A 57671-nucleotide genomic window follows, 5' to 3' on the forward strand; every position below is an offset into this window, starting at 1 on the left:
TTCGCCACCATGGATGACAACGATATTCGCGCCATTACCGTGGTTGATGAGCACGGCAAACCGCTCGGCTTTGTGAAGCGCCGCGAAGCGCGTAACGCCAGCGGCAGCTGCGGGGATATTCTGCATCCGTTCCGTATGACCGGTAAGGCCGAGGATAACCTGCGCGTGGTGCTTTCTCGCCTGTATGAGAGCAACACCAGCTGGATGCCGATTGTGGACGAGGACGGACGCTATAACGGCGAGATATCCCAGGATTATATTGCGGAGTATTTGAGTTCAGGGCGTACGCGCCGGGCATTAAATATTCATAGCGAAAGTTAAGCATTCAGGCCGGGTACTGCCCGGCCATTTTCCGCACGCATACCTTTTGCTAACCTCCCGATTTCCCGCCACAATATTGTATCGTCCCCGTTAAATCACGACTTCATGCAACGTCTTCACGCTTACCCCGACATCCGCGCGATGTTTCGCCGTCTCCTGATTGCTACCGTCACCGGCGTGCTGGCGGCGCTGGCCGTTGCGGTGTTCCGCCACAGCATGTATCTGCTGGAGTGGCTATTTCTCAGCAACGAAAGCGGAAGTCTGGTGAACGCCGCAGCCGCGTTATCGCCCTGGCGGCGGGCGCTGACGCCTGCGCTAGGTGGTCTGGCCGCGGGAGTGCTACTGTGGGGATGGCAGCGCATGACGGCACAACGTCCCCACGCCCCCACCGATTATATGGAAGCGCTGGAAACAGGTGACGGCCAGTTTGATTACGGCGCCAGCCTGGTGAAATCCCTCGCGTCGTTGCTGGTGGTCGCCAGCGGCAGCGCCATCGGCCGTGAAGGTGCCATGATCCTGCTCGCCGCCCTCGCCGCCTCCTTTTTTGCACAACGTTGTACGCCAAAATCCGAATGGAAACTGTGGATCGCCTGCGGTGCCGCCGCCGGGATGGCCAGCGCCTATCATGCGCCGCTGGCGGGCAGCCTGTTTATCGCAGAGATCCTGTTTGGCACGCTGATGCTGGCCTCCCTCGGCCCGGTGGTGATTGCCGCTGTAGTGGCCCTGCTGACCACCCGCCTGTTAAGTCCCGGCGCGAATACGCTATATGATGTCCATCTCAGCGAGATGCTTACGGCGGTGGATTATTTCCTGATCGTTGGCGTGGGCCTGCTGGCTGGCGTTTGCGGCCCGCTGCTGATGTGGCTGATGGCGGCCAGCCACAGGCTGTTTCTGCGTCTCAAACTCTCACCGCCGTGGCAGCTGGCGCTGGGTGGTCTGATCGTCGGGCTGCTGTCGCTGCTGACGCCAAAAGTATGGGGGAATGGCTATAGCGTGGTTCAGGCGTTTTTGCAGTCGCCGCCGCTGCTGTCGGTGATTGCTGGCGTCTTTATTTGCAAGCTGCTGGCGGTACTGGCAAGCAGCGGGTCCGGCGCGCCGGGAGGCGTGTTCACGCCAACCTTGTTCGTTGGTATGGCAACGGGAATGCTGTTTGCGCAGATCTTTGCGCTGTGGTTTCCTGGCTCTGAGACGGCGATCCTGCTTGGGCTGGCGGGAATGGCGACGCTGCTCGCCGCCACAACGCATGCGCCAATCATGTCGGCCTTGATGGTCTGTGAGATGACCGGGCAGTATTTTTTACTTCCCGGTTTGCTGGTTGCCTGTGTTGTGGCGTCGGTATTGTCGAGAACGCTACGCCACGACTCGATCTACGGCCAGCATACCGCCGAAAGCCGAGAGATCGATATAGTGCGCTAATTCGCGCTGCTCTGCGCGGGGCAGATAAGGCAGTTCGCCTACCAGCGGGCCAGGCAGCTTTTTGCTCAGCACGTCGATGATTTCAGCGTAGTGCGCAAGGCCCGGGTTAATACGATTCGCCACCCAACCAATCAGCGGCAGGCCGTCATTAGCGATAGCCTGCGCCGTCAGCAAGGCATGGTTGATGCACCCTTCCTGGATGCCCACGACCATAATCACCGGCAATTGCTCCTGCACCACCCATTCGGAAAGGGGACGTAAATCGTTCATCAGGCTGCGCCAGCCACCGGTCCCTTCAACGACAACGTGGTCAACCTTTTCACTCAGATTTGCCAGGCCATCAGAAAGCAGGCTGTAGTTGATAAGCCCACTGTGAGCGACGCTGCTTTCCTCTTCGCTTAACGCGATAGGATTGACGGCATCATAAGGCAGTTCCAGAGACGAGACGCTTTGCAGAACCAGGGCGTCCTTATTGCGCAGCCCTTCTGGCGTCTCTTTACTGCCTTTTGCAACCGGCTTGTATCCTGCAACGCGTTTACCGCTTGCCGCCAGGGCCTGGAGTAACGCGCGGGATACGACTGTCTTCCCGACAGACGTATCCGTACCAGTAATAAAGAAACGCTTAAGCATGACTCATTCCACCTCTTGGGTATGCTTCAAAATATAAACCAGGTAAATAATTCAGTGGGGAAAGTCTACGGGATGCGTGCGCTACCGGGCTTGAGATAGCGCAATTTTTCGTACATCTCTGGAAAAGAGTTAGCCCTGTAGCAAACGAATCAGTAACGAGCCGTTGTACATCGCATCTTTTACCAGCGCGGCGCCGGCCATCGTGCCCTGGTTGGAAAATTGCGTACTTTCGACCACGATGTTTTTACTGTACGCGGGAAGCGCCTGCTGATTGATGCAGGCGGAAATCGCCGGAAAGAGGATATCCGCCGCCTGGCTGAGCGGGGAGCCGATCAGTATTTTTTGCGGGTTAAACAGATTCACCATAATGGCCAGAATGCGCCCGACATTATTGCCCACGCCGGTAATAATGTCCTTCGCCAGCAGATCGCCCTGCCTTGCCGCAGCGCACAGTGCCTCGACGCTTAACGGTTGACCGTGCAGCGTGGAGCTCATCGACTGGCTGAGCCGCACTTGCGCCAGCTCCAGCACGCTTTCGACGCTGGCAATCGTCTCCAGACAGCCATGGTTACCGCAGTAGCAGCGTTTTCCGTACGGATCGACCTGCGTATGGCCGATCTCCACCAGGCTACTGCTGCCAGCATGCAACAGACGCCCGTCGGTAATCACACCAGCGCCAACGTTATGATCAATCACCACCTGAATCACGTCGCGCGCGCCCCGGGAAGCGCCAAACAACGCCTCCGCCATCGTCCAGGCGCTGATATCATGCTGAATATAGACCGGTACACCGGTGTGGTTTTCCAGCACGTCGCCCAGCGGCATCTCTTTGACGTTTTCATAAAACGGCATGCGGTGCACAATGCCATTTTCGGTATCAATAATTCCCGGCAGGGTGATCGCAATCGCCGTTAAACGTTCAAGACGCTGCTGGTGACGAATAAAGAACTGGTCGATGTGGGTCAGAATGGCATCGAGAAGTGGTTGCTCTGCATCGAGCGGGAGTTCCAGCCGGTCTTCCACCACCAGCTTGCTGCTGAGGTCGCGCAGCGCGAGGAAGATTTCCCCGCGGCTAATCCGCAGCGACAGGTAGTGCCAGGCTTCCGTTTCCACCACCAGCCCTACCGCCGGACGGCCACGACTGCCCGGCTCCTGAATTTCTGTCTCCTGAACCAGATGGGCTTCCAGCATTTCGCGGACAATCTTGGTAATACTGGCGGGTGCCAGTTGTGCCAGGCGCGAAAGATCGATACGCGAAACCGGACCAAGCTGATCAATCAGGCGATAAACGGCGCCCGCGTTGGTCTGCTTGATCTGATCGATATGCCCTGGCTGACTATCAGCAACCACCTCGTACTCCCTTATTTTCGAGCTTCGAAATAAACTGAGGGCTATGGTGAAGCACTTCAATGGCTGACGTCAAATTTTTACTTAGCCATGTGATTTACTGCACATTTTCGCCCACTTTTCCCTATAAATAACGCCCGCGAGAAGCGGTAATTAATTGTTCTTTGAAACGCTGTGCCGCATGGCTCTGTTCATGATGTTTAGACCACACCAGCCACATCTCTGAGACTGCATCCTGCTCGGCTATCTTCACCCAGCGCATTTCCGGCAATTGTACCCGTTTAAACGAGGCCGGGAGAATCGACACGCCAAGCCCTGCGGCAACGAGACCAATGATCGTCATGGCTTCCCCCACCTCCTGCGCGATAGTCGGGACAAGGCCATATCGCCGCATCAAACCAAGAATATCGTCATACAACCCGGTTCCCACCTGTGGGTCAAAAAAGACAAATGGCTCTTTCGCCAGTTCAGCCAGCGTGACGCTGTGCTGCGCGGCGAGCGGATGATCCCGGGGGATCATCGCCATCAGCGGTTCGCGCAGGATCACCTGCCACGCCAGGGTATCAGGCAACTGCGTGTTACGCATCAGCCCCAGATCGAGCGATCCTTCGTTAAGCGGCGATATCTGCTCGCGAGTATTTATTTCGCGCGTCTGAATATGCACATCCGGAAAGTTACGGCGAAACGAGGATAGCGTTTGTGAAACAGCGCTGATAAAGGGGGCCGATGAGGTAAACCCGATGCGCAGCTCTCCCGTCTCCCCGAGATAAAGCCGTTCCGCTCTGGCGGCGGCGTCCTCCACCATACTCAGGATCTGTCGGCTATCGGCAAGAAACTGTTTTCCCGCCGCCGTCAGGCTCACGCTGCGGTTGGTTCGCGCCAGCAGACGCGCCCCGACCTGCTGCTCCAGGATCTGTATCTGCTGGCTTAGCGGTGGCTGAGAGATATTCAGCCTTGCCGCCGCACGACCAAAATGCAGCTCTTCGGCGACGGCGACAAAATAGCGTAGATGGCGCAGCTCGATATTCATATTTTTAAAGTATCATTTGAGATTATTAATATATTAGACAGAATATTTACATTTTCCTACCCTAATCTTGTGGTCATACCCGTCACCAGAAACCACGGGGATGTTTAAGCAAGGATTATGTGTGAGCCGTACAACGACCGTTGATATCGCGCCGGCCAGCGACATTGATGATTTACCCGCAGCACCGCAGCCGGTTCAGTTTATTAAACGTGGTACCCCCCAGTTTATGCGCGTCACGCTGGCGCTCTTCTCAGCGGGTCTCGCCACTTTCGCCCTGCTCTACTGCGTTCAGCCGATCCTGCCGGTTCTGTCGCATGAATTTGGCGTGTCGCCAGCCAGCAGCAGTATTTCGCTCTCCATTTCAACCGGGATGCTGGCGATCGGTCTGCTGTTCACCGGGCCACTTTCGGATGCCATCGGGCGTAAGCAGGTCATGGTAACGGCGTTAATGCTGGCCTCCGTGTGTACCTTGTTGTCCACCATGATGACCAGCTGGCACGGCATTCTGATCATGCGCGCGCTGATTGGGTTATCCCTGAGCGGCGTGGCGGCGGTCGGGATGACCTATCTCAGCGAGGAGATCCACCCGAGTTTCGTGGCCTTCTCCATGGGGCTGTACATTAGCGGGAACTCTATCGGCGGGATGAGCGGACGCCTGCTCAGCGGTGTGTTTACTGATTTCTTTAACTGGCGCATTGCGCTGGCCGTTATCGGCTGCTTCGCCCTCGCTTCGGCGCTGATGTTCTGGAAAATCCTGCCGGAATCGCGCCATTTCCGCCCGACCTCCCTGCGTCCGAAAACGTTATTTATCAACTTTCGCCTGCACTGGCGCGATCAAGGGCTGCCCCGTTTGTTCCTGACCGGTTTCCTGCTGATGGGCTCGTTCGTGACGTTGTTCAACTACATTGGCTATCGTCTGATGCTTTCACCGTGGCATCTTAGCCAGGCATTAGTGGGTTTGCTCTCTGTGGCATATCTCACCGGGACATGGAGTTCGCCAAAAGCGGGCGCCATGACCGCGCGCTTCGGCCGTGGTCCGGTGATGCTGGTATCCACCGCCGTGATGCTGTTCGGACTGCTGATGACGCTTTTCTCTTCCCTGTGGCTGATTTTTGCCGGAATGCTGCTCTTCTCTGCGGGCTTCTTTGCCGCGCATTCCGTTGCCAGCAGCTGGATTGGCCCACGCGCGCGCCGCGCTAAAGGTCAGGCTTCGTCACTGTATCTGTTCAGTTACTATCTTGGTTCCAGCATAGCCGGTACGCTCGGCGGGGTGTTCTGGCATAACTACGGCTGGAACGGCGTGGGCGGATTTATCGCGCTGATGCTGTGCGCGGCACTGCTGGTGGGCGCGAGCCTGCATAAACGACTGCATTAACATTCAGCCCTCTTCGTGTTTAAATCGAGCCGATGCTAATTTTTGTCATCGGCTGATTCAGACACGAGGACTTCATGAAAAACAATAACTATCAACAACTCACCCGCACCTTCCAGCGCCTCTCCCGCTTCTCTCACCTCTCCTCCATCGCCAGCTGGGACATGTTCACCATGATGCCGCCAGGCGGCAGCGCCGCGCGCGGTGAAGCGCTGGCGGAGATGAGCGTCCTGCAACATCAGATCCTGACCGATAAAAAAGTGGGTGAATGGCTGGCGGCGGCGGCAGACGAAGATCTGAACGACGTTGAGCTGGCCAACCTGCGTGAAATGACGCGCCACTACCAGCAGGCAACTATACTGCCGGAATCGCTGGTGGAGGCCAAATCGCTGGCGGGCAGCAGGTGTGAACACGCGTGGCGCACTCAGCGTCCGGCCAACGACTGGCAGGGCTTTTCAGCCAACCTGAAAGAGGTGGTGAAACTCAGTCGTGAAGAAGCCCGCCTGCGCGCTGAAGCTAAAGGCTGCACGCCTTACGACGCGCTGCTGGATATCTTTGAACCCGACATGACCAGCGCTCGCCTGGATGTGCTGTTCGGCGATCTGAAGTCCTGGCTACCGGAGTTGCTGGCAAAGGTTGTGGAAAAACAGGCTCAACGATCGTTCGTTCCGCCACAGGGTCCCTTCCCGACCGCCACGCAGCGCGAGCTGGGCCTGGAAGCGATGAAAATGCTTGGCTTCGATTTTAACGGCGGTCGTCTGGACGTTAGCGCCCACCCGTTCTGCGGCGGCGTGCCGGAAGATGTGCGTATCACCACGCGTTACGATGAAGATGAACTGCTCAGCGCGCTTTTCGGCGTGATCCACGAAACCGGACATGCCCGCTACGAGCAAAACCTTCCGCGAGCATGGGCCGGTCAGCCCGTTGCGCTGGCGCGCTCTACGGCGATCCATGAATCCCAGAGCTTGTTCTTTGAAATGCAGCTAGGCCGCAGCGACGCTTTCCTGAAGCATCTGCTTCCGGCGGTTCATGCCCGTTTCGGCAGCCAGGCGGCATTCAGCGAAGAGAATTTCATTGCCTGGAACCAGCGCGTGAAGCCGGGCTACATCCGCGTTGATGCGGATGAAGTGAGCTATCCGGCGCATGTGGTGCTGCGCTATGAGATCGAGCGCGCGCTAATCAATGGCGAAATTGAAGTCGATGATATTCCCGCGTTATGGGATGAGAAAATGCAGGCCTGGCTTGGGTTATCCACCAAAGATAACTATCGCAACGGCTGTATGCAGGATATCCACTGGACCGACGGCGGTTTTGGCTACTTCCCGTCTTACACGCTGGGGGCAATGTATGCGGCACAGCTGTTCCATGCCGCCAAAACTGCGCTGCCCGGGTTGCAGGCATCCATCGCCGGGGGCGATTTCTCGGCGCTGTTTGACTGGCTGCGTCAGAATATCTGGCAGCACGGCAGCCGTTTCAGCACATCGCAGCTCATCACCCAGGCCACGGGTGAAGATCTGAATATCCGCTACTTCCGCGAACACCTGACATCCCGCTACCTATAACCGAATGCGCCGGGGATCTGCCCCGGCGTTGTACATACGGTTACACGCCGATACCAATCACTCACGGAAACCCCGAATTTACAGGGATATAGTTATTTCAACGGCCCCGCAGTGGGGTTAAATGAGAAACCAAATTCGAGGGTATGAAAATGAAAAAAGTATTAGCTCTGGTTGTTGCCGCTGCTATGGGTCTGTCTTCCGCTGCATTCGCGGCTGAAACTACCGCCACCGCAGCGCCTGCGGCTTCCACCGCTGCTCCGGCCAAAACGGTTCACCATAAAAAACATCACAAAGCGGCTAAACCAGCGGCAGAACAGAAAGCGCAGGCCGTTAAAAAGCACCACAAAAAAGCGGCAAAACCAGCGGTAGAGCAGAAAGCCCAGGCGGCTAAAAAGCATCACAAAAAAGCAGCAAAACACGAAGCGGCTAAACCTGCTGCACAGCCAGCAGCGTAAGAGTACAAGCTTAACCGTGCCCTTCGGGGCACGTTGGTAAACCGGCGCTGAACGGGTTTGCGGTCAGCGCCGTTTTTTTATCCGGAGGGCGTATGCTGCGGCGCTATCGGTTTGAGTTCATTCTTATCCTGCTAATTTTATGCGCGCTCATCGCCAGCCACTTTTATCTTTCCTGAATGTAGCACGCTGATTTTACTCCCACTTTCTCGCCGTCGCGTCTATAGTATTTTTATAGGGATCACTTTTAATAATCATAATTACCCCCACCAGAGTGTGATATGCGTAAATCTGTTGTGTTGTTACTGGGAACGTTTAGCCTTTTTGCTGGCTTTTCACATGCGGATGATGGCGACGATGACGCCATTAGCGCCAAAGAGGTAAAGACGCTGTTTTTTGGTCATGACGATCGTACGCGTGTCACCGATCCTACCGAATCGCCCTGGGATGCCATCGGGCAACTGGAAACCGCCAGCGGCAATTTATGTACTGCAACCCTCATTACGCCACGCCTTGCGCTGACCGCGGGTCATTGCCTGTTAATGCCGCCTGAAGGCAAACCGGATAAAGCGATCGCCCTGCGCTTTGTGTCGCAAAAAGGAATATGGCGCTACGAAATTCACGGTATTGAGGGGCGGGTGGATCCGTCGCTTGGCAAACGCCTGAAACCGGATGGTGATGGCTGGATTGTGCCGCCCGGGGCGGCCTCCTGGGATTTCGGGCTGATCGTTTTACGTTATCCGCCGTCCGGGATCACCCCGCTGCCGCTCTTTGATGGCGATAAAGCCGCGCTCACCGCCGCCCTGAAAGCCGCCGATCGAAAAGTAACGCAGTCAGGCTACCCTGTTGATCACCTCGATTCGCTGTACACCCATACGGACTGCGTGGTGACGGGTTGGGCGCAAAACAGCGTGCTGTCGCATCAGTGCGATACGCTACCGGGTGATAGCGGATCGCCGCTGATGTTAAAAACCGATAACGGCTGGCAGCTGATTGGCGTTCAAAGTTCTGCGCCAGCGGCGAAAGACCGCTGGCGCGCCGATAACCGGGCGTTGTCGGTGACCGGTTTTCGCGACCGGCTGGAAGCCCTGGCGCAGCAGTAGGTCACTCAGGCCAGTTTAATCATGATCATGCCGGCGAGCAGTAATACCAGCCCTATCCAGCCTTTATTGTTTAAACGCTGCCCGAACATAATCCAGCCTGCCGCCAGGGTGGCGGCAATACCGAAGCCACCCCACAGCGCATAGGCCACGGACAGATCGATGCCTTTCACCGCCTGCGACAGGGCGCTAAACGCCCCCAGAACCGCGGCAATCGATAACAGGCCGTAGGCTTTGCGACGAAAACCGTCGGAAAACTTCAGAAAGACGTTCGCAATAATTTCCAGAACGATGGCGAAAGCCAGCCAGGCCGCGTGGATCCATTCAAACTGCTGCATGGGTCTGCTCCTTCTGCTGTTTTGCCGGTTTGCGTGTACCCGATTTAATCAGCACGATACCCGCGACCAGGGTCGTCAGCCCGGCAATTTTCATTGTCGTCAGGGTTTCATCAAATAACATGACGCTAAACAGCGTAATCAATAAAATACCAACACCTTCCCACAATGCGTATGCCACGCCCAGCGCGATTTTTTTAACCGCGAAAGAGAGGAAAATATAGGAAAGCGTAATCATGACCAGCATCAAAATAAAACCGGTGCTGCCATCACTCACGCTCGCCCATTTCATCGACAAGGTGCCGGTAATTTCAGCGACGATCGCCAGAGCTAATAAAATCCAGTAAAACATGTTTTTTCTCCTGCTTGAGAATATAATCCATCGAGGCTCACTGCGGACAGCAAACCAAAAAATTGGGAATTAAATCAGTTAGCTAAGCGCATAGCGCTAGCTCAGGCAGAAGACGTGACTATAGCGCGGAACGCCAGTGTTGCTCACCAGAAAGCAGGCAGAGGGAGGTTGAAAACAGAGCAGAGTTGTTTGAAAAATACGTCCTGAACAAATTGTCCATAAAATTACAATTATCCGCGGTGTTGCTTCTCGTCTTTGCGGATGAAAATTGTCCTCGGTAGTTGAACACGCCTGATTTGTATCATAAGCCAGGAATTTACTCAAAGCCTTTTCATTTCTTTACCCAGTCTGTTTGATTTTGGTTAGTTTTTTTAATCCGCTTTCCCCTCTATTATAAATAAAAAACTGTTCAGGAACGTCCATGGCCAAACCTATTATCACCCTCAACGGGCTTAAGATCGTCATCATGCTGGGCATGCTGGTGATCATTCTGACCGGCGTTCGTTTTGCGGCCGATATCATCGTGCCTTTTATCCTGGCGCTTTTTATCGCGGTGATCCTCAATCCACTGGTGCAGCGAATGGTGCGGCTGCGCATCCCGCGTGTGCTGGCGATAAGCCTGCTTATCAGTATTATTATCGTTGCGATGGTGCTGTTAGTCGCCTATCTGGGAACCTCCCTGAACGAGCTGGCGCGGACGCTACCGACATACCGCTCTTCCCTGGCGACCCCGCTGCTGCAAATTGAACCCTGGCTGCAACGCGCGGGTATCGAAGTCTCGGTTGAGGAACTGCTTAAATACATCGATCCGAATGCCGCCATGACGATTGTCACCAGCCTGCTGGCACAACTCTCCAACGCCATGACCTCAATTTTCCTGCTGTTCCTGACGGTTGTGTTTATGCTGCTGGAAGTTCCACAGCTGCCTGCAAAGCTCCAGCACATCATGGTGCGTCCGGTAGAGGGAATGGGCGCCATTCAGCGCGCGCTCGACAGCGTTTCACGCTATCTGGTGCTGAAAACGGCCATCAGCCTGGTGACGGGATTAGTGGTCTGGGGGATGCTCGCCGCGCTGGATGTGCGTTTTGCCTTCGTCTGGGGGCTGCTGGCCTTTGCGCTCAACTATATTCCTAACATCGGCTCCGTGCTGGCGGCGATCCCCCCTATCCTTCAGGTGCTGGTTTTCAGCGGTTTGTATGATGCCCTGATTCTGCTGGCAGGCTATCTGGTGATTAACCTTGTCTTCGGGAACATTCTTGAACCACGGATAATGGGACGCGGGCTGGGGCTTTCAACCCTTGTAGTGTTCCTGTCCCTGATTTTCTGGGGCTGGCTGCTCGGGCCTGTCGGCATGCTGCTCTCCGTTCCGCTGACAATTATTGTCAAAATTGGCCTCGAGCAGACCGCCGGTGGACAAAGTATCGCTGTACTGCTGAGCGACATGAGCCATAAGGCCGATTAATTGTCCATCGACAGCATGGGCTTGCCCGTTCTTCCCGCTTCGCGATAGTTGCCTACTGCCCGCTGCCATTCCGACAGCGGGTAGAGGGTGACATCGCTGCACTGACTGGCGCGCAGTTTAGGCCAGATGCGCCGAAACTCCGCCTGCCACGCCTCAGCGCTCAGCGCGTCAAGATAGTTACGAATGTGAAACCACGCCACGCGCGGCAACGGCCGCTGCTGCCGGAAGGTCTGCCCGGAGAGCAGCCCGTAGCAGACAAAGGTGCCGGTTTCGGGCATCACGCTCAGGATCGTCTCCGCCAGGCTGCCGCCCGTGGCGTCGTACACCACGTCTGCGCGCGCGGCGGCAGCGTTGACGGCGGCCATATCGTGTTGCGCAATCGGGACGATCCCCTTTTCAGCCAGACGTTGAGCGTGCACGGGCGAGCGATGGATCCCGTAAACCGCCTCTGCACCCGCCTGGCGTGCCCATTGCCCGAGCAGAACGGCGCAGTCAGAACCGGCAGCGGTGAGCAGCACCGTTTTCCCGACCGGAGGATAGCGGTCCAGCATCATCTGTGCGGCAAGCGGATTGATATACGCCCGCGCGGCAAGAAGCGAGTCGACGTCGTCCGGGACGGGAACCGCATACGCCGCCGGGCAGTCGACATAGCGCTGCCAGGTTCCCTGCCCCCGTAACGGCAGGACCCGCTTGCCCAGCAGCGCCGGATAAGCGGCGGGCGTTTCGGTCACTATTCCGACCCCTTCATAACCGGCTATCGCAGGCAGCGGCGTGCGATGGCGATATGCCCCGGTGATGGGGATGAGATCGGAGGCGTTCACCGGAGAAAAAAGCATGCGCACACGTATCTCTCCCGGCTGTCGCGGGGACAATGGTGTGGTTTCTGCTTGCAGTACCGATTCAGGCTCACCAAACCGGCGATACCAGAGGGCCAGATTACGCATTGCGATCGCGCCACCCCATTTCCGGTGCGACATGTTTCAGGATGGACTCGATCACATGTGCGTTGTATTCCACGCCCAGCTGATTCGGCACGGTAAGCAACAGCGTATCCGCTTCCGCGATCGCTTCATCCTTTTTCAACTGTTCAATCAGCTTGTCTGGCTCTGCGGCATAGCTGCGTCCGAAAATAGCCCGCGTTTTCTCATCCAGATAGCCCACGCTGTCGCTCTCATTGCGGCTTGAGCCGAAATACATCCGGTCGCGCTCGTCCATCAGGGCAAAAATACTGCGGCTGACCGAAACGCGTGGCTGACGGGAATGCCCTGCCTCAGCCCAGGCCTGTCGGTAGGCACGGATCTGTTTTGCCTGCTGAATATGGAACGGCTCGTCGGTTTCATCATCTTTCAGCGTTGAGCTTTGCAGGTTCATCCCCAGTTTTGCCGCCCATACTGCCGTTGCATTAGAGCCAGCCCCCCACCAGATACGATCGCGTATGCCTTCTGAATGCGGCTCCAGACGCAACAATCCCGGCGGGTTTGGGAACATCGGCTGTGGGTTAGGCTTCGCAAACCCTTCACCGCGTAATACATCAAGCAGTACCTCAGTGTGGCGGCGCGCCATATCAGATTCGGTTTCCCCTTCCTGCGGCACGTAACCAAAATAACGCCAGCCATCAATCACCTGCTCCGGGGAACCCCGGCTGATACCAAGCTGTAATCGCCCGCCGGAGATGAGATCTGCCGCGCCAGCATCTTCCGCCATATACAGCGGATTTTCATACCGCATGTCGATCACGCCCGTCCCGATTTCGATGCGTTTGGTTTTCGCGCCTATTGCCGCCAGCAAGGGGAATGGCGAACTGAGCTGGCGGGCAAAGTGGTGCACACGGAAATAAGCCCCGTCCGCGCCCAGCTCTTCGGCTGCGACCGCCAGATCGATGGACTGTAGCAGCGTGTCAGCCGCGGTTCGCGTGCCGGACTGGGGTGACGGCGTCCAGTGACCAAACGACAAAAATCCAATCTTTTTCATAGTGGAGTATCCTGATAAAGCATTGCGTTATCCCTACTCTACGCATTAACGGATGAGAATAAATGGTGATTATTTAACGGAATGCTTCAAATAAACTGACAGAAAGACGCAAATCGCAGGCTGCCTTCCCGCAGAGGAGGCATTCTCCTGACATCTCATAATGGGATATAGTGTGAACTATTCTCTTTTTAACAGGTAACATCAGCAATGGCTCTGATCCCCAAAAACTACGCACGGCTGGAAAGCGGCTACCGTGAAAAAGCGCTAAAAATCTACCCCTGGGTTTGTGGACGCTGCTCGCGTGAGTTTGTTTATTCAAATCTTCGTGAACTCACGGTTCACCATATCGACCACGATCACACCAATAACCCGGAAGATGGCAGTAACTGGGAGCTGTTGTGCCTGTTTTGTCACGATCACGAGCACTCAAAGTACACCGAAGCGGATCAGTATGGCACCACCGTTGTCGCGGGTGAGGATGCGCAAAAAGACGTGGGTGTCGCCACGTTTAACCCCTTTGCCGATCTCAAGGCGATGATGGACAAGAAGAAGTAATATCGACGGCTTCACTGCCCATACCTGCCGTATGGGCACTTATATTCCTTAAACATTTCATTAAATACCCTTTCCGCCAGATTTGCCTCGCCGCCATTCTGGACATAACCCTCGCCCTCCTGCACCCGTACGACGTCACTCCTCGTTCCCCCTTGATCTTTGCTATCAATATACAATACTGTATATAAATACAGTATTTATTAACGGTGATCATAATGCAGTTTTTCACCCCACCTGGCGATACCAGAGCGAGCTGACCATGTTTGCACTGTGTGATGTGAACGCTTTCTATGCTTCCTGTGAAACGGTTTTTCGCCCGGACCTGAAGGGACGACCGGTGGTCGTGTTGTCCAATAACGATGGGTGCGTCATCTCTCGCTCCGCTGAAGCCAAACCCTTTGTGAAAATGGGTGAACCGTACTTCAAACAGAAAGATCGCTTCAGGCATCATGGCGTGGTTTGTTTCAGCAGTAATTATGAACTTTACGCGGATATGTCCAACCGGGTAATGAACACGCTTGAAGAGATGTCGCCTCGTAGCGAAATATACTCCATTGATGAGATCTTTTGCGATCTTACCGGGGTGCGTAATTGTCGCGATCTTTCCGATTTTGGGCATGAAATGAGAGCGACCGTACTGCAACGCACCCATCTGACCGTCGGGGTGGGCATCGCACCCACAAAGACGCTGGCGAAACTGGCAAATCACGCGGCAAAACGCTGGCAGCGCCAGACGGGAGGCGTTGTTGATTTATCCAATGTGGATCGTCAGAGAAAGCTGATGGCGGCGCTACCCGTCGAAGACGTTTGGGGGGTAGGACGTCGCATAGCGAAGAAGCTTGAGATGATGGGGATTAAGACCGTCCTGCAACTGGCAGACACCGATATCCGGTTCATAAGAAAACATTTCAATGTCGTGCTGGAGAGAACGGTGCGTGAATTACGGGGCGAACCGTGTCTTGAACTGGAAGAGTTTGCCCCGGTAAAGCAAGAAATCGTCTGTTCGCGCTCGTTTGGCGAACGCATCACGGAATATGACGATGTACGCCAGGCCATCTGTAGTTATGCTGCCCGGGCAGCAGAAAAACTTCGCAATGAGCATCAGCATTGCCGCTTTATCTCCGTATTTGTTAAAACCTCGCCCTTCGCACTTAACGAGCCATATTATGGCAATAGCGCGTCGGTAAAACTGCTCACCCCAACCCAGGATAGCCGGGATATTATCGGCGCATCAGTTCGTTGTCTGGATGCGGTCTGGAAGAACGGCCATCGGTACCAGAAAGCCGGAGTGATGCTGGGAGATTTTTATAGCCAGGGCGTCGCGCAACTTAATCTGTTTGACGACAACGCCCCCAGGAAAAACAGCCAAAAGTTAATGGATGTATTAGACCATCTGAATGCTGAAAATGGCCGTGGCACGCTTTACTTCGCGGGACAGGGTATTCAGCAACCGTGGCAGATGAAACGGGAAATGCTTTCACCCCGCTACACAACCCGCTTTGCGGATCTCCTCACTGTTAAGTGATATTAACAATTGCTGCTAAGTTGTAAATTTCTCCTTGCCGGACCGGACAAATCGGTTATCGTGCCAGGCAACTTTCACAGCAATAAAAGACAGTGGGATGCGCTATGGCGGTTTTTGATGGTCACAATGACCTGTTGCTTAATTTATGGCTTCACCATCGCCAGGATCCGGTAACGGCCTTCTTCTCCGGCATTGAAAACGGACACCTCGATTATCCGCGCATGCAGCAAGGCGGATTTTCCGGCGGGCTGTTCGCGCTGTTCGTGCCGCCGCAGGAGTATATCGCCCGCATGGCGCCACAATACGCCAGCGAGCCGTGGCAGCCGGTCGACATTCTCTGGCAGCAGCTGACGATCCTTAAGCAGCTTGTCGCCCACTCCGATGGCCGGGCGCGATTGTGCCTGAGCGCGGCGGATATCGAACGCTGCCGTCAGGATAAAGTGCTGGCGATGGTGGCGCATATTGAGGGCGCGGGCGGTTTTGACGGCGAGGGAGACGATCTACAGGCTTTCTATACCGCCGGGGTGCGCAGCATTGGGCCTTTCTGGAACATTGCTAACCGTTTTGGCACCGGCATTAACGGGGCGTTTCCCGGCAGCCCGGACAGCGGCCCAGGGCTTACCGCAGAGGGTATCGCCCTCATTAAGCACGCTAACGCCCTGAACATGCTGATTGACGTTTCGCATATGAATGAAAAGGCGTTCTGGGATACCGCTCGTCATTCCTCATCACCGCTGGTCGCCACCCACTCCAACGCCCATACGCTGTGCCCGCAACCGCGCAATCTGACCGATCGGCAGCTGCTGGCTATCCGCGACAGCGGCGGCGTGGCTGGCGTCAATTTCGGCAACGCGTTTCTGCGCGCCGACGGTAAACGCGATAGCGATACCCCGCTGAGTACGATTGTTCGCCATATCGACTATCTTATTAACATCATGGGTGACGATCATGTCGCGCTGGGCTCCGATTTTGACGGTATTACGTTGCCTGATGACTTACACGATGTGAGTGGTTTACCACGGCTAATCAGCGCGTTGCGTGACAGCGGCTATGATCAATTTGTGCTGAATAAGCTGCTGTGGGGTAACTGGCAAAAGGTATTGCAAAATGTTTGGCAACAATAGGTTACGTTGTAAACATTAAGTTAATTCCTTACATCTTTCGGGTTGAGCTTTGCCCTCCTGTGACGCATTATTTGATGACCATCACAAAACTGGCACAAACAATGGCGTTGGTGCTGCATTTTTAAAGAGGAAAAAACGATGTGGAAGAAACCTGCTTTTATTGATTTACGTCTTGGCCTGGAAGTGACCCTGTACATTTCCAACCGCTAATCGCTCTGCCCGCCATCCGTGCGGGCATTTTTGTTTGACTACCTGGCCCATCTTCATGTTTATTAAAGTCCTCGGTTCCGCCGCTGGCGGTGGTTTCCCCCAGTGGAACTGTAACTGCGCCAACTGTCAGGGTTTGCGCGACGGTACCCTTCAGGCGACCCCTCGCACCCAGTCGTCGATCATCGTCAGTGATAACGGCAAAGAGTGGGTGCTGTGTAACGCCTCCCCCGATATCAGCCAGCAGATTGCCCATACGCCAGAACTGAATAAGAAAGAGGTTCTGCGCGGCACGCATATTGGCGGCATTATTCTCACCGATAGCCAGATTGACCACACCACCGGGCTGCTCAGCCTGCGCGAAGGGTGCCCACATCAGGTATGGTGTACGCCGGAGGTGCATGAAGATCTTTCCAGCGGATTCCCGATTTTTACCATGCTCCGGCACTGGAACGGCGGCCTTATTCATCACCCGATTGCGCCGCTCACCGCCTTTAGCGTGGAAGCCTGCCCTGATTTGCAGTTTACCGCTGTCCCCATCGCCAGTAACGCACCGCCCTATTCGCCGTGGCGCGACCGCCCGCTGCCGGGGCATAACGTGGCGCTGTTTATCGAAAACCGCCGCAACGGTCAGACGCTGTTCTACGCGCCGGGTCTCGGTGAACCCGATGACGCTATCCTGCCGTGGCTCAAAAAGGCGGACTGTCTGCTGATTGACGGCACCGTCTGGCAGGACGATGAACTCCAGGCCACCGGCGTCGGGCGCAATACCGGCCGCGACATGGGCCATCTGGCGCTCGGCGATGAACACGGCATGATGGCGCTGCTGGCCTCGCTGCCGGCAAAGCGCAAGATTCTGATCCACATTAATAACACCAACCCGATCCTTAACGAGCAGTCGCCGCAGCGTCACGCCCTTGCGCAGCAGGGAATAGAAGTGAGCTGGGACGGGATGAACATCACGCTTCAGGACTAACTATGCACATTCGCGAAACGCTCTCGCCGCAAGAGTTTGAGCACGCCCTTCGGGCGAAAGGCGCCTACTATCATATTCACCATCCGTACCATATCGCGATGCATAACGGCGAGGCCAGCCGCGAGCAGATCCAGGGCTGGGTGGCGAACCGGTTTTACTACCAGACGACGATCCCACTGAAAGACGCGGCAATTATGGCGAACTGCCCGGATCCGCACACGCGTCGCAAATGGGTGCAGCGGATCCTCGATCACGACGGCAGCAACGGTCATGACGGCGGTATCGAAGCCTGGCTACAGCTGGGCGAAGCCGTGGGGCTCAGCCGCGAGGACTTAATCAGCGAACGCCACGTGCTGCCCGGCGTCCGTTTCGCCGTCGACGCTTACGTTAACTTCGCCCGCCGCGCCAACTGGCAGGAGGCTGCATGCAGTTCGCTCACCGAACTGTTCGCCCCGCAAATCCATCAGTCGCGTCTCGACAGCTGGCCACAGCACTACCCGTGGATCAAAGAGGAAGGCTATTTTTATTTCCGCAGCCGCCTCAGCCAGGCCAGCCGCGACGTTGAACATGGTCTGGAGCTGGCGAAGCGTTATTGCGATAGCGCGGAAAAGCAGAATCGGATGCTGGAGATCCTTCAGTTCAAACTCGATATCCTGTGGTCGATGCTCGACGCGATGACCATGGCCTACGCGCTACAGCGTCCGCCTTATCACACGGTCACCGACAAAGCGGCCTGGCACACAACCCGACTGGTATAAGCATGCAAAAAAACTCCATCGTCGCCTTTCGTCGCGGCTATCGCCTGCAATGGGAAGCCGCTCAGGACAGCCATGTCATCCTCTATCCGGAAGGCATGGCTAAACTCAATGAGACCGCCGCCGCGATCCTCGAACTGGTCGATGGCCAACGCGACGCGGCGGCCATCATTGCCATACTCAACGAACGGTTCCCGGAAGCCGGCGGCGTGGATGACGACGTCGTAGAATTCCTGCAAATTGCTTATCAACAGAAGTGGATTATTTTCCGTGAGCCAGAATAAACCTGCCGTCAATCCACCGCTGTGGCTGCTGGCGGAGCTGACCTATCGCTGTCCGCTACAGTGTCCTTACTGCTCTAACCCGCTGGACTTCGCCCGGCAGGATCAGGAGCTGACCACTGAACAGTGGATTGAGGTTTTCCGCCAGGCGCGGGCGATGGGCAGCGTGCAGATAGGTTTTTCCGGCGGCGAACCGTTGACGCGTAAGGATCTGCCGGAGCTGATCCGCGCCGCCCGCGATCTCGGTTTTTATACCAACCTGATCACCTCGGGAATTGGCCTGACGGAAAGCAAGCTCGACGCATTCAGCGAGGCCGGTCTGGACCATATCCAGATTAGCTTCCAGGCCAGCGATGAAGTGCTCAACGCTGCGCTGGCGGGGAATAAAAAAGCCTTCCAGCAGAAGCTGGCGATGGCCAAAGCGGTTAAAGCGCGCGATTACCCGATGGTGCTGAATTTCGTCCTGCACCGGCATAATATCGATCAGATCGATAAAATCATCGAACTGTGCATCGAGCTGGACGCCGACGACGTCGAACTTGCCACCTGCCAGTTCTACGGTTGGGCGTTCCTTAATCGTCAGGGGCTTCTGCCGACGCGGGAACAGATTGCCCGCGCGGAACGCGTGGTTGCCGAATATCGGCAAAAAATGGCCGCCAGCGGCAATCTGACCAACCTGCTGTTCGTCACCCCCGATTATTACGAAGAGCGGCCAAAAGGCTGTATGGGCGGCTGGGGGTCGATTTTCCTCAGCGTGACCCCGGAAGGCACGGCGCTGCCCTGCCACAGCGCGCGCCAGCTGCCGGTGGATTTCCCGTCGGTGCTTGAGCAGAGTCTGGAATCCATCTGGTATGACTCTTTCGGCTTCAACCGCTATCGCGGGTTTGACTGGATGCCGGAGCCGTGCCGCTCCTGCGATGAAAAAGAGAAAGACTTCGGCGGCTGCCGCTGCCAGGCCTTTATGCTCACCGGGAATGCGGATAACGCCGATCCGGTGTGCAGCAAATCGCCGCATCATCATAAAATCCTCGAGGCGCGACGCGAAGCAGCCTGTAGTGATATGAAGATCGGTCAGCTTCAGTTTCGCAACCGAACCCGTTCTCAGCTTATCTATAAAACCCGGGAACTGTAACGATAATGACCATCCGCATCGTGGAACTGGCAGGCGGTTTACGCGCAACGCTGGTGCATCAGCCGCAGGCGACACGCGCGGCGGCGCTGGCGCGCGTGAGTGCCGGAAGCCATCACGAGCCACCACGCTTCGCCGGTCTTGCGCATTTGCTTGAGCACCTGCTGTTCCGCGGTAGCGAGCGCTATCGGGGCGATGATCGACTCATGGCCTGGGTCCAGCGCCAGGGCGGCAACGTCAATGCCACCACGCTGGCTCGCCACAGCGCTTTTTTCTTCGAGGTTGCCGCCGAAAACCTGTCCGACGGCGTCGCGCGACTGCGGGATATGTTGCAGGCGCCGCTGCTTTCCCGGCTGGACATCCAGCGCGAAGTGGCGGTCATTGATGCGGAAAACCGGCTTATCCAGCAGCATGATGCCGCCCGGCGCGAAGCCGCGGCGCGCCACGCGATGGAACAACCGAAGGTTTTTCGCCGTTTTCAGGTGGGTAGCCATGATTCTCTGGGGCAAGACACGGGATCGCTGCACGCCGCGTTGCGCGACTTTCATCGCCGCTATTATGTGGCCGGACACCTGCAATTGTGGCTACAGGGACCGCAAACGCTGGATGCGTTAGCCGAGCTTGCCCATACGTTTGCGACAGGTTTTGCTTCAGGTGGCGTGCCTGAAGCCGCCCCCCCGTTACGCCTTAGCGCTGAAGCATATTATCAGCTGGCAGTGACGGAGCGACCCGCGCTGTGGCGCTGTCCGTTGATCCAAAAAAGTGACAACGTCACCTTTCTTCGGGAATTTTTGCTGGACGAGGCCCCCGGAAGCCTGATTGACGGGCTGCGGGCGCGCGGGCTGGCAGAAGAGGTATCGCTGGACTGGCTTTATCAGGATGACGATTACGGCTGGCTGGCGCTAACGCTTGACGGCGAACGGCCCGAGGCCATAGACGCGCAAATCACGCGCTGGCTGCGGGCCCTACAGCAAACGACGCAAGAGCAACAGCGGCATTATTATCGGCTGGCACAGCAGCGCTTTAACGCCCTGTCGGCCCTTGACCAGCTTCGCCAGCGGGCGTTTGGTTTTGCGCCCGGCGCGGCGCCGGTTGATTTTTCCGCCTTCTGTGCCGACTTACTGGCGGCGCCCACCTCATATCTGGCCTGCAAAAAAATGGAAGCCGCCGGGACAATTTCCAGCCAGGGATTTGCCCTGCCGCTTAGCCACTGGCGTCGCCAGCCGGTTGCGGATGAGAGCCCCACCGCGTTTTCCTTCTACCCGCAGGCTGCCCAATATTCTGCCCCAGCCCTGACGCCAGAAGCCGTTCCGCTGCTGCATTTACCGGCGCAGGCACAAGCGCCGACGCTGATCCTCCGCAGGCCTTTTTATTCGCGCGTAAGCGAGTCACAGGGGGTGGCGATCGGCAAACAATTACGCCCTCTTCTGGCTGAAATGCGCCATATCGGCGGCAGCGGCGAGTGGCAAACGGTTGACGGTAGCTGGCAGCTAACCCTGCGGCTTCCTGACGCCGTGGTGATGGCGGAACCCATCATCGGGGCGATAATCGATCGCCTCTCCCGCCCCACACCGGCTATTACGCCTGCGCCAGATGGCATTGCGATCCGTCAGTTGCTTAAGCAATTGCCTGAACGACTGGCATCGGAACCGTCACGGAATGGCTGGCTGGCGGCGTTAGCTGGCGGCAGCGCCGGACACGCGCACGGGTTAGCCCGGCAGCTTGGCCTGCTCCGGGCGCCGGTTAACGCTAAGCCGTTGCCGTTAAGCGATTGTCCCGGCGGGGTCGAACACATTCCGCACGCCAGCGAGGATTCGGCGCTGCTGGTGTTTATTCCCCTGCCGCCGGGTGCGTCGCTCGCCGCGCTGCGGCTGCTGGCGTTATGCTGCGAACCGCGATTTTTCCAGCGCCTGCGCGTGGAACAGCAGATTGGCTACGTGGTCAGCTGTCGTTATCAGCGTATTGCCGATCGCGATGGCCTGCTGCTGGCGTTACAGTCGCCTGATCGTTCTCCCGTGAACCTGTTGGGTTGCTGCAAACGATTTTTGCGAGAGCTGACGCTGTGCGATGAATCCGAGTTCAGCCTATTGCGACAGCAGCTGGCGACGCAGATCCGCTCACCGATGGATGCCAGCGCCACGGCAGTGGCCGCCCTGCGCCAGCGCTATGGTTTGCCGGTGTTAACGCCGCAGGCTATTGATGCCCTGCAACCTGACGAGATAGTCGCGCTATGGCGCGAGATGACTCGCCGTCGCCGACGCTGGCGGGTGCTTTTCACGGGCTGACCGGAACCGCAGCTTTCTTCCTGTGCGTGGTTTTCAGTCAAAAAAAAGCCCCGTACTACGACGGGGCCAGGCTGTTTATTTCGCTGTTATTTATCCAGCGCGTAGGCAATCACGTAGTCACCACGATCCGGCGACTGGCGCGCACCGCCAGCAGAGATCAGAATGTACTGTTTGCCGGTTTTCGGTGATACATAGCTGATAGGTCCGCCCTGGCTACCCACCGGGAGACGCGCTTTCCACACTTCTTCCCCCGTAGAGGAATCAAAGGCGCGCAGGTAGTAATCCTGGGTTCCCGCAATGAAGACCAGACCGCCCTGCGTGGCCAGCGTACCGCCCAGCGTCGGCATACCGACAGGCATCTGCATACGCATTTTTACCCCAAACGGACCGGTATCCTGAACGGTACCGACCGGCACCTGCCAGACGATTTTCTGTGTTTTCAGGTCAATCGCAGAGAGAGAGCCAAACGGTGGTTTCTGGCACGGAATACCCAGCGGTGACATGAAACGGTTTTTGTTGACCGAATACGGCGTTCCTTTCATCGGAACAGCGCCCATACCGGCGTTCACGGCTTCACCGCCCGTGTTTGCCACTGCGCTTTGCGGATCTTGTTTAATCAGCTGGACCCACAGACCCAGACGCATGTCGTTGACGAAGATGTACTGGTTGTTCGGATCCGTGGACAGACTACCCCAGTTCATTCCCCCCAGCGAGCCCGGGAAGCTCAGGGAAATATCGGTTCCCGGCATCGTGTACAGACCGTCATAACGCATTGATTTGAAGCTGATACGACAGGCCAGCTGGTCAAACGGCGTCGCCCCCCACATATCCGATTCTTTCAGGGTTTCCGCGCCAATCTGCGGCATCCCCACAGAGCGCGGCTGCGTTGTCGGGTACTGTTCACGTGGAATATCCGCTGGTTTTACCGGAACCTCTTTCACTTCAGTGAGCGGTTTACCCGTCAGGCGATCAAGAACATAAATTTGCCCCGCTTTGGTGCCCACCACCACCGCGGGCTTGTTGCCCTCTTTTGTCGGGAAATCAACCAGGCTCGGCTGCATCGGGATATCGAAATCCCAGAGGTCGTTATGCACGGTCTGGTATACCCACTTCTCTTTCCCGGTAGTCGCATCCAGCGCGAGGATTGAGGTGGCGTATTTATGATCTTCCGGAATACGGTCAGCGCCCCACAGGTCGACGGAGGAACTCCCCATCGGGATAAACACGGTATTCATCGACGCATCCCAGGACATAGAGGCCCAGGAGTTTGCAGAGCTACGTTTGTAGTGTTCGCCCGGCTTCAGAACATAGTTCGGATCCGGATTACGCGGGTCGAACGCCCAGCGCAGCTGGCCGGTGATCACGTCATAACCACGTATAACGCCTCCCGGCATATCGGTGCTGACGTTATCCGCAACGCGGCCACCAACGACAACCGTCGTACCCGCCAGCGTCGGGGCCGACGTCAGCACGTAGGTGGGATCTGACGCGTCGCCCATCCCTTCATGCAGGTTAACGCTGCCGTTAGTACCGAAGTCCGGGCAGAATTTGCCGTTATCGGCGTCTAACGCGATCAGCTTACCGTCAATAGTATTCATCAGGATACGGCGCTGGCATGCAGCGCCCGGTGCGACCTGCGCTGGCAGAACCGGCGTGGAGCCCGCTACCGTTGGCTGTGCCAGCGGTTTGGTGGCATCAAAGTATGCCAGGCCACGGCAGCGCATCCAGATTGCAGATTTGGCGTTGATTTCCGCTTTCCAGATCTCTTTCCCACTATCGGCATCCACGGCGATCACGTTGTTATGCGGCGTACAGAGGAAGACACGATCGCCAACCTGTAGCGGCGTTTGCTGATCTTCTGCGCCATTGCCGTCCGGACTTTCCGGTACGTCACCGGTATGGTAGGTCCAGACCGGTTTCAGGTTTTTCACGTTGTCACGGGTTATCTGGTCCAGCGCCACAAAGCGACTACCGCCGGCCGTATTACCGTAGTGATCCCAGTTCTGCTGTTTCGCATCATCTTTTACCGGTACCAGCGGACGTTTTTCACCGCTAAACGGCACGGTCGGATGGGGTTGAAACATCTGAACAAAGGTGACGCCCATGGCAATAATAAGGACCGCGCAGACCCCCAGGGCCCCTTTTGCGCAGGACGGTTTTCCTTCACGTTTACGCAATGCAGGCCAGGTGGCAGCTGCCAGCACCATCAGCCCGGCGGGTACCATTAAACGGGAAACCAGCGGCCAGAAGTCGAGCCCGGCATCGAAAAATGCCCAAATCAGGGTGCCAAGAAACACCAGGGCAAACAGCCCCACGGCAGAGGACTTGCGGCGGAAGAACTGAATCGCAGAGAGCAGAGTGATAACCCCGGCGATGAGAAAATACCAACTCCCCCCCAGGGAAACCAGTTTAAAACCGCCGATAGCAAAAAAGAGCCCCGTTACAAGAAGTATCACACCCACCAGCAGGCACCACGGGCCTAACCAGCCGGATGAGCGGGGATTATTGTCTGACATAAAAATGAATCTCCTGATTACTTTATAACAGCAAGGTTTTATTGACTGCCACGATGCTAAAACCCTGCGTAACATCAATTGTTCGTGTGCGAATCATAAATTAAAATTATAATGTAGACAAAATGTATTCTGTCGGAAGAAAAGAAAACTCACTAAAGTGCAGGAACATAACAAAATAAAAAAAATGGGATATCACTCTGTAATTCGCCAATACCAGAATATTTGACCAGCAAGTTCCGGCTTATGCGATGAATATCAGGTTTGCCGACAAGACAGCTCAGGTGACGTAAGATTTTTGCATGATGAGAATTAACTTATTGCCTATTAATTAAGCTTCACAAACACGATCAGCTCGCGGATTTCACGATATACGTCACTACACCAAAGATATCGAGCGTATCGTCGCTGCCGACAATAATCGGTGAATAGGCGCTGTTCATGGGGTTGAGTTGAATATTGGGACGCAGCTGGAGGCGCTTCACGGTAAATTCGCCCTCTACCGCCGCAATCACGATATCGCCATGCTCAGGCTTGCGGGAACTGTCCACCACCAGCAAATCACCGTTATTGATCCCCCCTTCTATCATCGAGTCACCGGCGGCTTTGACAAAGTAAGTGGAGCTGGGATGGGCGACTAATAACTCGTTTAAATCGATACGCCGCTCTACATAATCCGCTGCCGGGCTGGGGAAGCCGCACTGTACTAAGTCGCTGAAAAGTGGAATAGCAACGATTTCACGCAACTCTGCGGGTCTGAAAAAGATCATGATAAACACCTCCATACTGTTTTTATATACAGTAGTTTTAACTGAGGTATCGATCAAGCCATGTCAGCGTAAGCGGCTGGCTACGCCTTAACCGCTTCGCTTATAACCCCCTATAGCAATGAAGATTATTTGTTTTGTAAATTTTTACGTATGGGCAAGCTTAACGCGTCATAAAACATCACTATCAAATCACTTACTAATTACTTCTAAATACACAAAAGACAACTTAGCATCACTGCATAATCACTATCCGTTGACTTTCTATTTAGACTGGCGCATATTTTACAGCACAAATTAACAAGACAATTTTTGGAGGACGTTTTCTATGCCCGCCCGTGATTATCCCGATAAGCGTGTTGCTCGCGGTGTCGCAAAGGAGGCCGAACTCAGGATGTTAAGTGCGCGCATCGATCCTGCGCTGATGGAGTACATCCGCATTACTGCGTATGAAACACGGAAAAGTAAGCAGGAAATCGTGGCGGAAGCGTTAGCGCTTCACCGCCAAAGAAGTCAGATTGGATCATAAACAGCAAAAGCCCGAAAAATCCTCCGGGCTTTTGCTGGTATCGGGATTACCCCACCAGAGAATTTAACGTCTCCAGCGCCTCAGGCGGCAATACCAGATCGACTGCCGCCAGGTTTTCACGCAGATGCGCCACCGATGAGGTTCCCGGGATCAAGAGGATATTTGGCGAGCGTTGCAGCAGCCATGCCAGCGCCACCTGCATCGGCGTCGCGCCCAGTGAATCCGCCACCGCCTGTAGTCCGGAAGATTGCAGTGGCGTGAAACCACCCAGCGGGAAGAACGGCACCCAGGCAATCCCCTGCTGCGCCAGCGAATCAACCAGCGCATCGTCACCGCGATTCACAACGTTGTACATGTTCTGTACGCACACCACGGAAACCATCTTCTGCGCTTCAGCAACCTGCGAAGCGGTGACGTTGCTCAGCCCAATATGACGAACCAGCCCCTGCTGTTGCAGCTCCGCAAGGGTGCTCAGCGGCGCGGCAATCGAGCCTTCCGCCGGTCCGTGGGCGCTAAACATGATCCGCAGGTTAACCACGTCCAGCACATCCCGCTTCAGGTTACGCAGGTTATCATGCACCGCCTGCGTCAGCTCCTGCGCGGAAAACGCCGGCAGCCAGGAGGCATCCTCGCCGCGTCGGGCTCCGATCTTGGTCACAATCGTAAGGTCGTCCCGGTACGGATGAAGCGCCTCGCAGATAAGCTGGTTGGTCACATGAGGTCCGTAAAAATCGCTGGTATCAATGTGATTCACACCCAACGCCACCGCTTCACGCAGCACCGCCAGCGCCGCATTTTTATCTTTTGGCGGACCAAAAACGCCAGGCCCGGCAAGCTGCATCGCGCCATAGCCAAATCGTTTAACCGTACGCGTTCCGAGCGTGAACGTTCCGCTTTTATCTATGCTGCTCATGCTGACCTTCCTCATAAAAAATGATCCGGATTTACAACAGGTTCCGCAACGAAACCATTAGTTAAGCAATAGTAAAATTAAAGTTTAAATTCGCTACGACGATAGTATTGATGTAACCCTGCCTCTTCTCTTACGGATGACCGCCATGCTGAAAAATCTGCACGTGATTACCGGTATTATCTTTGCCCTCACCATATTCTGTCTGCTGCAAGTTGTCACGGGAGGGTTGTTCTACTCTGCCGTTAACAACGATCGTCACAACTTTCAGAACTCCGGGTTACTCAATGCCCAACAGGAAAGCCTGAGCGACAGCGTTAACACGCTGGTGAAAACGCGCGTTACCGTTACCCGCGTGGCGATCCGCTACCTGAAAAACCAGCGCGATCCGGCCTCTCTCGCGGCGATCAACACGCTGCTGGGCACCGCCAACGGTTCGCTGGCCAAAGCCGAAGACTATTACAAAAACTGGCAGGCTATTCCGCAGGTGAAGGGCCAGCATGCCGCGCTCACCGAAGAGATGCAGAAAGCCTGGAAGCAAATGCACGAGGTGATGCGCTTGTCCATTGAGTATCTGCGCGCCGATAACTATCAGGCCTATGGCGACCTGGACGCCCAGCAGGCGCAGGATGAGATGGAGGCGGTCTATACCCGCTGGCGCGCTGAAAACAACGTTCTGCTGAAAGCCGCCGCCGAAGAGAACCAGAGCAGCTTTACCCAGATGCAGTGGACGCTGGCGGCGATCTTCCTGACCGTGATCGCCGTGCTGGTGGTGATCTGGCAGGGTTTACAGCACCTGCTCCTGAAACCGCTCAACGCCATCATGAACCATATTCGCACCATCGCGAGCGGCGATCTGACGCAAAATGTCGCGATTGCCGGGCGCAACGAGATGGGCCAGCTGGCTGCTGGTCTGCACGAGATGCAGCAGTCGCTGGTGAGCACCGTCAGCGCCGTGCGCGGCAGCACAGATTCTATCTACACGGGCGCAGGAGAAATTGCCGCCGGAAGTAACGACCTTTCCGCCCGAACCGAGCAGCAGGCAGCCTCGCTGGAAGAGACCGCCGCCAGCATGGAAGAGCTGACAGCCACGGTGAAACAGAACTCGGATAACGCCCGCCAGGCGACGCTGCTGGCGAAGAATGCGTCTGAAACCGCCGCACGCGGCGGTCAGGTGGTGGATAACGTGGTGCGTACCATGAATGACATTGCCGACAGTTCTCAGCAAATTGCGCATATCACCGGCGTTATCGATAGCATTGCCTTCCAGACCAATATTCTCGCGCTCAACGCGGCGGTTGAAGCCGCCCGTGCCGGGGAACAAGGTCGCGGCTTTGCGGTCGTGGCAGGTGAAGTACGGACGCTGGCCAGCCGCAGCGCGCAGGCGGCAAAAGAGATCAAAGGGCTTATCGAGAACTCTGTCAGCCGGGTGAATACCGGCTCGGAACAGGTGAGCGAGGCGGGTGCGACCATGAAAGAGATCGTCGCGGCCGTGACGCGCGTAACCGATATTATGGCTGAGATTTCCTCGGCGTCTGACGAGCAGAGCCGCGGTATAGAGCAGGTCAGCCTGGCGGTCTCGCAGATGGACAGCGTCACGCAGCAAAACGCCGCGCTGGTACAGGAGTCGGCAACGGCGGCGGCGGCGCTGGAAGATCAGTCTGAACAGCTGCGTCAGGCCGTGGCGGCATTCCGGCTGAACGCTCAGGCATCGCCGGCGGCTCGCCCTAAAAACGTGAAAACGCCCGTACTGCTGCGCCCGTCAGCGGCAGGCGCGAATACAGCTGACGCGAACTGGGAAACCTTCTGAGTGACAGGCGGGCATATCGCCCGCCTGCCTGATTAGCGGCTGCGCTTGGCGTGGCGTTCCCAGTTATCTCGCTTCGCATCCTCTGATTTACGCAACGAGACATAGCATGCTCCGCTGCCGCCGTGATGCGGCTGCGCTTCGCAAAAGGCCTGTACTTCGTCGAACTCGGTCAACCAGCGCGCAAGATAGCTGCGCACTACGTTAGGGTGCGACTGCTGTTCACGCCCTTTACCATGCACGATGATCAGGTTGCGTAGCCCGTCACGTCCGGCCTGGCGAATAAAGGAATAGACCAGCTGGCGGCATTGCTCCGCAGGCTGGCGTAACAGCGTTAAGCTGGCCTGACGGGAATATTTGCCGGAACGCAGCTTATCAAATACCCCCTGCTGTACCCCTTCACGCTGGAACATCAGCGGCTCGTCAAGGGGCAACAGTTCCAGAAACCCCAGCGTCAGAAAGTTATCGAGCTGCTCAGTATCTATTTCCTGACGCGCCCGCGTGTTGCGGCTCTGCTGCCAGTGAATATCCGCGCAGCGTTTGAGCGGCTGGACATCCTCCATGGCGTCAAGAAAAAGTGATTTGTCGTCAGGGTTCATGGAAATCCTCCGGCTACATCTGAGTGATGTACTATACCTGCGCCCGTTGCGGGTCTCAATCACCCGGGCACGGGTACAAATAATGGCTTAAGGAACAGATAATCGCAGACGCAATAAATTTAATCTAACCTTAACTTAAATTTCAGCCGTAATTAATTAAATAAATACGTTAAAAAATCGTGAAATCAATCACTCAACGTCCTTCTCTTTTAAGAAAAAGCTGTTATAACTTAATAAACCTGCCCAATGGATAATGCATGTAGGATCCGCGAAAGGATGCACGACTGTGTGTTCTGTGGAGTCTGTCTGATGTCGGGCAGACTCTATTTTTTATTGTTGTTATTTTTATTAAATTAATTTCCTGGCCTCTCTTCGAAACTGCGTGATTAATGATTCGGCAAGCGGTGTCTGGCGAGAATCACGACGCTGAATTAAATAATATGCCGCTTTAGGCAGGGTTTCGACAACCGGCAGCATTATCAGACGGTGCGCCAGAAGCGGATCGCAGCCCAGCTCCTGCGGTAAAATGCTGATGAAATCGCTTTGTGCGACGAGGCTAATACAGGAGGAAAAGGTCTCACAGACAACGCCAATTCGCGGTATTTGAGAGCGATGGTTAAAAGTATCCTGCAACTGCTTATAATAACTTCCCCGGGGCGTAGGCATCGTCCAGTTATATTGCAGAAGCTCATTAATTGAGGTCGCCCCTGTCGCCGGATGTCCTGCCCGACAAAATACGGCAAAAGGCTTTTCGAACAGCTTTTCAAACGTAAATTCGTGATCGTACGGCCCCTGATAATAGGTATTGATGGTAAAGTCCAGCTCACCCTGACGTAATTCATTAATCATCGACACCAGCTGGCCTTCCATAATCCGAACGTTGACCTGAGGATGCTGCGCATGAAAACGCGTAATGACGGCTGGCATCAGGCTGCGTGAAATGCTGGCTCCCATCCCAATATTGATCTGCCCGGCGAGTTCGCCCTGCCGCTGGCGGATGTCATCCTGCGCCGCGCGTAGCTCTTCCAGAATCAAATTAGCGCGGTGATAAAATCCTTCCCCGCACTCGGTCAGCGCGACGCCTTTACTCCTGCGCACAAACAGCTGGGCCGCCATACCCTCCTCCAGCTCTTTAATGGATTTGGTCAGCGCGGGCTGCGAAAGATTAAGCGTCCGGCTGGCGCCGCGAATACTGCCCTGTCGCGCCACCTCGACAAACGCCCTGATTTGATGAAATTTAATCTGAAATGACATAACGCAACCGATAACCGTTGTTTATCAGAGTAAAGAAACTGTCATCTACTTTAATGGAAACGGATGTGCGAGGGTAATTCCTGAACGGTTAAAACTGTGAAAAAACGATTAGTGATAAGTAAAAACTATCACAGCGTGAAGCAGTTCACATATTTTAATGATGACAGGAAAAGATATGAACGCACTGGCGCAGTACATCCAGACATTAGCCCCACAACTGAGCGCATGGCGTCGCGATTTCCACCATTTCGCGGAATCCGGTTGGGTGGAGTTTCGCACTGCGGCAAAAGTGGCGGAGATCCTCGCCTCACTGGGTTACGAGCTGGCGATGGGTCGCGACGTGGTCGACGCCGAAAGCCGTATGGGACTGCCCGATGACGCCACCCTTTCGCGAGAGTTTGCCCGCGCCCGGGCGCAGGGCGCGCCGGAGAAATGGCTGGCGCCGTTTGAGGGCGGGTTCACCGGCATTGTCGCGACCCTGAATACCGGCCGCCCGGGCCCAACCCTGGCGTTTCGCGTGGACATGGACGCCCTTGATTTAAGCGAAGCGCTCGACGACAGCCATCGCCCGTTCCGCGACGGGTTTGCCTCCTGCAATCCGGGAATGATGCACGCCTGTGGCCACGACGGGCATACCACCATTGGTCTGGGGCTCGCGCAGGTGCTTAAGCAGCATGAAGCGCAGCTCAACGGCACCATCAAACTGATCTTCCAGCCTGCCGAAGAGGGTACGCGCGGCGCGCGCGCTATGGTCGCCGCAGGCGCGCTGGACGGCGTAGACTACTTTACCGCCATTCATATCGGAACCGGCGTTCCGGAAGGGACAGTGATCTGCGGCAGCGATAACTTCATGGCGACCACCAAATTTGACGTGCGCTTTACCGGAGTCGCCGCACACGCTGGCGGTAAACCGGAAGAGGGCCGTAACGCCCTGCTTGCTGCTGCCCAGGCCGCTATCGCGCTGCATGGCATCGCGCCACACAGCGAAGGCGCGTCCCGGGTTAACGTCGGGGTCATGCAGGCGGGCAGCGGACGCAACGTGGTTCCGGCTGATGCGTTACTTAAGGTTGAAACCCGCGGCGAAAGCGAGGCCATTAATCAGTATGTCTTTGAGCGCGCGCAGGCGGTAATTACCGGCGCGGCGGCGCTCTATGGCGTAACAGCCGGGATAAACCTGATGGGGGCGGCGACCTCCAGCGTCCCTTCCCCGGCCTGGGTCGATTATCTGCGCGAGCAGGCAAGCCAGGTGCCCGGTGTGACTCATGCCATTAATAAGGTCAAAGCGCCTGCGGGCTCCGAAGACGCCACGCTAATGATGGCCCGCGTGCAGCAGAACGGCGGCATGGCCTCGTATATGGTTTTCGGCACCCAGCTGAGCGCCGGACATCACAACGAAAAATTCGATTTTGATGAGCAGGTGATGAACGTTGCCATCGAAACGCTGGCGCGAACTGCGCTTAATTTCCCGTGGACGCGAGGTGTGTAATGCAGGAGAACTACGCTTTTATCGCTGATGCCATCGACACGCGATGTCAGACGTTTACCGATATTGCCGACGACATCTGGGATCATCCCGAAACGCGCTTTGAAGAGTTCTGGTCCGCCGAACGCCTCGCCAGCGCGCTGGAAGCCGAGGGCTTTACCCTGACGCGGGAAGCCGGAGGCATTCCCAACGCCTTTATTGCCAGCTACGGCAGCGGCAAGCCCGTTATCGCCCTTCTGGGCGAATACGATGCCCTGGCCGGGCTAAGCCAGCAGGCACACTGCGCGACGGCGCAATCCGCCACCCCGGGGGCGAACGGCCACGGCTGCGGGCATAACCTCTTAGGCACGGCTGCCTTTGCCGGGGCGGTGGCGGTGAAAAGCTGGCTGGAACAGCACGGCGGCAGCGGAACGGTGCGTTTTTACGGCTGTCCCGGCGAGGAAGGCGGCTCCGGTAAAACCTTTATGGTGCGTGAAGGATTATTTGACGACGTGGACGCTGCCGTGACATGGCACCCGGAAGCCTTTGCCGGGATGTTTAACGTCAGCACGCTGGCCAATATTCAGGCCGCCTGGCGGTTTAAGGGGATCGCCGCCCATGCCGCTAACTCCCCACATCTGGGACGCAGCGCGCTGGATGCCGTGACGTTGATGACCACCGGCACAAACTTCCTCAACGAACACATCATTGAAAAAGCGCGCGTTCATTACGCCATCACCGATACCGGCGGAATTTCGCCTAACGTGGTGCAGGCCCAGGCCGAGGTGCTGTACCTGATCCGCGCCCCGGAGATGGCCGATGCGCAGCAGATCTACGCGCGCATCGAGAAAATCGCCCAGGGCGCGGCGATGATGACCGAAACCACCGTCGAGTGCCGCTTTGATAAAGCCTGCTCCAGCTATCTGCCGAACCGAACGCTCGAAGCGGCGATGTACCGCGCATTGCAGCATTACGGCACGCCGGCCTGGACGGAAGAGGAACGCGAATTTGCCCGTAAAATCCGCGCTACGCTCACGGCAAACGATCTGCAAAACAGCCTGAAAAACATTGCCGCAACGGGGGCCGAAGAGGGAAAAGCGTTTGCCCGACGCCATCAGGAGACGTTGCTGGTGGATGAAGTTGCCCCTTATGCCATCACCGATAACGTGCTGGCAGGCTCCACCGATGTGGGGGATGTCAGCTGGAAGATGCCTGTCGCACAGTGCTTTAGCCCCTGTTTTACCGTGGGCACCCCGCTGCATACCTGGCAATTAGTGGCGCAGGGGCGTACCTCTATTGCCCATAAAGGCATGTTGCTGGCCGGAAAAGTGATGGGCGCGACCGCGCTGCATCTGCTTCAGGATGCCGACCTGTTGCGAAAATGCCGGGAAGAGTTCGAACAACACATAACAGAAAAACCGTACGAGTGTCCGATCCCGCAGGGCGTGACACCGTCACCTTTAAAATAAAAAAACACAACACAACAACACAACAACAGTCCCGAGGAACGCCCATGAGTATGTCTTCCATACCTTCGCATTCCCCATCCGGTAAGCTCTATGGCTGGGTTGAAAGGATCGGCAATAAAGTGCCGCACCCTTTCCTGCTTTTTATCTATTTAATTGTCATCCTGATGGTCGCGACGGCCGTGCTGTCCGCCTTTGAGGTGAGCGTGCGCAGCCCGGCCGACGGCAGCATGGTGGCAGTGAAAAACCTGCTCAGCGTTGAAGGGTTGCACTGGTTTTTGCCGAACGTGATTAAAAACTTCAGCGGTTTTGCGCCGCTGGGCGCCATCCTGGCGCTGGTGTTAGGCGCGGGACTGGCCGAGCGCGTGGGTCTCCTGCCCGCGCTGATGGTCAAAATGGCCTCGCACGTCAGCGCGCGTTATGCCAGCTATATGGTGCTGTTTATTGCCTTCTTCAGCCATATCTCGTCCGACGCGGCACTGGTGATCATGCCGCCGATGGGGGCGCTGATTTTCCTCGCCGTTGGTCGTCATCCTGTTGCGGGCCTGCTGTCGGCGATTGCGGGCGTCGGCTGTGGGTTTACCGCTAACCTGCTTATCGTGACCACCGATGTGCTGCTCTCCGGCATCAGCACAGAGGCAGCCAGCACCATCGATGCGACCATGCACGTCAGCGTGATCGACAACTGGTACTTTATGGCCAGTTCAGTGATTGTCCTGACGATTGTCGGGGGTCTGATTACCGATAAAATCATTGAGCCGCGCCTGGGTAAATGGGAAGGCCGGAGCGATGAAAAGCTGGAGACGCTGAGCAAAGAGCAGCAGTTCGGCCTGCGCGTAGCCGGGATCGTCTCGCTGGCGTTCATTGCGGTGGTGGCGCTGATGGTGGTACCGGAAAATGGCGTGCTGCGCGATCCGATCAAACACACCGTACTGCCCTCGCCGTTTATTCAGGGCATTGTGCCGCTGATAATTCTCTTCTTCTTCGTCGTTTCGCTCGCGTACGGCATCGCCACCGGCAAAATCCGCCGTCAGGGAGATCTGCCGCACCTGATGATCGAGCCGATGAAGGAGATGGCGGGTTTTATCGTGATGGTGTTCCCGCTGGCGCAGTTTGTCGCCATGTTTAACTGGAGCAACATGGGCAAGTTTATGGCCGTGAGCCTGACGGACGCGCTGGAGGCGGCGGGGTTGAGCGGTGTTCCGGCGTTTGTCGGCCTGGCTCTGCTGTCGTCCCTGCTGTGCATGTTTATTGCCAGCGGGTCGGCCATCTGGTCGATTCTGGCGCCCATCTTTGTCCCCATGTTTATGATGCTCGGCTTCCATCCGGCGTTCGCCCAGATCCTGTTCCGTGTCGCCGATTCCTCGGTGATCCCGCTGGCGCCCGTGTCACCCTTCGTTCCGCTGTTTTTAGGCTTCCTGCAACGCTACAGACCGGAGGCTAAGCTGGGTACCTACTATTCGCTGGTTCTGCCCTATCCGCTTATCTTCTTAGGGGTATGGCTGGTGATGCTGGTGGCGTGGTATCTTGTCGGCCTGCCGATTGGACCGGGTGTTTACCCGAGGCTGAACTAAGGAGTACTGATGCTGAGATTACTCGAAGATAAGATTGCGACGCCGCTGGGGCCGCTGTGGGTTATCGCGGATGAAGCGTTCAATCTGCGCGCGGTTGAATGGGAAGAGCACAGCGACCGGATGGTTGAGCTGCTCAACATCCATTATCGCGCCGAGGGATACGAGCGTGTTACTGCCCGTAATCCTGGCGGGCTGAGCGATAAACTGACGGCCTACTTCGAGGGCGATCTCAGCATTATTAATACCCTGCCAACCGCCACGGCGGGCACCCCTTTCCAGCGCGAGGTGTGGCAGGCGCTGCGTAATATTCCCTGCGGGCAGGTGATGCACTACGGTCAGCTGGCAGAACAGCTTGGTCGTGCCGGCGCGGCGCGCGCGGTCGGTGCGGCAAATGGCTCTAACCCCGTCAGCATTGTGGTGCCTTGCCATCGCGTGATTGGGCGCAACGGCACCCTCACCGGCTATGCCGGGGGCGTACAGCGCAAAGAGTGGCTGCTGCGTCACGAAGGGTATTTTCTGCTGTAATTCCCAGGCTTTTTGTGCTTAATTTTCTTCCTGTTAGGTTCATAATCCTTAATCATTCTGTGGAATTTCAAGGAGATGGCAACACGCTGCCGTCTCTTGTCTTTATTGGGGGTTTGCCAGACTTACGTCCTTACCAAAAAGATGTTAAAATTGACCAATATCAATTAAGGCTTGAGCAAACCTATGATCCCGGAAAAGCGAATTATACGACGCATTCAGTCTGGCGGTTGTGCTATCCATTGCCAGGATTGCAGCATCAGCCAGCTCTGTATCCCGTTTACTCTGAATGAGCACGAACTCGATCAGCTTGACAATATCATCGAGCGCAAAAAGCCTATTCAGAAAGGGCAGACGCTGTTTAAGGCGGGAGACGAACTGAAATCGCTCTATGCTATCCGTTCTGGCACCATCAAAAGCTACACCATTACCGAACAGGGCGACGAGCAGATCACCGGCTTCCATCTGGCAGGCGATTTAGTCGGCTTTGACGCCATCGGCAGTGGCCATCACCCGAGCTTTGCTCAGGCGCTGGAAACCTCTATGGTCTGCGAAATTCCGTTTGAGACGCTGGACGATCTGTCCGGTAAGATGCCGAACCTGCGTCAGCAGATGATGCGTCTGATGAGCGGTGAGATCAAAGGCGATCAGGATATGATCCTGCTGCTTTCTAAGAAGAATGCCGAAGAGCGTCTGGCCGCCTTTATCTATAACCTCTCCCGCCGTTTCGCGGAACGTGGCTTCTCCCCGCGTGAATTCCGTCTGACCATGACGCGCGGTGATATTGGTAACTATCTGGGCCTGACCGTGGAAACCATCAGCCGTCTGCTGGGTCGCTTCCAGAAGAGCGGAATGCTGGCGGTTAAAGGTAAGTATATCACCATCGAAAACGGTGAAGCGCTGGCCATTCTGGCGGGTCACTCACGTAACGTGGCATAACTCTCCCGGATATCTTATGCCAGGTCGATAAATTTTCATGATTATTGATCTGGCAAAAACTTCCCCCCTGTTTCATTCAAGATATATAGGTTACTCTTTTACTTACAGACTGTGGTGACAGTAGTAAGGAGACCTGTATGGCAAAGTATCAAAACATGCTGGTGGCTATCGATCCTAATCAGGACGATCAGCCGGCATTACGACGTGCTGTGTATTTACATCAACGGATTGGTGGCAAAATTAAAGCCTTTTTGCCGATTTATGACTTCTCATACGAGATGACCACCCTTCTGTCGCCTGACGAGCGCACCGCTATGCGTCAGGGAGTGATCAGCCAGCGTACCGCGTGGATCCGCGAGCAGGCGAAGTATTACCTGGAAGCGGGCGTACCGATTGATATTAAAGTAGTCTGGCACAACCGCCCCTTCGAAGCCATTATTCAGGAAGTGGTGGCCGGTGGGCATGACCTGCTGCTGAAAATGGCGCACCAGCATGACAAACTGGAATCCGTGATTTTCACTCCAACAGACTGGCACCTGCTGCGCAAATGCCCTTGTCCGGTATGGATGGTGAAAGATCAGCCGTGGCCTGAGGGCGGGAAAGCCGTCGTGGCGGTCAATCTGGCCAGCGAAGAGGATTATCACAATTCGCTGAACGAGAAACTGGTGAAGGAGACGCTTCAGCTTGCCGACCAGGTTAACCATACTGAAGTCCATCTGGTGGGCGCCTATCCGGTTACGCCAATCAATATCGCCATCGAGCTGCCTGAATTTGACCCGAGCGTGTATAACGACGCGATTCGCGGTCAGCATCTGCTGGCCATGAAAGCGCTGCGCCAGAAATTCAGTATCGATGAGAACATGACCCACGTAGAAAAAGGGTTACCGGAAGAGGTTATTCCGGATCTGGCGGAGCATTTGCAGGCCGGGATTGTGGTGCTGGGCACCATCGGCCGGACCGGTATTTCTGCCGCGTTCCTGGGAAATACCGCCGAGCAGGTGATCGACCATCTGCGCTGCGACCTTCTGGTCATCAAACCGGATCAATATCAGACGCCGGTTGAGCTGGACGATGAGGAAGACGATTGACCCCAAAATGAAAGCCCGCCGGTAACGGCGGGCTTTTTTTATTGCGCTTCGCTCAACCGTTGCGCAGATGCCTCGTCGCTGGCATTCATCCAGGGCGCGTGCAGAACCATGCTCGGTAGCGCCAGCTTGATCTCCTGCTGGTTCAGCCCCTCCAGGATACGAATATTGATCTCCTGCTGAATATCCATGTACTTGTTGTAATCCGCCGTATTAACAATATGAACCACCTCGAAGGTCAGGCGATCGCGATCGAAGCCCAGGAAATGGGCGCGGTCAAACTTCGTTTCCCCGACGTCGGTAATGATCTGTTTGACCATCTCACCCACTGAACGCAGTTTTTCCGGCGCCGTGTCGCTGGCGACTCCGAAGGTAAAAACAATCCGCCGCGTTTGCATCCGCTTATAGTTATGCAGCGTCTGTTGCAGCAGGATGGCGTTCCCGCAGACAATCTGCTCCCCGCTCAGGCTGCGGATACGGGTGGTTTTCAGACCAATGTGCTCTACCGTCCCGGCGACATCGTTAAACACCACAAAATCGCCGATTTCGAACGGCTTATCAAAACCGATGGAGAGCGATGCAAACACGTCGCTCAGGATCGTTTGCACCGCGAGGGCGATAGCAATACCCCCTACCCCAAGGCTGGCAACCAGAGCAGTGATGTTGACGCCCGCGTTAGCAAGAATAGACAGCAGCATCACTGACCAGACAATGGCACGGAGGATAAGCCCCGTGATCACCAGCGTCACCGGGTTTTTATGGCTTCCCGGCGCCAGCATGACGTGACGAAGCCACGACACCACCCCCTGATCCATCCACAGCGCCACCTGGATAGCGAAGACCAGGAACCAGGCGTGGCTCACGGTACCAAAGAGATGATCCGGTAAGTCGACGAAACGCAGGCTGAACAACAGCGCCACGACAAAAAGCAGGACGCGGCTGGTGCGGTTAAGCATATCCGTCAGGATAAAGCGCATCCGGTTGGTGCTGGGGTGCTTGTCGCCCCAGGTGGTGATCCCTTTCTTAACGAAGGCGATCAGGCGCGTCAGCAGCCAGTACACCAGCAGAGTCACAAAGACCACCGTGGCGACGCCGATCCAGAAAGACGGCGTCATCATCAGCTCGATGATGTCGAAGCGGGACAAAAATCGCATTACACCTCCTCGTATTACACAAAGGGTAAAGTATAGACAGAGGAGAAAAGCTGGCCGCAGAAATAAGAAAACCGCCCCAGGGGGCGGTTTGTCAGGATGAAGCGAAATTACAGCGCTTTCAGGATCGCATCCACGCTGGCCTTGGCGTCGCCAAACAGCATGTGGGTGTTATCTTTAAAGAACAGCGGGTTCTGCACGCCAGCATAGCCGGTGTTCATAGAGCGTTTGAAGACAATAACGTTCTGCGCCTTCCACACTTCGAGAACAGGCATACCCGCAATCGGACTACGCGGATCGTCCTGCGCCGCCGGGTTAACGGTGTCGTTGGCGCCAATCACCAGCACGGTGTCGGTGTCGGCGAAATCATCGTTGATCTCGTCCATTTCCAGCACGATGTCGTAAGGCACCTTCGCTTCCGCCAGCAGCACGTTCATGTGGCCTGGCAGACGCCCCGCCACCGGGTGAATACCAAAGCGAACCTTGATACCGCGCGCGCGGAGTTTCTCGGTGATTTCCGCCACCGGATACTGCGCCTGCGCCACCGCCATGCCATAGCCTGGGGTGATGATGACGGAATGCGAGTTTTTCAGCATCTCTGCGGTGTCTTCCGCGCTGATTTCACGGTGTTCACCCACTTCCTCATCAGAACCGGTTGATGAGCCGTCAGAACCGAAGCCACCCGCGATGACGCTGATAAACGAACGGTTCATCGCCTTACACATGATGTAAGACAGGATCGCACCGGAAGAACCGACCAGCGCACCGGTGACAATCAGCAGGTCGTTGCTCAGCATAAAGCCTGCCGCCGCCGCCGCCCAACCGGAGTAGGAGTTCAGCATGGAAACGACTACCGGCATATCTGCTCCGCCGATAGACGCCACCAGATGCCAGCCGAACGCCAGCGCGATGATGGTCATCACCAATAACGCCAGCACCTGCAAGCCTACGCTTTCGGTACGCACGAAGACCACCAGCAGCACAAAGGAAACGACCAGCGCCGCCAGATTCAGCTTGTGGCGGTTAGGCAGCATCAGCGGTTTGGAAGAGATCTTCCCGCGCAGCTTGCCGAACGCCACAATCGACCCGGTGAAGGTCACCGCACCGATGAAGATGCCGAGGAACACTTCGGTCAGATGGATGTTCACCAGAATCGGCTCCAGGCCCGGTTCGTGGTACAGGTAGCTGTTGAAGCCCACCAGCACCGCCGCCAGACCCACGAAGCTGTGCAGAATAGCAACCAGCTCCGGCATCTCGGTCATTTCAACGCGTTTCGCCAGACGAATACCAATCGCGCCGCCGATGATCATCGCCACCAGGATCCACGCCACGTTGCCGGTGTCCGGCCCAAAGATGGTGGCAATCAGCGCAATCGCCATACCGGCGATACCAAAGTTATTTCCCTGCTGAGACGTTTCGTGTTTGGAAAGCCCCGCCAGACTGAAAATAAACAGGATTGCAGCAACAATGTATGCGGCTGTAACTAATCCTCCAGACATATGCTACCCCTTAGCCTTTACGAAACATTTTCAGCATGCGCTGAGTCACGGTGAAACCACCGAAAATATTGATACTGGCGATCAGCACCGCAATGAAGCTCAGGAAGCTGATCCAGCCGCCATGACCAATTTGCAGCAATGCCCCGACCACGATAATCCCGGAGATGGCATTGGTGACCGACATCAGCGGGGTATGCAGCGCATGGGAAACGTTCCACACGACGTAGTAACCCACCACGCAGGAGAGCGCGAAGACGGTGAAGTGGCCAAGGAACTCTTTTGGCGCGACGTCCGCCAGCCAGCCAAACAGGATTATGACCAGCGCCATGATGGCGTATTTGCGCCACGGCGACGCAGGTTTTGCTGGCTCCGCGGGCTCTGGTGCCGCTTTCGGCGCAGCCTGAGGTTGAGCGGAAACCTGAATCGGCGGTGCAGGCCAGGTGATTTCCCCTTCACGCACCACGGTAACGCCACGCACCACCACATCATCAAAATCAACGGTAATGTTGCCGTCTTTCTCTTTGCAGAGCAGCTTCAGCAGGTTAACGAGGTTCGTACCGTACAGCTGAGAGGACTGGGTTGGCAGACGCCCTGGCAGGTCGGTATAACCGATCACCTTCACGCCGTTCGCGGTCGTCGTGACCTGATTTGGCACGGTATACTCACAGTTACCGCCGTTTTGCGCCGCCAGATCGACTATAACGCTGCCCGGCTGCATGGAATCCACCATCTCACGGGTGATCAGCTTCGGCGCCGGTTTACCCGGAATAAGCGCGGTGGTGACAATGATGTCTACCTCTTTTGCCTGCGCCGCAAAGAGCGCCATTTCCGCCTTGATAAAGGCTTCAGACATGACCTTCGCGTAACCATCACCGCTGCCCGCTTCTTCCTTGAAGTCCAGCTCAAGGAATTCGGCGCCCATACTCTGCACCTGCTCCTTCACTTCCGGCCGGGTATCAAACGCGCGAACAATAGCGCCCAGGCTGTTTGCGGCCCCGATAGCGGCAAGACCTGCCACACCGGCACCAATCACCATCACCTTCGCGGGTGGAACTTTACCTGCCGCCGTAATCTGACCGGTAAAGAAGCGACCAAACTCATGCGCAGCTTCGACAATGGCGCGATAGCCGGCAATGTTCGCCATGGAGCTCAGCGCATCCAGAGACTGCGCGCGCGAAATACGCGGCACGGAGTCCATCGCCATCACGGTGACACCGCGTGCCGCCAGCTTCTCCATCAACTCCGGGTTTTGGGCTGGCCAGACAAAGCTCACCAGCGTAGTGCCCGCGTTCAGCAGTTCAATTTCACTCTCTTCCGGTGCGTTTACCTTCAGAATGATGGGTGATTGCCAGACCTCAGCACCGTCCACGACGTCCGCGCCAGCCTGAGTAAAGGCCTCGTCATCGAAACTCGCCAGTGTGCCCGCGCCGCTTTCAATCGCGACGGTAAAACCCAGTTTAAGCAGTTGCTCCACCGTTTTTGGTGTTGCCGCTACGCGGGTTTCATTGGCTAACCGTTCTTTTGGTACCCCAATACGCATAGTTTTCCCTTCCATCGGTTTTTGATGATGGTTTGTCGATAATTGCCCGCGGTTTGTATCAATTTTCACCATCGAGATAACGACGGAGAATGATTAACCCCGGAAAATAAAACAGTAACAAACTTTCTATAACCTACTGAAAATAGCGCCCGTGATCTACAGCCAGAAAACACTATTTCTTACTTTATCTGTGAAAAATAAGCGATCGGGGTTACTGACAGAGATATTTACCTTAAATTCGCCTTCAGGACCGATAAATCGCGCAAGCGAAGCGGTAAAAACATGATATAGCGCCATAATAGAACAACTCATTAACATTAAATTAACTTGTAAAAGTCATATGCTTAATCAGTTTTTCTTGTGAAACGCCTGTTTTTTCCACATATCACAAAATGTTATCGAATCAGGTCCTTTGGTGAGCACAGGCTGTGAAAAATGCCGCAGACAGCGATGGGTGTTAAATGCCATAATCGGGACCGTCTCAAATTAACAACAACACCAGTACATGGTTTGCGCAAGGCGAAGGATTATTTTTATGAAGCTTAAGAACACACTCCTGGCGTCCGCACTTCTTTCCGCGACCGCCCTGTCTGCGAATGCCGCGACAGAGTTGACGCCGGAGCAAGCGGCAGCGTTAAAACCTTTTGACCATACGGTCATTGTGGGTCGCTATAACTCTATTGGCGATGCCGTCGCCGCCGCATCAAAAGCCGCCGATAAAAACGGCGCTGCCTCGTTTTACGTTGTTGACCAGTCCGATCAAGGCAACAGCGGCAACCAGCGCGTGACGATTGCGCTGTACAAAGAGAATGCCCCAAAAGCAGATGAACAGAAAAACCGCGTGATTAACGGCATTGTTGAATTGCCGAAAGATCAGGCTGTTCAGCTGGAACCGTATGACACCGTGACCGTTCAGGGCTTCTACCGCAGCCAGCCTGAAGTTAACGATGCCATCACCAAAGCCGCGAGAGAAAAAGGCGCTTACGCGTTCTATATCGTGCGTCAGGTTGATGCCAACCAGGGCGGAAACCAGCGCATCACCGCTTTCATCTATAAGCAAGATGCGAAAAAACGCGTAGTGCAAAGCCCGGATGCCATTCCAGCGGATTCAGATGCGGGACGTGCCGCGTTAGCGAAAGGCGGTGAAGAAGCGAAGAAAGTGGAAATTCCGGGCGTAGCAACGTCTGCGGCACCAAGCGCTGAAGTGGGCCGTTTCTTTGAAACCCAATCCACCAAAGGCGGTCGTTATACCGTTACGTTACCAGACGGCACGAAAATTGAAGAGCTGAACAAAGCCACTGCCGCGCAGATGGTGCCGTTCGACAGCATCAAGTTTACGGGCAACTATGGCAACATGACGGAAATCTCCTATCAGGTGGCGAAGCGTGCTGCGAAGAAAGGCGCGAAGTATTACCACATCACCCGTCAGTGGCAGGAACGTGGTAACAACCTGACCATCAGCGCCGATCTGTACAAGTAACAAAACGGTTTCATAAAGGCGGCGCAGTGCCGCCTTTTTTGTTACTTTTTTTCTGATTTCTGCCACACGTCATTGCATGCATCCTTCACACTCCGTAAAATCCCGCGCCTTAGCGTGATCCACCATTTTTATGCGCCTTAGCGAAATAATTATTCTGGATTTGGACTTTTCATAACAGGAAGCCAATGGAAAAGAAACTTGGCCTGAGTGCGTTAACTGCACTTGTATTAAGCTCAATGCTGGGCGCGGGCGTATTCAGTTTGCCGCAGAACATGGCGGCCGTCGCCAGCCCGGCCGCATTACTGATTGGCTGGGGCATTACCGGTGTCGGGATTTTGCTGCTGGCATTCGCCATGCTGCTGCTGACCCGTATCCGACCGGATCTGGACGGCGGAATATTCACTTACGCCCGGGAAGGTTTCGGCGAGCTGATCGGCTTCTGCTCCGCCTGGGGTTACTGGCTGTGCGCGGTGATCGCCAACGTATCCTATCTGGTTATCGTCTTCTCAGCGCTCAGCTTCTTTACCGATACGCCCGAACTGCGCCTGTTTGGCGACGGTAATACCTGGCAGTCCATCGTCGGCGCCTCGGTCCTGCTGTGGATTGTTCACTGGCTGATTTTGCGCGGCGTCCAGACCGCGGCCAGCATTAACCTCGTGGCAACGCTGGCCAAGCTGGTGCCGCTTGGCCTGTTCGTCGTGCTGGCCTTCCTCGCCTTCCGTCTCGATGTCTTTACGCTCGATTTCAGCGGCATTGCGCTGGGCGTTCCCGTCTGGGAACAGGTGAAAAATACCATGCTGATCACCCTGTGGGTGTTCATCGGCGTTGAAGGTGCCGTCGTGGTCTCTGCCCGCGCGCGTAACAAGCGCGATGTGGGACGCGCCACGCTGCTGGCCGTACTGGCGGCGCTGGGCGTTTATCTGCTGGTGACGCTGTTGTCGCTCGGCGTGGTGGCACGCCCTGAACTGGCGGAGATGCGTAACCCGTCCATGGCCGGGCTGATGGTGAAAATGTTGGGTCCCTGGGGAGACGTGATTATCGCGGCGGGTCTGATTGTCTCCGTTTGCGGCGCCTATCTGAGCTGGACCATTATGGCAGCGGAAGTGCCGTTCCTGGCCGCCACGCATAAAGCGTTCCCGCGCCTGTTTGCCCGTCAGAACAAAAACAGTGCGCCATCGGCCTCTTTGTGGCTCACCAACATCAGCGTGCAGGTCTGTCTGGTGCTGATCTGGCTCACAGGATCGGACTATAACACGCTGCTGACCATCGCCTCCGAGATGATTCTGGTACCCTATTTCTTAGTGGGCGCATATCTGTTAAAAATTGCGACCCGCCCGGCACACTATGCGGTAGGTGTCGGCGCCTGTATTTACGGTCTATGGTTGTTGTATGCTTCCGGACCGATGCATCTGCTGCTGACCGTGGTGCTCTACGCACCGGGCCTGCTGGTGTTTATCTACGCTCGCCGTACGCATCAGCTTGATAATGCCCTTAAGCGCCGCGAAATGGCGTTGATAGGTTTGCTGTTAGTCGCTGCCGTACCGGCAACGTGGATGTTAATGGGATAGCGTCGCCTGTCCCATTGTTGAACTGAAAAGGAGATTACGATGGGACACACGCAGCAACGCCCAATATTGATCACTGGCGCAGGCCGTCGCATCGGCCTCGCCCTCGCCCATCACTTTCTCAACCTTCGCCATCCGGTTATCGTCAGTTACCGCACGGAATATCCCTCCATTGAAGGTCTACGAAATGCCGGAGCAGTCTGCATTCAGGCGGATTTCTCCACGGATGAAGGTATACTCGCCTTCGCGGACAAAGTGAAATCGACCACCCACGGGCTGCGGGCGGTTATTCACAACGCCAGTACCTGGCTTCCCGAAAAAGCAGGACATTCGCTCAGCGAAACGCTCGCCTGCATGATGCAGATCCACGTTAATGCGCCTTATCTGCTCAACCATGCCCTACAGGATCTGCTGCGCGGACACGGTCATGCCGCAGGCGACATTATCCATTTCACCGATTACGTGGTAGAGCGAGGAAGCGACAAACACATCGCCTATGCGGCCAGCAAAGCCGCCCTGGATAATATGACCCGCTCTTTCGCACGCAAGCTGGCGCCCGAGGTAAAGGTCAACGCGATTGCTCCGGCGATGATTTTATTTAACGAAGGCGATGATGCCGAGTATCGTCAGCAGGCGCTCAACAAGTCGTTAATGAAAATTGCGCCCGGTGAGAAAGAGGTGATCGACCTGATCGATTATCTGCTGACCAGCTGTTACGTCACGGGCCGAACGTTTGCCGTGGACGGTGGCCGCCCGCTGCGCTAGTGAAAGCGGCTCCAGAAGAAGATAAGCACCCAGGCGCTGAGGCTCCAACAGACCACCGCCCCGCCCAGCGCCAGGGGCAGACGCAGAAAACCGGTGAAGTACCACAGCGACAGCAGATAGATAAAATACGGGATGATCGACCACATCCCGAACACAATGGTGGCGCGCAGCGCCTCAATACCCCGCTCAGAGGCCACAATATAGTGCGCGATTAACGCAAAGGTGGGAAACAGCGGGATCAGCCCGGCAATGTAGTAGTTCTTCGTTTTAGCCAGCACCCCAATCAGCAGCACGACCAGCGCACCCAGCGTGGCTTTTATCACCAGCCCCATTCTTTTCCCTTAACAATCAAATAACATTCCCGTGCAGGATAACGGAAGTCCGGCTAATTTTGAAAGATTAATGGAAGGTTAAGATTGCGCGGTGTATGTTGACGTTTTTTGCGATGACAGACGTTGTATGAATAAGATTGTTTATGTTGAAGATGAACCCGAGGTGGGGCAACTGATCGCCGCTTATCTGGGTAAACATGATATGGAAGTGGTTGTCGAGCCTCGTGGCGATCGCGCTGAAGACGTCGTGACCCGCGAAAATCCGGACCTGGTGTTGCTGGACATCATGCTGCCCGGAAAAGATGGTATGACGCTATGCCGGGATCTGCGCACGAAGTGGGACGGTCCGATCGTGCTGCTGACCTCTCTCGACAGCGATATGAATCATATTCTGTCGCTTGAGATGGGCGCGAATGACTACATCCTGAAAACCACGCCGCCGGCAGTCCTGCTTGCCCGTTTGCGCCTCCATCTGCGTCAGCGTGCCAGCGGCGCGGAGCGTGAAGCGTCTGCCCCCTCTTTAACGCCGCACAAAGCGATGCGCTTCGGCACGCTTTCTATCGACCCGGTCAACCGACAGGTTATGCTTTCCGGGGAGCTGATTGCGCTCTCAACCGCAGATTTTGACCTGCTGTGGGAGCTGGCAACCCATGCCGGTCAAATTATGGACCGGGATGCATTACTGAAAAATCTGCGCGGCGTAAGTTACGACGGAATGGATCGTAGCGTTGATGTGGCGATTTCGCGTCTGCGTAAAAAACTGCTGGATAACGCCACGGAACCTTACCGCATTAAAACCGTACGCAATAAGGGCTATCTGTTTGCACCGCACGCCTGGGAAACCTGAAAAAAGGAACAAAACAGGAATATTCGAAAAATAACTCACGATGCATCGGAATTATTATCAGTACCCGTCGAAAGTTATCGATTATATGCATCGTCAGTTATAAAATATCCCTTGTTCTCATTCCTTCCTTGTATGCTATTTCGCTGGGCATTTTTCGCCTAAACAAAAGTATTCCTAATGTATTTTCAGTGCTGTAGTACAATATATATTCAGCAGTGCAGGCGCCATCATCGATCAAAAATCCGTCACTTAAAAGCACATTGGTCTAAAAATAATCTTTACAATTGCTTTAATCATTATCTTATCCTTTTGAAAACAAAGGGGATAGTGGCAACCGTATAAATAATATCGATCTTTTTCAATAGCTTACGTGTTTGCAGATATCTAATTCTCATGCTAAACCTTATACTCTCTCAATTATTTAATGAAAGAGGTATAGCAATGTCATGGAGAGTCATTAGCTCGGTAATTTGTCCTAACACGGGAATCGTTTATTCAAGCATCTTGGGCCTCAAGTTCTTGAAACTCATTATTTGGTATGAAAGCGATGTCTATTTGTACCCCGGTGACAGAATATATCCGACAAAAAATGGCGTCTTCATTAATGGTGTGTTCAAGCCTATATCGATATATAACATATCACCTTATAACGAGATGTTGTGGAGTGAAATTAAAAACAAGATGGCATGCCCATACAACCGAAACCAGCAAGAAGAGATATGCACATACGCGGTGCATTGCAACGCGCGGAAATGCCCGCATGGGTTTACCACGAATCCACTGATTGTCAGTACAGCTAAATCCAGACATTAACGAAGATCGATAATGCTCAGGTTACAACGCTAATTATTTCTGTCGCACCGTTTGTGCCGGATCCCTCTCGCTGGTTAACGCCATTAAATAAAGCCACCCGCAGGTGGCCTTTGTCATTGTTATTACGGATCAATAATACGCAATCGTAAATAAACTCGTTTAACTGAAACGTAAACGGATTTTCCGGGCATTGATGGAATAAAGCGATGCCGCGCTGAAATACCTCTCGACAATTACCCTTTTCAACTCATCATGCCTGACTTGCGCCCATGGCGACCCTGCTGGTAAAAGACGTGTAGTGAAGCCCCTGTTTCGGTGAGATTAATGAAAAAGCTGTTTGTGCAGTTTTACCTTCTGCTGTTTGTCTGCTTTCTGGTGATGACCATGCTGGTCGGGCTGGTCTACAAATTCACCGCAGAGCGCGCGGGCAGACAATCCCTCGACGATCTGATGAAAAGCTCGCTCTACCTGATGCGTAGCGAGTTGCGAGAAATACCACCTCATGACTGGGCGCGCACGTTAAAAGAGCTGGATCTGAATCTGTCGTTTGATCTGCGTATCGAACCCATGAAGGATTTTGACTTAGCGCCGCCTGCGATGCAGCGTCTGCGCGATGGAGACATCGTCGCGCTGGACGAGAAATATACCTTCATTCAGCGTATTCCGCGCAGCCATTATGTCCTGGCCGTCGGGCCGGTGCCCTATCTCTATTACCTGCACCAGATGCGCCTGCTGGATCTCGCCCTGCTGGGCTTTATTGCCATCTCGCTCGCTTTCCCTGTATTCATCTGGATGCGACCGCACTGGCAGGACATGCTGAAACTGGAATCCGCCGCACAGCGTTTTGGGGAGGGTCATTTAACTGAACGCATACATTTCGACAGTGGTTCCAGTTTTGACCGGCTCGGTATTGCCTTTAACCAGATGGCCGATAACATCAACGCCCTGATTGCCAGCAAGAAGCAGCTGATCGATGGCATTGCGCATGAACTGCGCACTCCGCTGGTACGCCTGCGTTATCGCCTGGAGATGAGCGAGAACCTCACCGGGGCGGAATCGCAGGCGCTCAATCGGGATATTGGCCAGCTTGAAGCGCTAATTGAAGAGCTGCTGACCTATGCCCGCCTCGATCGGCCTCAGACGGAGTTGCACCTCAGTACACCGGATCTCCCCGTCTGGCTACAGACGCATATTAACGATGTGCAGAGCGTTAACCCTCAGCGAAAACTGCTGACAGCCATTACCCCCGGCGCGTACGGCGCACTGGACATGCGCCTGATGGAACGCGTGCTGGATAATCTGATGAACAACGCCATGCGCTACAGCGAAACGACGCTGCGCATAGGTTTAGATTTGCAGGGAAGCCAGGCGATTCTGTGTGTGGAAGACGATGGCCCCGGCATTGAGCCGGCGGAGCGTGAAAAAGTTTTTGAGCCGTTTGTGCGCCTCGATCCCAGCCGCGACCGGGCTACCGGCGGCTGTGGTCTGGGGCTGGCTATTGTCCGTTCTATTGCCCAGGCGATGGGCGGTTCGGTTCGCTGCGAAGCGAGCGAGCTGGGTGGGGCCCGGTTCGTCTTTAGCTGGCCGATCTATCACAACATTCCCCTTCCCGTACCTGCCTGACCTAAACCGCACGCTGGCCTGACCCGGCGTGTTGTGCTATATCAATAGTATGTTGTAACTAATTAAGGGCTGCCATGACAACTTACGATCTCATCGAAAGGCTTAACACCACATTTCGGGAAATAGAGCAGGCGTTACTGACCCTCACGGGGCAACTTCAGGACTGCCGCCTGCTGGCCGCCCGCGTCTTTTCCCTGCCCGAGGTGGCAAAAGGCGCAGAGCACGACCCGCTGAACACCATTGAGGTGACGCAGCATGTTGGCAAGGCGGCGCTGGAAATGACGTTGCAGCACTATCGTCGCCTTTTCATCCAGCAGCAGTCCGAAAATCGCAGCAGTAAGGCCGCCGTTCGCCTGCCCGGCGTCATCTGCCTGCAAACGGATGCCGCAACGCGTGAAGGAATTGAGGCGCAGATTACGCATATCAATACGCTGAAAGCCGCCTTTGAGAAGATTGTAACCGTTGAGTCCGGGCTGGCACCGGCTGCCCGTTTTGAATGGGTGCATCGCCAGCTTCCGGGGCTGATCACCCTGAATGCCTACCGCACGCTGACGGTACTGCGCCATCCCGCCACGCTGCGCTTCGGCTGGGCCAACAAGCACATCATTAAAAATTTCGCGCGGGACGAGATCCTGGCGCAGCTGGAAAAAAGCCTGAAATCGCCGCGAACGGTCGCCCCGTGGTCGCGGGAACAGTGGATTGAACGGCTGGAGCAGGAGTACCACAGCATTGCCTCCCTGCCAGCTGATACCCGTCTTAAAATAAAGCGTCCGGTGAAGGTGCAGCCTATCGCCCGTGTCTGGTATGCCGGTCAACAAAAGCAGGTGCAATACGCCTGCCCGACGCCGCTGATTGCGCTCTATGATGCCGATCAGGGTGCGGTGGTGCCGGATATCGGGGAACTGCTGAACTACGATGCTGAAAACGTTCAGCATCGATATAAACCCCAGGCGCAGCCGCTACAGCTGATTATTCCGCGGCTGCACCTGTATGTGGCGCAGTGATTATCTGAGGCTGCCCACCATCGCTTCCGGTCGGACCCAGGCATCAAACTCGGCGTCCGTCAGGTAGCCCAGCGCCAGCGCAGAGGCTTTCAGGGTAAGCCCCTCTTTGTGCGCTTTTTTAGCGATTTCGGCCGCTTTGTCATAACCAATATGGGTGTTCAGCGCCGTTACCAGCATCAGAGACTCATTCAGCAGCTGGCTGATTCGCTCGCGATTAGGCTCAATGCCCACCGCGCAGTGCTCGTTAAAGCTCTCCATGCCATCGGCCAGCAGACGAATCGATTGCAGTACGTTGTGGATCACCATCGGACGATAGACGTTAAGCTCGAAGTTACCCGACGCGCCGCCCATGTTAACCGCCACGTCATTACCCATCACCTGACAGCACAGCATGGTCATGGCTTCGCACTGGGTCGGGTTCACTTTACCCGGCATAATGGAGCTGCCCGGCTCGTTTTCCGGAATGCTGATTTCGCCGATGCCGCAGCGCGGGCCGGAGGCCAGCCAGCGCACGTCGTTGGCGATTTTCATCAGCGAGGCCGCCAGCCCTTTCAGCGCGCCATGGGTATGCACCAGGGCATCACAGGTCGCCAGCGCTTCAAACTTATTCGGAGCGGTAACAAACGGCTGCCCGGTAATCTTCGCCAGCTCTTCGGCCACGCGCACCGCGTACTCGGGATGGGTGTTTAACCCAGTGCCCACCGCCGTTCCGCCGAGCGCCAGCTCCGCCAGATGCGGCAGGCTGTTGTCGATATGCTTAAGGTTGTGCTCCAGCATCGCCACCCAGCCGGAGATCTCCTGGCCGAGCGTCAGCGGCGTGGCGTCCTGAAGGTGCGTACGACCAATTTTAACGATGTCGCGGAAGGCCTGCGCTTTCTCGTTAAGCGTAGATTTAAGCACGTTGAGCTGCGGGATAAGCTGCTCGCGGATTGCGATGACGGCTGCCACGTGCATGGCCGTCGGGAACACGTCGTTGGAACTCTGGCTTTTGTTCACGTCATCGTTCGGGTGGATCTTGCGCTCCATGCCGCGTAGGCCGCCAAGCAGCTCGCTTGCGCGGTTCGCCAGCACCTCGTTCATGTTCATGTTGCTCTGGGTGCCTGAGCCGGTCTGCCAGATGGCAAGGGGGAATTCGTCGGGATGTTTGCCCGCCAGCACTTCGTCGGCGGCATTGATGATGGCGGTGGCTTTATCGGCATCCAGCAGGCCCAGATCCTGATTGACTTTGGCGGCAGCGCGTTTGGTCAACGCCAGCGCCTGGATTAGCGAGACGGGCATTTTCTCTGTCGAAATGCGAAAATGCTCCAGCGAACGCTGGGTTTGTGCGCCCCATAGCTTGTCGGCCGGGACGTCGATGGCGCCCATGGAGTCTTTCTCGCGGCGATGCATTGTCATTACTTACTCCTTGATAACAAAGATGGGATTGCTCACATGCTTAAGAGATAAGTATTGATGACTTCTGAGAAACGTTATGGCGCTTTGTGCGCTCTTTTTGATGTCGGGTGGTGGCTGCGCCTTACCCGACCTACGAGTATGTAGGCCGGTTAAGCGTCAGCGCCACCCGGCAATTTACAGAATTACTTCACACACGCCGAACACTGGGAAGACTGGATCTGTTTGAAGAAGTCGTTACCTTTGTCATCCACGAGGATGAACGCCGGGAAGTCTTCCACTTCAATTTTCCAGATCGCTTCCATACCCAGTTCCGGGTACTCCACGCACTCAAGGCTCTTGATACTGCCCTGCGCCAGCACCGCCGCCGGGCCACCGATGCTACCGAGGTAGAAGCCGCCGTGCTTGTGGCACGCGTCCGTCACCTGCTGGCTGCGGTTGCCTTTCGCCAGCATGATCATGCTGCCGCCGTTGGCCTGCAACTGGTCGACGTAGGAGTCCATACGGCCCGCCGTGGTTGGGCCTAACGAGCCGGAAGCATATCCATCAGGCGTTTTTGCCGGACCTGCGTAGTAGATCGGGTGATCTTTAATGTACTGCGGCAGCCCTTCGCCGTTGTCCAGGCGCTCTTTCAGCTTCGCATGGGCGATGTCGCGGCCCACGATAATCGTCCCGTTCAGGGAAAGGCGCGTCGAGACCGGATACTGCGAAAGCTGCGCCAGAATCTCTTTCATCGGACGATTCAGGTCCACGCGAACCGCTTCCCCCTCGCCCGCTTTACGCAGTTCTTCAGGGATGTATTTGCCCGGGTTGTTCTCCAGCTTCTCGATCCAGATGCCGTCGCGGTTGATCTTCGCTTTGATGTTACGGTCCGCTGAACAGGAAACGCCCATCCCCACCGGACAGGAAGCACCGTGGCGCGGCAGGCGGATCACGCGAATGTCATGCGCGAAGTATTTGCCGCCAAACTGCGCGCCCAGCCCCAGGTTCTGCGCTTCGGCCAGCAGTTCCTGCTCAAGCTGCACGTCGCGGAACGCCTGACCATGTTCGTTACCTTCCGTTGGCAGGCCATCGTAGTATTTGGTTGAGGCCAGCTTAACGGTTTTCAGGGTGCTTTCGGCAGACGTACCGCCAATCACAAATGCGATATGGTACGGCGGGCAGGCCGCGGTGCCGAGGGTACGCATCTTCTCGACCAGGTAGTTTTTCAGCTTGCCCGGGGTAAGCAGCGCTTTGGTTTCCTGGTAAAGATAGGTTTTGTTGGCTGAACCGCCGCCTTTGGCGATGCAGAGGAATTTGTACTCGTCACCGTCGACGCTGTAGAGGTCAATCTGCGCAGGCAGGTTAGTGCCGGTGTTCACCTCTTTGTACATATCCAGCGCCGCGTTTTGCGAATAGCGCAGGTTGTCTTCGGTGTAGGTATTGTAAACGCCGCGCGCCAGCGCCGCTTCGTCACCGCCGCCGGTCCAGACGCGCTGGCCTTTTTTACCGGTGATAATCGCCGTGCCGGTGTCCTGGCAGGTCGGCAGAATGCCTTTCGCCGCGATATCAGAGTTACGCAGGAATTGCAGGGCAACGTACTTATCGTTCTCGCTGGCTTCCGGGTCGCTCAGGATATCAGCAACCTGCTGCTGATGCGCCGGACGGAGCATAAAGGAAGCATCATGGAAGGCTTGCTGCGCCAGCAACGTCAGCCCCTGCGGGTCAACTTTGAGGATCTCCTGCCCTTCAAACTCAGAGACAGTAACGTAATCGCGGGTTAACAGATAATACTCGGTCTGATCCTGACTGAGGGGGAAAGGATCCTGATAATGGAAGGGTTTATTCGACATTGTTCTCTCACTTACTGCTTCGGTCTGTTTATTCAGGGCAGATGTTCCGCTGCCCGGCTTAAAAGCGAGTCAGCTTATCCTACACAATTTTTTAACAAAAACTGAGACTAGTACGACTTTTTACATCCGCAGGTTACTTCCATTCGGTTTATTGCTTTAATACGCGGAGTTAATTCCACATATGAATCAGGGCTTGATAATGCAAAAACTCATCAACTCAGTGCAAAACTACGCCTGGGGAAGTAAAACTGCGTTAACGGATCTCTACGGTATCGCCAACCCGGACAACCTGCCGATGGCAGAGCTGTGGATGGGCGCGCACCCGAAGAGCAGCTCAAAAATTGAAGATGCCAGCGGTCAGGTTCGCAGCCTGCGTGACGTCATCGACGCCGACAAAGCCGCACTGCTCGGCGATAAAGTGGCGAATCGTTTTGGTGAGCTGCCGTTTCTGTTCAAGGTATTGTGCGCCGACCAGCCGCTCTCCATTCAGGTTCACCCGAACAAAAAAGCCTCTGAGCTGGGCTTTGCCAAAGAAAATGCCGCCGGTATTCCGTTAGACGCCGCAGAGCGTAACTACAAAGATCCTAACCACAAGCCGGAACTGGTTTTCGCCCTTACCCCTTTCCTGGCGATGAATGCCTTCCGCGAGTTTTCCGAGATCATCTCCCTGCTGCAACCGGTCGCCGGGGCTCACAACGCGATCGCCCACTTCCTGGAAAACCCGAACGCAGAAGCCTTGAGCGAGCTGTTTGCCAGCCTGCTGAATATGCAGGGCGAGGAAAAATCCCACGCGCTGGCGGTGCTGAAAGCCGCGCTGAACAGCCAGCAGGGTGAGCCATGGGACACCATTCGCGTAATTTCCGCGTTTTATCCGGACGACAGCGGCCTCTTCTCTCCGCTGCTGCTGAACGTGGTGAAGCTCAACCCGGGCGAAGCGATGTTCCTGTTCGCTGAAACCCCGCACGCCTACCTCAACGGCGTGGCACTGGAGGTGATGGCTAACTCCGATAACGTACTGCGCGCGGGCCTGACGCCAAAATACATCGACATCCCTGAGCTGGTTGCCAACGTGAAGTTTGTGGCGAAACCTGCTGCGGAGCTGCTTACTCAGCCGGTGAAAAACGGCGCAGAGCTGGACTTCCCGATTCCGGTTGACGATTTTGCCTTCTCCCTGCACGACCTCAGCGCAGACGAAACCGCCATTGCACAGGAGAGCGCCGCGATCCTGTTCTGTGTGGAAGGCGAAGCGACGTTGCACAAAGATAGCGAGCGTCTGGTGCTCAAACCGGGTGAATCCGCCTTTGTCGCAGCAAACGAGTCGCCTGTCCGGGTGAGCGGCACCGGTCGCCTGGCGCGTGTTTTTAATAAGCTTTAGGGACTTACTGAATTTTTTAACAACTCTTGCTAAGCTAGTAACAGGCGTTGTAACACCAGGCGGTTTTAACCGCCTGGTTTCATTTTAGGGATAATCGCAATGAAAAAATCGGTCGTAGCGGTAGGAGTGATTGTTGCTTTAGGCGTGATCTGGACGGGTGCTTCCTGGTATACCGGGAAACAGCTGGAAAGCCGTCTGGCAGAGATGATGACGCAGGCAAACAGCGAGATTAAGCGCAGCGCGCCTGAAGCAGGTCTGGAGCTGAGCTATCAGAACTACCAGCGTGGCGTGTTTACCAGCCATATGCAGGTAGTGGTGAAGCCGGTTGCGGGTAATCAGAACGCCTGGCTGAAACCGGGCCAGAGCGTGGTGCTGGATGAAGTGGTCAGCCACGGTCCGTTCCCGCTGGCGCAGTTGAAAAAGTTTAACCTGATCCCCTCTATGGCATCCGCCAGAACCGTACTGGTGAATAACGAGGTGACGAAGCCGATTTTCGATATGGCGAAAAATGAGTCGCCGTTTGAGATCAATACCCGCATCAGCTATGCCGGTGATACGCATTCCGACATCGACCTGAAAGCCCTGAATTACGAACAAGGCACTGATAAAGTCGCCTTCAGCGGCGGTAATTTCCAGCTTGATGCCGATCGCGACGGCAAGAATGTCTCCCTGACCGGCGATGCCGCCAGCGGCCTGGTGAATTCAGTCAATGAATATAACCAGAAGGTGCAGCTTACCTTCAACAACCTGAAAGCCAGCGGCAATAGCCGTATGACTGATTTTGATGAGCGTATCGGCGACCAAAAACTGAGCCTCGATAAGATCGCCATTGCGATCGAAGGCAAAGAGATGGCGGTGCTTGAAGGCATGGATCTGGACGGTAAGTCTGACGTGTCCAAAGACGGTAAAAGCATCAACACCCAGCTGGATTACAGCTTGAAAAGCCTGAAAGTACAGAATCAGGATCTGGGTACCGGTAAGTTGTCCCTGAAAATCGGCAACATTGACGGCCAGGCGTGGCACGAATTCAGTCAGAAATACAGTAAAGAGAGCCAGGCTCTGCTGACCGATGCCGCCCTGCAACAGAACCCACAGGCTTACCAGCAGCAGGCGATGACGGTGCTGTTTAATAACCTGCCGATCCTGCTGAAGGGCGAGCCGGTGATTACCGTTGCGCCCCTGAGCTGGAAAAACGGCAAAGGCGAAACCAACTTCAACCTGTCGCTGTTCCTGAAGGATCCGGCAGCCACGACCGGCGAGCCGCAGACCCTGGCGCAGGAAGTTGACCGCAGCGTGAAATCGCTCGACAGCAAGCTGACCATCCCGATGGATATGGCAACCGAGTTCATGACGCAGATTGCGAAACTCGAAGGGTATGGTGAAGAAGATGCAGGTAAACTGGCAAACCAACAGGTGAAAGGCCTGGCGGCGATGGGCCAGATGTTCCGCATCACGAAGGTGGAAGACAACACCATTTCCACCAGCCTGCAATATGCTAATGGCCAGGTGACGCTCAACGGCGACAAAATGCCGCTGGAAGAGTTTGTCGGTATGTTTGGTATGCCGACGCTGGGCATGCCTGAACCGGCCGAACCGGCTGCGCCGCCGGCAGTACCGCAGCAGTAAACGAAAAACCCCTCGCATGAGGGGTTTTTTATTGCCGGGTGGCGCTGACGCTTGCCCGGCCTCCGATCCTGAGCCGTTGTAGGCCCGTGAAAGCAAAGCGTTTACTTCACCGTCACTAAGCGCGCAGCCACAATCTGATGCCCGGCCTGCACGTCCGTATTTTCAATGCGCTGCATAATTCGTTCTGCCAGGGTGTACCCCATTTCACGAGCCGGCGTCGTCGCCCAGACGATGGGGAGATCGTCTAACGCATTTTCACCGACATCTGCAAACGCCCCCAGCGCCACCTGATGGCCGAAGAACGTTTCTACCCCGCCCTCACCGCTCTGGCGTCCGGCGCGGATCAAACCGAACCACGCCCCCATCGCAATAACGTCGTTATAGCAAATCACCGCGCTGATCGTCGGGCTGTTGCGAAGCAGCGTGCCGATGGCTTCCGCGGCTTTTTTCTGGCTGGATTCACACTCCACCACCCATTCGCTGTGAAACGGCAGGCGGTATTTGATGAGCGTGGAGCAGTAACCGCCCACCCGCTCGGCACGCGTCAGGGACGAGCTTTTACCGCCGAGCCAGGCGATGCGCTGATGGCCGCGATGAATAAGATGCTCGGTCAGCATTTGCGCGGCCTGCATGTTATCCGGTCGAAGGGTATCGGCTTCGTCGAGATAGCTGGCGCGCGACGCAAACACCAGCGGTACGCCTTTCTGCGCCGCGCGCTCACACAATTCACTGCCCACGCCGGACGCGCCGGCCACGATCACCCCATCCACCCCTTGCGTCAGCAGCAAATCCAGCCTGGAGAGCAGTTGCTCCGGTTCGCGCCCACCGTGGAGCAGGAAAACCATTCGCCCCTGCGCTTCAAGCGCCTCGGTCAGCCCGGCGGTCAGTTCTGCATAAAACGGCGACGCGAGATCGCGAACGATCAGCCCTATCACCCCGCTTTGCCCACCGCGCAGCGCCGACGCCTGGCGATTACGCACAAAGCCCAACTGCTCAACGGCCTCGTTGACGCGCTGACCCGTTGCAGGAGAGATGCGCCCCTTCCCGCTTAATACCAGCGAAACGGTGCTGACGGAAACCCCCGCCGCCAGCGCGACATCGTTGATGGTGATCTTTTTCGCTACAGCCATGTGGTGGCGTGACTCCTTGATAATGAGATCGCTAAAACGTTTTATCAATACGTTATCTTTATACTACCAGTAAAAGCCTGAGA

At 55.7% G+C, this 57671-nt stretch carries 53 protein-coding genes (1 of these 53 only partly in view); 34 read left to right on the plus strand and 19 right to left on the minus strand.

From position 1 onward, the window contains the following. Positions 1-321, plus strand: the 3' portion of a protein-coding gene (gene osmV / locus SK53_RS05460; RefSeq protein ID WP_003857446.1) for an osmoprotectant ABC transporter ATP-binding protein OsmV. The gene continues 828 nt to the left of window position 1, outside the view; 321 of the gene's 1149 nt are visible here — the last part of the coding sequence; its start codon lies off the left edge, out of view; the stop codon is at positions 319-321. 105 nt (positions 322-426) lie between these two features. Further along, the gene (gene clcB / locus SK53_RS05465; RefSeq protein WP_003857448.1) at positions 427-1737 is read left to right on the plus strand and encodes a voltage-gated ClC-type chloride channel ClcB; all 1311 of its coding nucleotides are present in this window, start codon (positions 427-429) and stop codon (positions 1735-1737) included. Here clcB and bioD read toward each other — a convergent pair. The 3 genes from bioD to SK53_RS05480 form a co-directional block, all read right to left on the minus strand. Next, positions 1672-2367 (minus strand): dethiobiotin synthase, encoded by a 696-nt coding sequence (gene bioD, locus SK53_RS05470; RefSeq protein ID WP_015570628.1) that lies wholly within the window; start codon positions 2365-2367, stop codon positions 1672-1674. The genes clcB and bioD overlap by 66 nt on opposite strands. Positions 2368-2496: 129 nt before the next feature. Further along, on the minus strand, positions 2497-3717 hold the full coding sequence (gene mlc / locus SK53_RS05475) for a sugar metabolism global transcriptional regulator Mlc (protein ID WP_032658277.1): 1221 nt from the start codon (positions 3715-3717) through the stop codon (positions 2497-2499). Between the two features lie 121 nt (positions 3718-3838). Continuing rightward, on the minus strand, positions 3839-4744 hold the full coding sequence (locus SK53_RS05480; RefSeq protein ID WP_003857454.1) for a LysR family transcriptional regulator: 906 nt from the start codon (positions 4742-4744) through the stop codon (positions 3839-3841). A 121-nt stretch (positions 4745-4865) separates the two neighbouring features. On the opposite strand from SK53_RS05480, the gene SK53_RS05485 reads away from it, so the two are divergent. From SK53_RS05485 to SK53_RS05500, 5 genes are all read left to right on the plus strand, one after another. Then, positions 4866-6119 (plus strand): MFS transporter, encoded by a 1254-nt coding sequence (locus SK53_RS05485; RefSeq protein ID WP_003857455.1) that lies wholly within the window; start codon positions 4866-4868, stop codon positions 6117-6119. Positions 6120-6193: 74 nt separating this feature from the next. Beyond that, the gene (locus SK53_RS05490; protein ID WP_048208749.1) at positions 6194-7678 is read left to right on the plus strand and encodes a carboxypeptidase M32; all 1485 of its coding nucleotides are present in this window, start codon (positions 6194-6196) and stop codon (positions 7676-7678) included. 149 nt (positions 7679-7827) lie between these two features. Further along, positions 7828-8133 (plus strand): acid resistance repetitive basic protein Asr, encoded by a 306-nt coding sequence (gene asr / locus SK53_RS05495; protein ID WP_023314057.1) that lies wholly within the window; start codon positions 7828-7830, stop codon positions 8131-8133. A gap of 92 nt (positions 8134-8225) precedes the next feature. Beyond that, a complete protein-coding gene (locus SK53_RS24035) occupies positions 8226-8309 on the plus strand; it encodes a small membrane protein YdgU (RefSeq protein ID WP_057979992.1) in 84 nt (27 codons plus the stop codon). Between the two features lie 102 nt (positions 8310-8411). Continuing rightward, complete coding sequence (locus SK53_RS05500) at positions 8412-9233, plus strand: trypsin-like serine peptidase (protein ID WP_003857461.1); 822 nt, start codon at positions 8412-8414, stop codon at positions 9231-9233. Positions 9234-9238: 5 nt separating this feature from the next. Here the strand turns inward: SK53_RS05500 and mdtI are convergent, their stop codons facing one another. Both mdtI and mdtJ read right to left on the minus strand, forming a co-directional pair. Beyond that, complete coding sequence (gene mdtI / locus SK53_RS05505; protein WP_003857463.1) at positions 9239-9568, minus strand: multidrug/spermidine efflux SMR transporter subunit MdtI; 330 nt, start codon at positions 9566-9568, stop codon at positions 9239-9241. Next, positions 9555-9917, minus strand: a complete 363-nt coding sequence (gene mdtJ, locus SK53_RS05510) for a multidrug/spermidine efflux SMR transporter subunit MdtJ (RefSeq protein WP_003857465.1) — start codon at positions 9915-9917, stop codon at positions 9555-9557. The genes mdtI and mdtJ overlap by 14 nt, the downstream gene beginning before the upstream one ends. Positions 9918-10338: 421 nt before the next feature. On the opposite strand from mdtJ, the gene SK53_RS05515 reads away from it, so the two are divergent. Then, positions 10339-11379 (plus strand): AI-2E family transporter, encoded by a 1041-nt coding sequence (locus tag SK53_RS05515; RefSeq protein ID WP_003857467.1) that lies wholly within the window; start codon positions 10339-10341, stop codon positions 11377-11379. Here the strand turns inward: SK53_RS05515 and SK53_RS05520 are convergent. Both SK53_RS05520 and SK53_RS05525 read right to left on the minus strand, forming a co-directional pair. Then, on the minus strand, positions 11376-12323 hold the full coding sequence (locus SK53_RS05520) for a zinc-dependent alcohol dehydrogenase family protein (RefSeq protein WP_045337356.1): 948 nt from the start codon (positions 12321-12323) through the stop codon (positions 11376-11378). The two genes, SK53_RS05515 and SK53_RS05520, sit on opposite strands and share 4 nt — an antisense overlap. After that, positions 12316-13350: an LLM class flavin-dependent oxidoreductase gene (locus SK53_RS05525; RefSeq protein ID WP_048208752.1), complete on the minus strand. Its 1035-nt coding sequence runs from the start codon at positions 13348-13350 to the stop codon at positions 12316-12318. Before SK53_RS05525 ends, SK53_RS05520 begins: the two co-directional genes overlap by 8 nt. Positions 13351-13557: 207 nt before the next feature. On the opposite strand from SK53_RS05525, the gene yajD reads away from it, so the two are divergent. From yajD to pqqF, 9 genes are all read left to right on the plus strand, one after another. Continuing rightward, positions 13558-13905, plus strand: coding sequence for an HNH nuclease YajD (gene yajD / locus SK53_RS05530; protein WP_003857471.1), 348 nt, complete (start codon positions 13558-13560; stop codon positions 13903-13905). 259 nt (positions 13906-14164) lie between these two features. Further along, on the plus strand, positions 14165-15430 hold the full coding sequence (locus tag SK53_RS05535; protein ID WP_003857473.1) for a Y-family DNA polymerase: 1266 nt from the start codon (positions 14165-14167) through the stop codon (positions 15428-15430). 104 nt (positions 15431-15534) lie between these two features. Beyond that, positions 15535-16554, plus strand: coding sequence for a dipeptidase (locus tag SK53_RS05540; protein ID WP_048208754.1), 1020 nt, complete (start codon positions 15535-15537; stop codon positions 16552-16554). Between the two features lie 138 nt (positions 16555-16692). Continuing rightward, positions 16693-16764, plus strand: coding sequence for a pyrroloquinoline quinone precursor peptide PqqA (pqqA, locus tag SK53_RS22525; RefSeq protein ID WP_002905689.1), 72 nt, complete (start codon positions 16693-16695; stop codon positions 16762-16764). 55 nt (positions 16765-16819) lie between these two features. Continuing rightward, positions 16820-17737, plus strand: a complete 918-nt coding sequence (gene pqqB / locus SK53_RS05545; protein ID WP_003857504.1) for a pyrroloquinoline quinone biosynthesis protein PqqB — start codon at positions 16820-16822, stop codon at positions 17735-17737. A gap of 2 nt (positions 17738-17739) precedes the next feature. Next, positions 17740-18495: a pyrroloquinoline-quinone synthase PqqC gene (gene pqqC, locus SK53_RS05550; RefSeq protein WP_003857506.1), complete on the plus strand. Its 756-nt coding sequence runs from the start codon at positions 17740-17742 to the stop codon at positions 18493-18495. Between the two features lie 2 nt (positions 18496-18497). Next, positions 18498-18776, plus strand: coding sequence for a pyrroloquinoline quinone biosynthesis peptide chaperone PqqD (gene pqqD / locus SK53_RS05555; protein ID WP_003857508.1), 279 nt, complete (start codon positions 18498-18500; stop codon positions 18774-18776). Beyond that, positions 18763-19905 carry a pyrroloquinoline quinone biosynthesis protein PqqE gene (pqqE, locus tag SK53_RS05560; protein ID WP_022651046.1) on the plus strand — a complete coding sequence of 381 codons (1143 nt, stop codon included), beginning with the start codon at positions 18763-18765 and terminating at the stop codon, positions 19903-19905. Before pqqD ends, pqqE begins: the two co-directional genes overlap by 14 nt. 5 nt (positions 19906-19910) lie before the next feature. Further along, a complete protein-coding gene (gene pqqF, locus SK53_RS05565) occupies positions 19911-22187 on the plus strand; it encodes a pyrroloquinoline quinone biosynthesis protein PqqF (RefSeq protein ID WP_048208757.1) in 2277 nt (758 codons plus the stop codon). Positions 22188-22273: 86 nt separating this feature from the next. Here the strand turns inward: pqqF and SK53_RS05570 are convergent, their stop codons facing one another. Together SK53_RS05570 and SK53_RS05575 are read right to left on the minus strand one after the other, a co-directional pair. Continuing rightward, positions 22274-24703: a glucose/quinate/shikimate family membrane-bound PQQ-dependent dehydrogenase gene (locus SK53_RS05570; protein ID WP_048208759.1), complete on the minus strand. Its 2430-nt coding sequence runs from the start codon at positions 24701-24703 to the stop codon at positions 22274-22276. A 347-nt stretch (positions 24704-25050) separates the two neighbouring features. Then, positions 25051-25470 carry a translesion error-prone DNA polymerase V autoproteolytic subunit gene (locus SK53_RS05575; protein WP_003857514.1) on the minus strand — a complete coding sequence of 140 codons (420 nt, stop codon included), beginning with the start codon at positions 25468-25470 and terminating at the stop codon, positions 25051-25053. 325 nt (positions 25471-25795) lie between these two features. Between SK53_RS05575 and SK53_RS05580 the strand changes: the two genes are divergently transcribed. Further along, positions 25796-25996, plus strand: a complete 201-nt coding sequence (locus SK53_RS05580; protein WP_003857516.1) for a hypothetical protein — start codon at positions 25796-25798, stop codon at positions 25994-25996. Between the two features lie 46 nt (positions 25997-26042). Here the strand turns inward: SK53_RS05580 and SK53_RS05585 are convergent, their stop codons facing one another. Beyond that, positions 26043-26909, minus strand: coding sequence for an aldo/keto reductase family oxidoreductase (locus tag SK53_RS05585; protein WP_022651043.1), 867 nt, complete (start codon positions 26907-26909; stop codon positions 26043-26045). Positions 26910-27054: 145 nt separating this feature from the next. Between SK53_RS05585 and SK53_RS05590 the strand changes: the two genes are divergently transcribed. After that, positions 27055-28716 (plus strand): methyl-accepting chemotaxis citrate transducer, encoded by a 1662-nt coding sequence (locus tag SK53_RS05590; RefSeq protein WP_003857520.1) that lies wholly within the window; start codon positions 27055-27057, stop codon positions 28714-28716. Between the two features lie 32 nt (positions 28717-28748). Here SK53_RS05590 and smrA read toward each other — a convergent pair whose 3' ends face one another. Together smrA and SK53_RS05600 are read right to left on the minus strand one after the other, a co-directional pair. Continuing rightward, the gene (gene smrA / locus SK53_RS05595; RefSeq protein WP_003857522.1) at positions 28749-29312 is read right to left on the minus strand and encodes a DNA endonuclease SmrA; all 564 of its coding nucleotides are present in this window, start codon (positions 29310-29312) and stop codon (positions 28749-28751) included. Between the two features lie 348 nt (positions 29313-29660). After that, positions 29661-30566, minus strand: coding sequence for a LysR family transcriptional regulator (locus SK53_RS05600; protein ID WP_003857524.1), 906 nt, complete (start codon positions 30564-30566; stop codon positions 29661-29663). Positions 30567-30741: 175 nt separating this feature from the next. Here SK53_RS05600 and SK53_RS05605 point away from each other — a divergent pair, with 175 nt between their 5' ends. The 6 genes from SK53_RS05605 to uspE all read left to right on the plus strand — a co-directional run bounded on the left by SK53_RS05605 (position 30742) and on the right by uspE (position 37617). Beyond that, positions 30742-32052 carry a M20 family metallo-hydrolase gene (locus tag SK53_RS05605; protein ID WP_003857525.1) on the plus strand — a complete coding sequence of 437 codons (1311 nt, stop codon included), beginning with the start codon at positions 30742-30744 and terminating at the stop codon, positions 32050-32052. Then, positions 32052-33497, plus strand: coding sequence for a M20 family metallopeptidase (locus tag SK53_RS05610; RefSeq protein WP_003857528.1), 1446 nt, complete (start codon positions 32052-32054; stop codon positions 33495-33497). Before SK53_RS05605 ends, SK53_RS05610 begins: the two co-directional genes overlap by 1 nt. A 44-nt stretch (positions 33498-33541) precedes the next feature. Beyond that, the gene (gene abgT / locus SK53_RS05615) at positions 33542-35068 is read left to right on the plus strand and encodes a p-aminobenzoyl-glutamate transporter (protein WP_022651040.1); all 1527 of its coding nucleotides are present in this window, start codon (positions 33542-33544) and stop codon (positions 35066-35068) included. A 9-nt stretch (positions 35069-35077) separates the two neighbouring features. Then, the gene (gene ogt, locus SK53_RS05620; protein ID WP_003857532.1) at positions 35078-35593 is read left to right on the plus strand and encodes a methylated-DNA--[protein]-cysteine S-methyltransferase; all 516 of its coding nucleotides are present in this window, start codon (positions 35078-35080) and stop codon (positions 35591-35593) included. A 183-nt stretch (positions 35594-35776) separates the two neighbouring features. Next, complete coding sequence (fnr, locus tag SK53_RS05625) at positions 35777-36529, plus strand: fumarate/nitrate reduction transcriptional regulator Fnr (RefSeq protein WP_000611906.1); 753 nt, start codon at positions 35777-35779, stop codon at positions 36527-36529. A 137-nt stretch (positions 36530-36666) separates the two neighbouring features. After that, a complete protein-coding gene (gene uspE, locus SK53_RS05630) occupies positions 36667-37617 on the plus strand; it encodes a universal stress protein UspE (RefSeq protein WP_003857535.1) in 951 nt (316 codons plus the stop codon). Between the two features lie 38 nt (positions 37618-37655). On the opposite strand, the gene SK53_RS05635 is transcribed toward uspE, so the two are convergent. The 3 genes from SK53_RS05635 to pntA form a co-directional block, all read right to left on the minus strand. Continuing rightward, entirely contained in the window at positions 37656-38768 is a 1113-nt protein-coding gene (locus SK53_RS05635; protein WP_048208762.1) for a mechanosensitive ion channel family protein, read from the minus strand. Between the two features lie 107 nt (positions 38769-38875). Next, entirely contained in the window at positions 38876-40264 is a 1389-nt protein-coding gene (pntB, locus tag SK53_RS05640) for a Re/Si-specific NAD(P)(+) transhydrogenase subunit beta (RefSeq protein WP_003857541.1), read from the minus strand. A 10-nt stretch (positions 40265-40274) separates the two neighbouring features. Continuing rightward, a complete protein-coding gene (gene pntA / locus SK53_RS05645; RefSeq protein WP_003857543.1) occupies positions 40275-41804 on the minus strand; it encodes a Re/Si-specific NAD(P)(+) transhydrogenase subunit alpha in 1530 nt (509 codons plus the stop codon). 535 nt (positions 41805-42339) lie between these two features. Here pntA and ydgH point away from each other — a divergent pair. From ydgH to folM, 3 genes are all read left to right on the plus strand, one after another. Further along, positions 42340-43284, plus strand: a complete 945-nt coding sequence (ydgH, locus tag SK53_RS05650; protein WP_000769339.1) for a DUF1471 family protein YdgH — start codon at positions 42340-42342, stop codon at positions 43282-43284. A gap of 185 nt (positions 43285-43469) precedes the next feature. Further along, a complete protein-coding gene (locus SK53_RS05655; protein ID WP_048208764.1) occupies positions 43470-44852 on the plus strand; it encodes an amino acid permease in 1383 nt (460 codons plus the stop codon). A 39-nt stretch (positions 44853-44891) separates the two neighbouring features. Further along, positions 44892-45614 (plus strand): dihydromonapterin reductase, encoded by a 723-nt coding sequence (gene folM, locus SK53_RS05660; RefSeq protein WP_003857550.1) that lies wholly within the window; start codon positions 44892-44894, stop codon positions 45612-45614. Here the strand turns inward: folM and SK53_RS05665 are convergent. After that, positions 45611-45946 (minus strand): GlpM family protein, encoded by a 336-nt coding sequence (locus SK53_RS05665; RefSeq protein WP_003857551.1) that lies wholly within the window; start codon positions 45944-45946, stop codon positions 45611-45613. The genes folM and SK53_RS05665 overlap by 4 nt on opposite strands. Before the next feature lie 127 nt (positions 45947-46073). Between SK53_RS05665 and rstA the strand changes: the two genes are divergently transcribed. From rstA to tus, 4 genes are all read left to right on the plus strand, one after another. Next, the gene (gene rstA / locus SK53_RS05670) at positions 46074-46793 is read left to right on the plus strand and encodes a two-component system response regulator RstA (RefSeq protein ID WP_003857553.1); all 720 of its coding nucleotides are present in this window, start codon (positions 46074-46076) and stop codon (positions 46791-46793) included. A gap of 441 nt (positions 46794-47234) precedes the next feature. Then, positions 47235-47606: an anti-adapter protein IraM gene (gene iraM, locus SK53_RS22530; RefSeq protein ID WP_003857554.1), complete on the plus strand. Its 372-nt coding sequence runs from the start codon at positions 47235-47237 to the stop codon at positions 47604-47606. Positions 47607-47930: 324 nt separating this feature from the next. Continuing rightward, positions 47931-49229, plus strand: coding sequence for a two-component system sensor histidine kinase RstB (gene rstB, locus SK53_RS05675; RefSeq protein WP_003857557.1), 1299 nt, complete (start codon positions 47931-47933; stop codon positions 49227-49229). Positions 49230-49303: 74 nt separating this feature from the next. Further along, on the plus strand, positions 49304-50233 hold the full coding sequence (gene tus / locus SK53_RS05680) for a DNA replication terminus site-binding protein (protein WP_023314048.1): 930 nt from the start codon (positions 49304-49306) through the stop codon (positions 50231-50233). Here the strand turns inward: tus and fumC are convergent, their stop codons facing one another. Together fumC and fumA are read right to left on the minus strand one after the other, a co-directional pair. Beyond that, positions 50234-51628 carry a class II fumarate hydratase gene (fumC, locus tag SK53_RS05685; protein WP_045897796.1) on the minus strand — a complete coding sequence of 465 codons (1395 nt, stop codon included), beginning with the start codon at positions 51626-51628 and terminating at the stop codon, positions 50234-50236. It lies immediately after the preceding gene. 182 nt (positions 51629-51810) lie between these two features. Next, the gene (gene fumA, locus SK53_RS05690) at positions 51811-53457 is read right to left on the minus strand and encodes a class I fumarate hydratase FumA (protein WP_032609072.1); all 1647 of its coding nucleotides are present in this window, start codon (positions 53455-53457) and stop codon (positions 51811-51813) included. A gap of 199 nt (positions 53458-53656) precedes the next feature. Here fumA and manA point away from each other — a divergent pair, with 199 nt between their 5' ends. Both manA and SK53_RS05700 read left to right on the plus strand, forming a co-directional pair. Then, positions 53657-54832, plus strand: coding sequence for a mannose-6-phosphate isomerase (gene manA / locus SK53_RS05695; RefSeq protein ID WP_003857564.1), 1176 nt, complete (start codon positions 53657-53659; stop codon positions 54830-54832). Between the two features lie 99 nt (positions 54833-54931). After that, positions 54932-56458, plus strand: a complete 1527-nt coding sequence (locus SK53_RS05700; RefSeq protein WP_023324553.1) for a YdgA family protein — start codon at positions 54932-54934, stop codon at positions 56456-56458. Positions 56459-56559: 101 nt separating this feature from the next. On the opposite strand, the gene SK53_RS05705 is transcribed toward SK53_RS05700, so the two are convergent. Then, complete coding sequence (locus SK53_RS05705; RefSeq protein WP_048208767.1) at positions 56560-57588, minus strand: Mal regulon transcriptional regulator MalI; 1029 nt, start codon at positions 57586-57588, stop codon at positions 56560-56562. Positions 57589-57671 lie beyond the last annotated feature (83 nt).

The sequence above is a fragment of the Enterobacter sp. MGH119 genome (genome assembly GCF_001037675.1).
Classification (GTDB): domain Bacteria; phylum Pseudomonadota; class Gammaproteobacteria; order Enterobacterales; family Enterobacteriaceae; genus Enterobacter; species Enterobacter hormaechei_C.

What these genes read in the sequence shown, in the direction of transcription:
- SK53_RS05665 (WP_003857551.1), bottom strand. Translation starts at nt 45,946, where the DNA reads ATGGGGCTGGTGATAAAAGCCACGCTGGGTGCGCTGGTCGTGCTGCTG.
- tus (WP_023314048.1), top strand. Translation starts at nt 49,304, where the DNA reads ATGACAACTTACGATCTCATCGAAAGGCTTAACACCACATTTCGGGAA.
- abgT (WP_022651040.1), top strand. Translation starts at nt 33,542, where the DNA reads ATGAGTATGTCTTCCATACCTTCGCATTCCCCATCCGGTAAGCTCTAT.
- yajD (WP_003857471.1), top strand. Translation starts at nt 13,558, where the DNA reads ATGGCTCTGATCCCCAAAAACTACGCACGGCTGGAAAGCGGCTACCGT.
- SK53_RS05605 (WP_003857525.1), top strand. Translation starts at nt 30,742, where the DNA reads ATGAACGCACTGGCGCAGTACATCCAGACATTAGCCCCACAACTGAGC.
- SK53_RS05525 (WP_048208752.1), bottom strand. Translation starts at nt 13,350, where the DNA reads ATGAAAAAGATTGGATTTTTGTCGTTTGGTCACTGGACGCCGTCACCC.
- fumC (WP_045897796.1), bottom strand. Translation starts at nt 51,628, where the DNA reads ATGACAATGCATCGCCGCGAGAAAGACTCCATGGGCGCCATCGACGTC.
- pqqC (WP_003857506.1), top strand. Translation starts at nt 17,740, where the DNA reads ATGCACATTCGCGAAACGCTCTCGCCGCAAGAGTTTGAGCACGCCCTT.
- clcB (WP_003857448.1), top strand. Translation starts at nt 427, where the DNA reads ATGCAACGTCTTCACGCTTACCCCGACATCCGCGCGATGTTTCGCCGT.
- SK53_RS05655 (WP_048208764.1), top strand. Translation starts at nt 43,470, where the DNA reads ATGGAAAAGAAACTTGGCCTGAGTGCGTTAACTGCACTTGTATTAAGC.
- rstB (WP_003857557.1), top strand. Translation starts at nt 47,931, where the DNA reads ATGAAAAAGCTGTTTGTGCAGTTTTACCTTCTGCTGTTTGTCTGCTTT.
- SK53_RS05585 (WP_022651043.1), bottom strand. Translation starts at nt 26,909, where the DNA reads ATGAGCAGCATAGATAAAAGCGGAACGTTCACGCTCGGAACGCGTACG.
- asr (WP_023314057.1), top strand. Translation starts at nt 7,828, where the DNA reads ATGAAAAAAGTATTAGCTCTGGTTGTTGCCGCTGCTATGGGTCTGTCT.
- SK53_RS05540 (WP_048208754.1), top strand. Translation starts at nt 15,535, where the DNA reads ATGGCGGTTTTTGATGGTCACAATGACCTGTTGCTTAATTTATGGCTT.
- SK53_RS05535 (WP_003857473.1), top strand. Translation starts at nt 14,165, where the DNA reads ATGTTTGCACTGTGTGATGTGAACGCTTTCTATGCTTCCTGTGAAACG.
- SK53_RS05700 (WP_023324553.1), top strand. Translation starts at nt 54,932, where the DNA reads ATGAAAAAATCGGTCGTAGCGGTAGGAGTGATTGTTGCTTTAGGCGTG.
- SK53_RS05490 (WP_048208749.1), top strand. Translation starts at nt 6,194, where the DNA reads ATGAAAAACAATAACTATCAACAACTCACCCGCACCTTCCAGCGCCTC.
- pntB (WP_003857541.1), bottom strand. Translation starts at nt 40,264, where the DNA reads ATGTCTGGAGGATTAGTTACAGCCGCATACATTGTTGCTGCAATCCTG.
- SK53_RS05480 (WP_003857454.1), bottom strand. Translation starts at nt 4,744, where the DNA reads ATGAATATCGAGCTGCGCCATCTACGCTATTTTGTCGCCGTCGCCGAA.
- pqqD (WP_003857508.1), top strand. Translation starts at nt 18,498, where the DNA reads ATGCAAAAAAACTCCATCGTCGCCTTTCGTCGCGGCTATCGCCTGCAA.
- pqqF (WP_048208757.1), top strand. Translation starts at nt 19,911, where the DNA reads ATGACCATCCGCATCGTGGAACTGGCAGGCGGTTTACGCGCAACGCTG.
- pntA (WP_003857543.1), bottom strand. Translation starts at nt 41,804, where the DNA reads ATGCGTATTGGGGTACCAAAAGAACGGTTAGCCAATGAAACCCGCGTA.
- fnr (WP_000611906.1), top strand. Translation starts at nt 35,777, where the DNA reads ATGATCCCGGAAAAGCGAATTATACGACGCATTCAGTCTGGCGGTTGT.
- SK53_RS05520 (WP_045337356.1), bottom strand. Translation starts at nt 12,323, where the DNA reads ATGCGTAATCTGGCCCTCTGGTATCGCCGGTTTGGTGAGCCTGAATCG.
- SK53_RS05590 (WP_003857520.1), top strand. Translation starts at nt 27,055, where the DNA reads ATGCTGAAAAATCTGCACGTGATTACCGGTATTATCTTTGCCCTCACC.
- SK53_RS05575 (WP_003857514.1), bottom strand. Translation starts at nt 25,470, where the DNA reads ATGATCTTTTTCAGACCCGCAGAGTTGCGTGAAATCGTTGCTATTCCA.
- iraM (WP_003857554.1), top strand. Translation starts at nt 47,235, where the DNA reads ATGTCATGGAGAGTCATTAGCTCGGTAATTTGTCCTAACACGGGAATC.
- SK53_RS05610 (WP_003857528.1), top strand. Translation starts at nt 32,052, where the DNA reads ATGCAGGAGAACTACGCTTTTATCGCTGATGCCATCGACACGCGATGT.
- SK53_RS05515 (WP_003857467.1), top strand. Translation starts at nt 10,339, where the DNA reads ATGGCCAAACCTATTATCACCCTCAACGGGCTTAAGATCGTCATCATG.
- ydgH (WP_000769339.1), top strand. Translation starts at nt 42,340, where the DNA reads ATGAAGCTTAAGAACACACTCCTGGCGTCCGCACTTCTTTCCGCGACC.
- folM (WP_003857550.1), top strand. Translation starts at nt 44,892, where the DNA reads ATGGGACACACGCAGCAACGCCCAATATTGATCACTGGCGCAGGCCGT.
- smrA (WP_003857522.1), bottom strand. Translation starts at nt 29,312, where the DNA reads ATGAACCCTGACGACAAATCACTTTTTCTTGACGCCATGGAGGATGTC.
- rstA (WP_003857553.1), top strand. Translation starts at nt 46,074, where the DNA reads ATGAATAAGATTGTTTATGTTGAAGATGAACCCGAGGTGGGGCAACTG.
- mdtI (WP_003857463.1), bottom strand. Translation starts at nt 9,568, where the DNA reads ATGCAGCAGTTTGAATGGATCCACGCGGCCTGGCTGGCTTTCGCCATC.
- SK53_RS05600 (WP_003857524.1), bottom strand. Translation starts at nt 30,566, where the DNA reads ATGTCATTTCAGATTAAATTTCATCAAATCAGGGCGTTTGTCGAGGTG.
- uspE (WP_003857535.1), top strand. Translation starts at nt 36,667, where the DNA reads ATGGCAAAGTATCAAAACATGCTGGTGGCTATCGATCCTAATCAGGAC.
- SK53_RS05580 (WP_003857516.1), top strand. Translation starts at nt 25,796, where the DNA reads ATGCCCGCCCGTGATTATCCCGATAAGCGTGTTGCTCGCGGTGTCGCA.
- SK53_RS05705 (WP_048208767.1), bottom strand. Translation starts at nt 57,588, where the DNA reads ATGGCTGTAGCGAAAAAGATCACCATCAACGATGTCGCGCTGGCGGCG.
- SK53_RS05500 (WP_003857461.1), top strand. Translation starts at nt 8,412, where the DNA reads ATGCGTAAATCTGTTGTGTTGTTACTGGGAACGTTTAGCCTTTTTGCT.
- bioD (WP_015570628.1), bottom strand. Translation starts at nt 2,367, where the DNA reads ATGCTTAAGCGTTTCTTTATTACTGGTACGGATACGTCTGTCGGGAAG.
- fumA (WP_032609072.1), bottom strand. Translation starts at nt 53,457, where the DNA reads ATGTCGAATAAACCCTTCCATTATCAGGATCCTTTCCCCCTCAGTCAG.
- pqqB (WP_003857504.1), top strand. Translation starts at nt 16,820, where the DNA reads ATGTTTATTAAAGTCCTCGGTTCCGCCGCTGGCGGTGGTTTCCCCCAG.
- mdtJ (WP_003857465.1), bottom strand. Translation starts at nt 9,917, where the DNA reads ATGTTTTACTGGATTTTATTAGCTCTGGCGATCGTCGCTGAAATTACC.
- SK53_RS24035 (WP_057979992.1), top strand. Translation starts at nt 8,226, where the DNA reads ATGCTGCGGCGCTATCGGTTTGAGTTCATTCTTATCCTGCTAATTTTA.
- ogt (WP_003857532.1), top strand. Translation starts at nt 35,078, where the DNA reads ATGCTGAGATTACTCGAAGATAAGATTGCGACGCCGCTGGGGCCGCTG.
- SK53_RS05635 (WP_048208762.1), bottom strand. Translation starts at nt 38,768, where the DNA reads ATGCGATTTTTGTCCCGCTTCGACATCATCGAGCTGATGATGACGCCG.
- manA (WP_003857564.1), top strand. Translation starts at nt 53,657, where the DNA reads ATGCAAAAACTCATCAACTCAGTGCAAAACTACGCCTGGGGAAGTAAA.
- SK53_RS05570 (WP_048208759.1), bottom strand. Translation starts at nt 24,703, where the DNA reads ATGTCAGACAATAATCCCCGCTCATCCGGCTGGTTAGGCCCGTGGTGC.